This is a genomic window from Streptomyces physcomitrii (genome assembly GCF_012273655.1).
GTDB lineage: Bacteria > Actinomycetota > Actinomycetes > Streptomycetales > Streptomycetaceae > Streptomyces > Streptomyces physcomitrii.
Genome location: NZ_JAAWWP010000001.1, coordinates 1 through 57,399, shown reverse-complemented (window position 1 = coordinate 57,399; position 57,399 = coordinate 1). Strand labels below are relative to the sequence as shown.

General features: G+C 72.5%; 47 protein-coding genes, 2 rRNA genes and 1 other RNA gene. 18 read left to right on the top strand and 32 right to left on the bottom strand.

Annotated elements, in window-relative coordinates; translation table 11 throughout:
• Positions 1–30 precede the first annotated feature (30 nt).
• The 7 genes from HFV08_RS00250 to ftsE all read right to left on the bottom strand — a co-directional run bounded on the left by HFV08_RS00250 (position 31) and on the right by ftsE (position 5,340).
• Positions 31–585: a class IV adenylate cyclase gene (locus HFV08_RS00250; RefSeq protein WP_168534677.1), complete on the bottom strand. Its 555-nt coding sequence runs from the start codon at positions 583–585 to the stop codon at positions 31–33.
• A 122-nt stretch (positions 586–707) separates the two neighbouring features.
• Complete coding sequence (locus HFV08_RS00245; RefSeq protein ID WP_168534676.1) at positions 708–1,199, bottom strand: NUDIX hydrolase; 492 nt, start codon at positions 1,197–1,199, stop codon at positions 708–710.
• A gap of 172 nt (positions 1,200–1,371) precedes the next feature.
• Positions 1,372–1,741: a transfer-messenger RNA gene (gene ssrA, locus HFV08_RS00240) on the bottom strand.
• Positions 1,742–1,921: 180 nt separating this feature from the next.
• Positions 1,922–2,401: an SsrA-binding protein SmpB gene (smpB, locus tag HFV08_RS00235; RefSeq protein WP_040249271.1), complete on the bottom strand. Its 480-nt coding sequence runs from the start codon at positions 2,399–2,401 to the stop codon at positions 1,922–1,924.
• Between the two features lie 18 nt (positions 2,402–2,419).
• A complete protein-coding gene (locus HFV08_RS00230) occupies positions 2,420–3,604 on the bottom strand; it encodes a S41 family peptidase (protein ID WP_168534675.1) in 1,185 nt (394 codons plus the stop codon).
• 67 nt (positions 3,605–3,671) lie between these two features.
• Positions 3,672–4,589, bottom strand: a complete 918-nt coding sequence (ftsX, locus tag HFV08_RS00225; protein ID WP_168534674.1) for a permease-like cell division protein FtsX — start codon at positions 4,587–4,589, stop codon at positions 3,672–3,674.
• 61 nt (positions 4,590–4,650) lie between these two features.
• A complete protein-coding gene (ftsE, locus tag HFV08_RS00220) occupies positions 4,651–5,340 on the bottom strand; it encodes a cell division ATP-binding protein FtsE (RefSeq protein ID WP_040249277.1) in 690 nt (229 codons plus the stop codon).
• Positions 5,341–5,642: 302 nt separating this feature from the next.
• Here ftsE and HFV08_RS00215 point away from each other — a divergent pair, with 302 nt between their 5' ends.
• Complete coding sequence (locus HFV08_RS00215) at positions 5,643–5,834, top strand: hypothetical protein (RefSeq protein ID WP_168534673.1); 192 nt, start codon at positions 5,643–5,645, stop codon at positions 5,832–5,834.
• A 274-nt stretch (positions 5,835–6,108) separates the two neighbouring features.
• On the opposite strand, the gene HFV08_RS00210 is transcribed toward HFV08_RS00215, so the two are convergent.
• The 4 genes from HFV08_RS00210 to HFV08_RS00195 form a co-directional block, all read right to left on the bottom strand.
• Positions 6,109–6,717 (bottom strand): LPXTG cell wall anchor domain-containing protein, encoded by a 609-nt coding sequence (locus tag HFV08_RS00210; protein ID WP_168534672.1) that lies wholly within the window; start codon positions 6,715–6,717, stop codon positions 6,109–6,111.
• A gap of 308 nt (positions 6,718–7,025) precedes the next feature.
• The gene (gene prfB / locus HFV08_RS00205; RefSeq protein ID WP_168534671.1) at positions 7,026–8,135 is read right to left on the bottom strand and encodes a peptide chain release factor 2; all 1,110 of its coding nucleotides are present in this window, start codon (positions 8,133–8,135) and stop codon (positions 7,026–7,028) included.
• An 89-nt stretch (positions 8,136–8,224) separates the two neighbouring features.
• Positions 8,225–9,523, bottom strand: coding sequence for a serine/threonine-protein kinase (locus HFV08_RS00200; protein ID WP_168534670.1), 1,299 nt, complete (start codon positions 9,521–9,523; stop codon positions 8,225–8,227).
• A 230-nt stretch (positions 9,524–9,753) separates the two neighbouring features.
• Positions 9,754–11,394: a serine/threonine-protein kinase gene (locus tag HFV08_RS00195; RefSeq protein WP_168534669.1), complete on the bottom strand. Its 1,641-nt coding sequence runs from the start codon at positions 11,392–11,394 to the stop codon at positions 9,754–9,756.
• Between the two features lie 270 nt (positions 11,395–11,664).
• Here HFV08_RS00195 and HFV08_RS00190 point away from each other — a divergent pair, with 270 nt between their 5' ends.
• From HFV08_RS00190 to HFV08_RS00170, 5 genes are all read left to right on the top strand, one after another.
• Entirely contained in the window at positions 11,665–11,949 is a 285-nt protein-coding gene (locus tag HFV08_RS00190) for a hypothetical protein (RefSeq protein ID WP_040249311.1), read from the top strand.
• Positions 11,950–12,431: 482 nt separating this feature from the next.
• Positions 12,432–15,896, top strand: coding sequence for an FHA domain-containing protein (locus tag HFV08_RS00185; protein WP_168534668.1), 3,465 nt, complete (start codon positions 12,432–12,434; stop codon positions 15,894–15,896).
• A 333-nt stretch (positions 15,897–16,229) separates the two neighbouring features.
• On the top strand, positions 16,230–17,612 hold the full coding sequence (locus HFV08_RS00180) for an ABC transporter substrate-binding protein (RefSeq protein WP_168534667.1): 1,383 nt from the start codon (positions 16,230–16,232) through the stop codon (positions 17,610–17,612).
• A 62-nt stretch (positions 17,613–17,674) separates the two neighbouring features.
• Entirely contained in the window at positions 17,675–18,961 is a 1,287-nt protein-coding gene (locus HFV08_RS00175) for an ABC transporter permease (protein ID WP_168535580.1), read from the top strand.
• On the top strand, positions 18,958–19,869 hold the full coding sequence (locus tag HFV08_RS00170; protein ID WP_168534666.1) for a carbohydrate ABC transporter permease: 912 nt from the start codon (positions 18,958–18,960) through the stop codon (positions 19,867–19,869). Before HFV08_RS00175 ends, HFV08_RS00170 begins: the two co-directional genes overlap by 4 nt.
• 219 nt (positions 19,870–20,088) lie before the next feature.
• On the opposite strand, the gene HFV08_RS00165 is transcribed toward HFV08_RS00170, so the two are convergent.
• Positions 20,089–20,499: an organic hydroperoxide resistance protein gene (locus HFV08_RS00165; RefSeq protein WP_168534665.1), complete on the bottom strand. Its 411-nt coding sequence runs from the start codon at positions 20,497–20,499 to the stop codon at positions 20,089–20,091.
• 319 nt (positions 20,500–20,818) lie between these two features.
• Here HFV08_RS00165 and HFV08_RS00160 point away from each other — a divergent pair, with 319 nt between their 5' ends.
• On the top strand, positions 20,819–21,358 hold the full coding sequence (locus tag HFV08_RS00160; protein WP_246341433.1) for a MarR family winged helix-turn-helix transcriptional regulator: 540 nt from the start codon (positions 20,819–20,821) through the stop codon (positions 21,356–21,358).
• A gap of 233 nt (positions 21,359–21,591) precedes the next feature.
• Positions 21,592–22,569 (top strand): UDP-glucose 4-epimerase GalE, encoded by a 978-nt coding sequence (galE, locus tag HFV08_RS00155; protein ID WP_168534663.1) that lies wholly within the window; start codon positions 21,592–21,594, stop codon positions 22,567–22,569.
• A 147-nt stretch (positions 22,570–22,716) separates the two neighbouring features.
• On the opposite strand, the gene HFV08_RS00150 is transcribed toward galE, so the two are convergent.
• The 6 genes from HFV08_RS00150 to HFV08_RS00125 all read right to left on the bottom strand — a co-directional run bounded on the left by HFV08_RS00150 (position 22,717) and on the right by HFV08_RS00125 (position 25,728).
• Complete coding sequence (locus HFV08_RS00150) at positions 22,717–23,250, bottom strand: DinB family protein (RefSeq protein WP_078844886.1); 534 nt, start codon at positions 23,248–23,250, stop codon at positions 22,717–22,719.
• 12 nt (positions 23,251–23,262) lie between these two features.
• Complete coding sequence (locus HFV08_RS00145; protein WP_210429695.1) at positions 23,263–23,946, bottom strand: class I SAM-dependent methyltransferase; 684 nt, start codon at positions 23,944–23,946, stop codon at positions 23,263–23,265.
• A 79-nt stretch (positions 23,947–24,025) separates the two neighbouring features.
• Entirely contained in the window at positions 24,026–24,235 is a 210-nt protein-coding gene (locus HFV08_RS00140) for a DUF397 domain-containing protein (protein ID WP_168534662.1), read from the bottom strand.
• Between the two features lie 73 nt (positions 24,236–24,308).
• Positions 24,309–24,518 carry a DUF397 domain-containing protein gene (locus tag HFV08_RS00135; protein WP_168534661.1) on the bottom strand — a complete coding sequence of 70 codons (210 nt, stop codon included), beginning with the start codon at positions 24,516–24,518 and terminating at the stop codon, positions 24,309–24,311.
• 80 nt (positions 24,519–24,598) lie between these two features.
• Complete coding sequence (locus tag HFV08_RS00130; protein WP_312885232.1) at positions 24,599–24,838, bottom strand: DUF397 domain-containing protein; 240 nt, start codon at positions 24,836–24,838, stop codon at positions 24,599–24,601.
• Positions 24,817–25,728 carry a helix-turn-helix domain-containing protein gene (locus HFV08_RS00125; RefSeq protein WP_246341412.1) on the bottom strand — a complete coding sequence of 304 codons (912 nt, stop codon included), beginning with the start codon at positions 25,726–25,728 and terminating at the stop codon, positions 24,817–24,819. The genes HFV08_RS00130 and HFV08_RS00125 overlap by 22 nt, the downstream gene beginning before the upstream one ends.
• A gap of 273 nt (positions 25,729–26,001) precedes the next feature.
• On the opposite strand from HFV08_RS00125, the gene HFV08_RS00120 reads away from it, so the two are divergent.
• Together HFV08_RS00120 and HFV08_RS00115 are read left to right on the top strand one after the other, a co-directional pair.
• Complete coding sequence (locus HFV08_RS00120) at positions 26,002–26,442, top strand: ATP-binding protein (RefSeq protein ID WP_168534660.1); 441 nt, start codon at positions 26,002–26,004, stop codon at positions 26,440–26,442.
• Complete coding sequence (locus tag HFV08_RS00115; RefSeq protein WP_168534659.1) at positions 26,439–26,885, top strand: hypothetical protein; 447 nt, start codon at positions 26,439–26,441, stop codon at positions 26,883–26,885. Before HFV08_RS00120 ends, HFV08_RS00115 begins: the two co-directional genes overlap by 4 nt.
• 111 nt (positions 26,886–26,996) lie before the next feature.
• Here the strand turns inward: HFV08_RS00115 and HFV08_RS00110 are convergent, their stop codons facing one another.
• The 3 genes from HFV08_RS00110 to HFV08_RS00100 all read right to left on the bottom strand — a co-directional run bounded on the left by HFV08_RS00110 (position 26,997) and on the right by HFV08_RS00100 (position 33,744).
• Positions 26,997–31,934 carry an NAD-glutamate dehydrogenase gene (locus HFV08_RS00110; RefSeq protein ID WP_168534658.1) on the bottom strand — a complete coding sequence of 1,646 codons (4,938 nt, stop codon included), beginning with the start codon at positions 31,932–31,934 and terminating at the stop codon, positions 26,997–26,999.
• 517 nt (positions 31,935–32,451) lie between these two features.
• Complete coding sequence (locus HFV08_RS00105; protein WP_168534657.1) at positions 32,452–33,126, bottom strand: HAD family hydrolase; 675 nt, start codon at positions 33,124–33,126, stop codon at positions 32,452–32,454.
• 114 nt (positions 33,127–33,240) lie between these two features.
• Positions 33,241–33,744, bottom strand: coding sequence for a DUF6912 family protein (locus HFV08_RS00100; RefSeq protein ID WP_168534656.1), 504 nt, complete (start codon positions 33,742–33,744; stop codon positions 33,241–33,243).
• Between the two features lie 403 nt (positions 33,745–34,147).
• Here HFV08_RS00100 and HFV08_RS31240 point away from each other — a divergent pair, with 403 nt between their 5' ends.
• Positions 34,148–35,107: an Rv3235 family protein gene (locus HFV08_RS31240; protein ID WP_246341411.1), complete on the top strand. Its 960-nt coding sequence runs from the start codon at positions 34,148–34,150 to the stop codon at positions 35,105–35,107.
• A 413-nt stretch (positions 35,108–35,520) separates the two neighbouring features.
• Here HFV08_RS31240 and secA read toward each other — a convergent pair whose 3' ends face one another.
• Positions 35,521–38,322 (bottom strand): preprotein translocase subunit SecA, encoded by a 2,802-nt coding sequence (secA, locus tag HFV08_RS00090; protein WP_168534655.1) that lies wholly within the window; start codon positions 38,320–38,322, stop codon positions 35,521–35,523.
• A 312-nt stretch (positions 38,323–38,634) separates the two neighbouring features.
• Between secA and HFV08_RS00085 the strand changes: the two genes are divergently transcribed.
• Together HFV08_RS00085 and HFV08_RS00080 are read left to right on the top strand one after the other, a co-directional pair.
• The gene (locus tag HFV08_RS00085) at positions 38,635–39,222 is read left to right on the top strand and encodes a GNAT family N-acetyltransferase (protein WP_168534654.1); all 588 of its coding nucleotides are present in this window, start codon (positions 38,635–38,637) and stop codon (positions 39,220–39,222) included.
• An 83-nt stretch (positions 39,223–39,305) separates the two neighbouring features.
• Complete coding sequence (locus HFV08_RS00080) at positions 39,306–40,541, top strand: winged helix-turn-helix domain-containing protein (protein WP_168534653.1); 1,236 nt, start codon at positions 39,306–39,308, stop codon at positions 40,539–40,541.
• Between the two features lie 181 nt (positions 40,542–40,722).
• Here HFV08_RS00080 and HFV08_RS00075 read toward each other — a convergent pair whose 3' ends face one another.
• From HFV08_RS00075 to mtnA, 8 genes are all read right to left on the bottom strand, one after another.
• Positions 40,723–41,469 (bottom strand): response regulator, encoded by a 747-nt coding sequence (locus tag HFV08_RS00075; protein WP_168534652.1) that lies wholly within the window; start codon positions 41,467–41,469, stop codon positions 40,723–40,725.
• 217 nt (positions 41,470–41,686) lie between these two features.
• Entirely contained in the window at positions 41,687–42,403 is a 717-nt protein-coding gene (gene hpf, locus HFV08_RS00070) for a ribosome hibernation-promoting factor, HPF/YfiA family (protein ID WP_168534651.1), read from the bottom strand.
• 378 nt (positions 42,404–42,781) lie between these two features.
• Positions 42,782–43,510: a ComF family protein gene (locus tag HFV08_RS00065; RefSeq protein ID WP_168534650.1), complete on the bottom strand. Its 729-nt coding sequence runs from the start codon at positions 43,508–43,510 to the stop codon at positions 42,782–42,784.
• A gap of 191 nt (positions 43,511–43,701) precedes the next feature.
• On the bottom strand, positions 43,702–44,928 hold the full coding sequence (gene thrS, locus HFV08_RS00060) for a threonine--tRNA ligase (protein WP_168535569.1): 1,227 nt from the start codon (positions 44,926–44,928) through the stop codon (positions 43,702–43,704).
• A gap of 220 nt (positions 44,929–45,148) precedes the next feature.
• Positions 45,149–47,005, bottom strand: coding sequence for an LpqB family beta-propeller domain-containing protein (locus HFV08_RS00055; RefSeq protein ID WP_376770536.1), 1,857 nt, complete (start codon positions 47,003–47,005; stop codon positions 45,149–45,151).
• Positions 46,995–49,043 carry an MtrAB system histidine kinase MtrB gene (gene mtrB, locus HFV08_RS00050; protein WP_281373245.1) on the bottom strand — a complete coding sequence of 683 codons (2,049 nt, stop codon included), beginning with the start codon at positions 49,041–49,043 and terminating at the stop codon, positions 46,995–46,997. The genes HFV08_RS00055 and mtrB overlap by 11 nt, the downstream gene beginning before the upstream one ends.
• A gap of 337 nt (positions 49,044–49,380) precedes the next feature.
• Entirely contained in the window at positions 49,381–50,070 is a 690-nt protein-coding gene (gene mtrA / locus HFV08_RS00045) for a two-component system response regulator MtrA (RefSeq protein ID WP_191870552.1), read from the bottom strand.
• 22 nt (positions 50,071–50,092) lie between these two features.
• Positions 50,093–51,277 (bottom strand): S-methyl-5-thioribose-1-phosphate isomerase, encoded by a 1,185-nt coding sequence (gene mtnA, locus HFV08_RS00040; RefSeq protein ID WP_168534649.1) that lies wholly within the window; start codon positions 51,275–51,277, stop codon positions 50,093–50,095.
• 140 nt (positions 51,278–51,417) lie between these two features.
• Here mtnA and HFV08_RS00035 point away from each other — a divergent pair, with 140 nt between their 5' ends.
• Genes HFV08_RS00035 through HFV08_RS00015 form a run of 5 tightly spaced genes read left to right on the top strand, consistent with a single transcriptional unit; the run spans position 51,418 to position 56,970 of the window.
• On the top strand, positions 51,418–52,749 hold the full coding sequence (locus HFV08_RS00035; RefSeq protein ID WP_168534648.1) for a DUF7847 domain-containing protein: 1,332 nt from the start codon (positions 51,418–51,420) through the stop codon (positions 52,747–52,749).
• Between the two features lie 4 nt (positions 52,750–52,753).
• Complete coding sequence (locus tag HFV08_RS00030) at positions 52,754–53,467, top strand: DUF4129 domain-containing protein (RefSeq protein WP_168534647.1); 714 nt, start codon at positions 52,754–52,756, stop codon at positions 53,465–53,467.
• On the top strand, positions 53,464–54,669 hold the full coding sequence (locus tag HFV08_RS00025; protein ID WP_168534646.1) for a DUF4350 domain-containing protein: 1,206 nt from the start codon (positions 53,464–53,466) through the stop codon (positions 54,667–54,669). The genes HFV08_RS00030 and HFV08_RS00025 overlap by 4 nt, the downstream gene beginning before the upstream one ends.
• Entirely contained in the window at positions 54,666–55,649 is a 984-nt protein-coding gene (locus HFV08_RS00020) for an AAA family ATPase (protein ID WP_168534645.1), read from the top strand. Before HFV08_RS00025 ends, HFV08_RS00020 begins: the two co-directional genes overlap by 4 nt.
• 10 nt (positions 55,650–55,659) lie before the next feature.
• Positions 55,660–56,970, top strand: a complete 1,311-nt coding sequence (locus tag HFV08_RS00015; protein ID WP_168534644.1) for a DUF58 domain-containing protein — start codon at positions 55,660–55,662, stop codon at positions 56,968–56,970.
• 105 nt (positions 56,971–57,075) lie between these two features.
• Here HFV08_RS00015 and rrf read toward each other — a convergent pair.
• Positions 57,076–57,192: ribosomal RNA gene (gene rrf / locus HFV08_RS00010) — 5S ribosomal RNA — on the bottom strand.
• A gap of 101 nt (positions 57,193–57,293) precedes the next feature.
• Positions 57,294–57,399: ribosomal RNA gene (locus HFV08_RS00005) — 23S ribosomal RNA — on the bottom strand; the annotation flags it as partial.

Genomic DNA, 57,399 nt, shown 5'->3' with positions numbered 1-57,399 from the left:
CGGCCCGTGGAGTCGTCCACCGAGACGCCGTCAGGAAGACGAGGCGCCGAAGAGCAGGGTCGTCTCGGCGAGGATGTCCCGCCCCAGCTCGCTCCGGTAGATCTCGTCCACGGAACCGAAGCGGGCGTCGCCGAAGTCCAGCCCCAGGTCGGCAGTCGCCCTCCTGACCGCCTCCTCGCCAGGCCCTTCGATCTCCAGCATCTCGGGCAGGTCCGGCCAGGTGTCGAAGTCGTAGACCACCCCGTCCAGGCGCCATTCCTCCCGGTAGTTCTCCTGGTAGCGCACCTGGTTGAGGCCGATCGTCCGCAACAGCTCCGCCGTCGCGTCCAGGTCGGAGACCTCCGTCTCGATCTCCTTGGTGCCCTCGATGGTGGTGGAGTCGGTGACCTGCTTCAGCGTGAGCGTGGTGCGCCGCCCCTCGTCGCGCAACCGCAGCCAGGCACCCTGGGGCAGGCGGTCGCTGTCGAAGATCATTCGGGTCTGGAGGGTACGGGGGACTGCCTGGGTGGCCCCACGGGCGGCGAGTTGCCGCTTGAGCGCGGACGCATCGATGTTGATGAACGTGGCCTCGTACTCGTTCTTCACGCGCTTGTCTCCGATTCAGTGGGCCGCGCCGGTGCGGGTCGTCGAGATGCAGGAGCTGGCGCACAGGGCCCGGGCCGTCAACGCGCACTTGGTCCACCCGTAGGTCCTGGCGAACCCTTCCGTCAGGAGGCGGGCCAGCCGACGTTGGAGTACGTCAGGCCCCGCCGGAACCGCGCGAGGGCCACGGCCGTGTAGTCGACCATCGGCTCCGGGAGTTGGTCGAGCGGGAACCAGGACAGGTCGGCGCACAGCTCGGGCTCCCGGTTCACCGGTTCCCCCTGCCAGTGCCGTACCCGGAAGAACAGCTGGATCCTGGGGTCGTCCACCGAGCCGCTGTGGTGGTGCACGGTATGGACGAGCTCCAGGTCGGCCTCGCGCAGCGCGAGGCCGAGCTCCTCGGCAGCCTCGCGTACGGCACCTGCGGTCGCGGTTTCCCCGGACTCCAGATGTCCGGCCGGTACGTGGTAGTGACCGTCCCGCCAGCCAGTGCCCTGCCGGAGGCCGAGGAGCACTCGGTCGTTCCGCTGCAGGATCAGGTGTACGCCCACGACCAGACGGTGGCGACCGTCGGGGTGGACGAACGGGGTCGGTTCGGTGGGCAGGTTCTGGGTCATACCGATCCTCGGGAAACGCAGACAGGTACCGGAATTTTACAGAATGTGATTCCCCGGGGGTCAGCCGTTGTCCTTGGCCACGCTCCCCAGCCGCTGTGCGGCAAAAGCGGAAGCAGCAACACCAAAGCCCCCGGTCTGCCGCGAAAGCGGGCAGGCCAGGGGCTCCATGGGGTGGTGGAGATGGCGGGAATCGAACCCGCGTCCAACGGTGCGGAACCAGGGCTTCTCCGAGTGCAGTTCGCTGTGATTTTCTCGGCCCCGGAGATCACGCGAACAAGTCTCCGACGGGCTCAGCCACTGTGTGATTTCCCCCTACGCCCCGTGACCGGGCCTAGAGGTTTAGTTCCCTAGCTGATGCCAGGATCCGGGTCGGGAACACCCCCGGGCTGACACTTCGCAAGTCGCTACTTAGGCAGCGAGGGCGAAGGAATCGCGCTTGGTATTGGCGATTATTTTTTTCGGCCTGTGGTTTACGAGATCATGGCCGCTTCCTCGACTCGCTTCCCCTGCCTCGACATCCGCTGTCGAAACCGATCATCCCCATGTTGAGTTGAAAAGCTCCGCCTCTTCACCGAGAGGCCGCCCCTGTCCGAGCGGGCAGTAGCCATCGTACGTGACCAACGAGGGCGGGGGCCAGCGTATTCCCCCGCCCGGGCCGCACGCCCCGGCGCCGCCGCCGGGCCCGGCCGCCCCGGGGCCGCCCCGCTCCGGCACGGCCCCGCTCAGGCCCGCTGCTTGCGGCGGACCGCCGACATGGCGCGCTCGGTCTCGCGGCGGTCCTGCTTCTCGCGCAGGGTCTGCCGCTTGTCGTACTCCTTCTTGCCCTTGGCCAGCGCGATCTCGATCTTGGCGCGGCCGTCCTTGAAGTAGAGCGCCAGCGGCACGATGGTGTGCCCGCTCTCCTGGGACTTCGCGGCCAGCTTGTCGATCTCCACGCGGTGCAGCAGCAGCTTGCGCTTGCGGCGGGCGCTGTGGTTGGTCCAGGTGCCCTGGCTGTACTCGGGGATGTGCACGTTGTGCAGCCAGGCCTCGTTGTCGTCGAGCTGTACGAAGCCGTCGACCAGCGAGGCCCGCCCCTGGCGCAGCGACTTCACCTCGGTGCCGGTGAGGGCCAGACCGGCCTCGTAGGTGTCGAGGATGAGGTAGTCGTGCCGCGCCTTCTTGTGCTGCGCGATCAGCTTGCGCCCTTTTTCCTTAGCCATAGTGCGCCCATTTTCGCACTAGGAGGGGCCCCCGAGGCCACTCAATACCGACTCGGCCCGCTGGGCGGCCTTCTCCCCGACCTCCAGGTCCGGGGTGATGCCGCGGTTGTCGAGGCGGTGGCCCGCGGGGGTGCGGTAGTGGCCCACGGTCAGTTCGGCCACCGAGCCGTCCGGCAGCTCGCTCGGCATCTGCACCGAGCCCTTGCCGAAGGTCCGCTCGCCGACGACCACGGCCCGGCCGCGGTCCTGGAGCGCCCCGGTGAGCAGCTCGGCCGCGCTCATGGTGCCGCCGTCGACCAGGGCGACCACCGGCCTGCGGGTGTCGCCGCCGGGCTCCGCGTGCAGGGCGCGCTGGCTGCCGTCCACGTCGTAGGTGGCGACCAGGCCGCCGTCCAGGAAGGCGGAGGCGGCCCGGGTGGCCTCGACGACCAGACCGCCGGAGTTGCCGCGCAGGTCGAGCAGGACCCCGGCGCCCTCGGGGGCGCTCAGCACCGCCTCGCGCACCCGCTCCCCGGCGCCCTTGGTGAAGGAGTCCACCTTGATCCGGACCGGGCCCTCGGGGCGCGGCCGCTCCACGGTGACCGGGCTGGTGCGCAGGACGGCCCTGCGTACCGTCTGCCGCCAGTCGCGGCCCTCGCGGCTGAGGCCCAGTTCGACGGGGCTGCCGGCGCGGGCCTGCTCGGCGTCGCCGCGCAGCAGCGCCACCACCTCGGTCACCGGGCGGTCCTCGACTCGCTTGCCGTCGATGCTGTGCAGCCGGTCGCCGCGCCGTATCCCGGCGCGGTCCGCGGGGCCGCCCTTCTGGACCCGGGAGACCTCGATGCCGCCGTCGTCGCCGCGTCTGGCGCGCAGCCCGACCCCGGTGTACTCGCCGTCCAGGGACTGGGCGAACTCCTCGTACTCGTGCGGGGAGTAGACCGCGCCCCAGCGGTCGCCGCTGCGGCTGACCTCGCGGCGGGCGGCCTCCGCGGCCGACTTGCCGTCGGCCAGCGCCTCGGCCGCCGCCTCGTTCACGTCCTGTACGTCCTGCTTGTGCGCGGCCGGTGAGGAGCCCACCGGGGCCGCGGCCCTCTCGCCCGGAGCGCGGTCCCCGCCGAAGGCTCCGCCCGCGGCACCCGCCGCGAGCACTCCCGCGAAGACCAGTGTCAGGGCGGCCCCGCGGCGCAAGCGGCGGAGCTCGAAGCTGGTATCCGGACCCGACATGGCGGTGAGTCTAGGACAACCCGGTCCTCGGCAGGGGTGGTTGCGGACTTGGGCGGGTGGGGATGTCTCACACCTTGAGGTACTTGCGCAACGCGAAGAAGGCCGCAAGAGCGGGCATCAGCAGGCCGATCGCGAGGACGAGCGGCAGCTTGGACAGGACCGCGTCCCAGCCGATGAAGTTGATGAGATTCAGCTTCTCGGAGAGGGCGAGGCCGTTGTCGATGATGAAGTAGCGGCCCACCACGAGCATCAGGCAGGCCACGCCCGCGCCGATGAGCCCGGCGACGGCGGCCTCCATGATGAACGGCGCCTGGATGTAGAAGCTGGAGGCGCCGACGAGCCGCATGATGCCGGTCTCCCGCCGTCTGCTGAAGGCGGAGACCCGCACCGTGTTGACGATCAGCATCAGCGCGACCACCAGCATGAGCAGCATCACCATGATCGCCGCCCAGTTCATGCCGTTGAGCAGTTCGAAGAGGTTGTCCAGGACGCTCTTCTGGTCCTGCACCGACTGCACGCCGTCCCGGCCGTCGAAGGCGGTGGCGATCACCGCGTATTTCTGCGGGTCCTTGAGCTTGACGCGGAAGGACTCCTGCATCTGGTCCGGGGTCAGCGAACTGGCCAGCGGGGAGTCGCCGAACTGCTCCTTGTAGTGCTTGTAGGCCTCGTCGCTGGACTCGTAGATGACCTTGTCGACCACCGGCATCTTCTGCAGATCGGTCTCGATCTGCTTCTTCTGCTCGCTGGTGACGGCGCCCTTGGCGCAGTTGGCGTCCGACTCGGCATCGCCCTTGTTGCACAGGAAGATGGAGACGTTGACCTTGTCGTACCAGTAGCCCTTCATGGTGCTCACCTGGTCGCGCATCAGCAGCGAGCCGCCGAACAGGGCGAGCGAGAGGGCCACGGAGACCACGACCGCGAAGGTCATCGTGAGATTGCGGCGGAGACCGACGCCGATCTCCGACAGGACGAACTGTGCGCGCATGGCGGGGTTTCAGGCCTTTCCGTGGATCATCTGCTCGACTCCGGTGTGCACCGCGGCCGGCTCAGTGCTGGTATCCGTAGACACCGCGCGCCTGGTCGCGTACGAGACGGCCCTTCTCCAGCTCGATCACGCGCTTGCGCATCTGGTCCACGATGTTCTGGTCGTGGGTGGCCATCACCACGGTGGTGCCGGTGCGGTTGATGCGGTCGAGCAGCTTCATGATGCCCACGGAGGTCTGCGGGTCGAGGTTGCCGGTCGGCTCGTCGGCGATCAGCAGCTTGGGGCGGTTGACGAAGGCGCGGGCGATGGCCACACGCTGCTGCTCACCGCCGGACAGCTCGCCGGGCATCCGGTCCTCCTTGCCGCCGAGGCCCACCAGGTCGAGCACCTGCGGCACCGACTTGCGGATCTCGCCCCGGGACTTGCCGATGACCTCCTGGGCGAAGGCGACGTTCTCCGCGACGGTCTTGTTCGGCAGCAGCCGGAAGTCCTGGAAGACGGTGCCGAGCTGGCGGCGCATGTGCGGCACCTTCCAGTTGGACAGCCGGGCCAGGTCCTTGCCGAGGACGTGGACCTGGCCGTGGCTGGTGCGCTCCTCGCGCAGGATCAGCCGCAGGAAGGTCGACTTCCCGGAACCGGAGGAACCCACCAGGAACACGAACTCGCCGCGCTCGACCTCCAGGGAGACTTCCCTGAGTGCGGGGCGGTTCTGTTTGGGGTAGACCTTGGAGACGTTGTCGAAACGGATCACGGGTGCGCCTCGGAGCTTTTGGGGCGTCGGGGGTAGGTGAGCGTGACCATACGCGACAGCGGTGTACGCGCGCAGTCCACGGCCCGACTTGGGCATGCCTTGCGTGTTTTGTCACCACTCCAGGCGCGCGGAACGGGCGAAACGGGGCAAGAAGCTGCGGACCGCGCCGAAATCCGCCGGAGCTGGCACAGTGGGAAGGGGAACGGATGCGGTTCCCCGGGCGTTGTGCCCCTGCAGAACCACCGCCATCAGGGCCCCGGCCCCCGGTGAACAGGGCCCGCCGTGCGGGAGGAGGAGTGCGCATGACCTACGACCGACTGGTGTGCGCGAACTGCGCGGCACCGGTGAGCGAGGGCCGCTGCCCGGTCTGCCGGGCCAGCCGCGCGCGCATGCAGCAGCAGGGCCCCTTCGCCGGGCTCAACCCGATGATGCTGATAGCCCTGCTCGCGATACTGATCACGGCGGTGGCACTGGTGGCCCACCAGACCGCCTGACCGTACGGAACCGCCCGCAGCCGTACGGAACTGTTCACCGAATGTACGGAACTGCCCACCGGCTGTACGGAACCGCTCGCCGACCGTGGGGAACTGCCCGCAGCCGCACGGAACCTTCCGTGTCCGCGGCGTCACGGCAGGCGATGCGCACGTACCGGCGCCGCCCCACGCACAGCTCGCACGCAGGGCCTCCACGCACACGAAAGGCCCGGAGCGGTGGCTCCGGGCCTTCGTGGTGTCGTCACGCGCTGCGGACCCTCGGGCCCCGCGGGACTCAGGCGGCGTTGCGGCCGCCGACCAGACGGGGCAGCAGGCGGAAGCCCACGCCACCGGCGATCATGGTGGCGGCGCCGATCACCAGGTAGGTGGTGTTCTCGGCGGCACCGGTCTCGGCCAGCTCTCCGTCGGGCTTGCCCTGCTCGACCGGCTTGGAGCCGGTGTCGGTCAGGTCGTCCTTGCCCTGGTCGTCGGGGATCGAACCGCCGTCGGGGTCGGTGTCGTTGCCGGGCTCGCTCGGCTCCGAGGTGGGCTCGCCGGTCGGGTCGGAGGGCTCGTCCGTGGGCTCGGTCGGCTCCTCGGTCGGCTCGGTCGGCTCGTCCGTGGGCTCGGTCGGCTCGTCGGTCGGCTCGGTGGGCTCGTCCGTCGGCTCGGTCGGGACCTCGGTGGGCTCCGTCGGGTCGTCGGTGGGCTCGGTGGGGATCTCGGTGGGCTCGTCGCCCGGCTCGTCACCCTCCTCGCAGCCGAAGATCCCGCCGAGCAGACCGCAGTCCTGGGCCGTACCGTCGCTCGCCGAGGCGACACCGGCGGCGGACAGCGAGGCACCGGCCGCGATCACCGCACCGGCGGCGACGCGCGCGATGCGGATCCGCGTCTTCTTGGTCATCTGCTTGCTACCCCCAGTAGCTATTCGTCAGTGGAGCAGCGCCCGGGTCACGGTCTCGAAGAGGCTGAACTGGCCCGCCTGTTCCCACCCGCCCCAGAGTTACGCATGCCGCGCGTCACCCTTTCCCAGCGGTGTGAACACCGTCAAGGCCGTTGCGACCGCGATGTCCGACTTAGGTGCTGTTGCCCGCGAACTCTCCACAGGACTGTGACGAATACCGCAAGAAACAAGGCAACTGTCCTCTTTGGGAGGGCAGTTGCCTTGTCGACAAAGCTCCGGACGCGCAACTTCCGCGCTCCGGTGGGGCGTTACTGGTTCTCCTGCTGCTTGCGCCAGCGAATTCCGGCCTCCAGGAAGCCGTCGATCTCACCGTCGAGCACGGACTGCGGATTGCCCACCTCGAAGTCGGTGCGCAGGTCCTTGACCATCTGGTACGGGTGCAGGACGTACGAACGCATCTGGTTTCCCCAGGAGTTGCCGCCGTCGCCCTTGAGCGCGTCCATCTTGGCCTGCTCCTCCTGGCGGCGGCGTTCGAGCAGCTTGGCCTGGAGGACGTTCATCGCGGTCGCCTTGTTCTGGATCTGCGAGCGCTCGTTCTGGCAGGAGACGACGATGCCGGTCGGGATGTGCGTCAGGCGGACCGCGGAGTCGGTGGTGTTGACGCCCTGACCGCCGGGGCCCGAGGAGCGGTAGACGTCCACCCGCAGTTCGGACTCGTCGATGTCGATGTGGTCGGTCTGCTCGACCACCGGCAGCACCTCGACGCCCGCGAAGGAGGTCTGGCGGCGGCCCTGGTTGTCGAAGGGCGAGATCCGCACCAGGCGGTGGGTGCCCTGCTCCACGGAGAGGGTGCCGTAGGCGTACGGCACCTGGACGGCGAAGGTGGTCGACTTGATCCCGGCCTCTTCGGCGTAGGAGGTCTCGTACACCTCGGTCTTGTAGCCGTGCCGCTCCGCCCAGCGCAGGTACATGCGCTGCAGCTGCTCGGCGAAGTCGGCCGCGTCCACACCGCCCGCCTCGGCGCGGATGTTGACCAGCGCCTCCCGGGAGTCGTACTCCCCGGACAGCAGGGTGCGGACCTCCATCTCGTCCAGCGCCTTCTTCACCGCGGCCAGCTCGCCCTCGGCCTCGGCCTGGGTGTCCGGGTCGTCCTCGGCCTCGGCGAGCTCGAAGAGGACCTCGAGGTCGTCGATGCGGGAGCGCAGCGCCTCCGCCTTGCGGACCTCGGCCTGGAGGTGGCTGAGCTTGCTGGTGATCTTCTGCGCCGCCTCCGGGTCGTCCCACAGCGACGGCGCCGCCGCCTGCTCCTCCAGGACGGCGATGTCGGCCCTCAGCCTGTCGAGGTCCAATACGGCCTCGATCGACTCCATGGTCGAGGAGAGGGACTTGAGCTCTTCGGATACATCGACGACTGCCACGACTCCAGCCTAACGGCTGTCGCAAGCGATGCTCCCCGCCCCGGGACGGGGGCCGGGGACGGCCCGCACCGGGACCGGCTCCCGGCCGCTCAGGGACCGGCCGGGGCCGAGCTGCCGGTCTCCTCCTGCTGGGGATCGGAGTCGTCGCCGGAACCCGCCACCCAGGCGCCGACGCCCACCGCGGCGGCGAGCACCACCCCGGCCGCGCTGAGCGTGAGGCGGCGCCTGCGGGCGGCCGCCCGGTTGCGGGCCGAGCCGGGGCGGGGCGCGCCCGTGGCGCGGGGGGCGCGGGCGGTGCCGAGCGCGCCTCCGGCCAGCTCGTCCGGGGCGGGCACCCGCATGCTGGTGTGGGTGTCCCGGTTGGAGTCGGGGGCCGCGCCCGGCACCAGGGGCACCGCACCCCGGTGCACCGCGAGGCGGCGGCCGGCGGTGGTCTCCGGGGCGCCCTCGGCGGTGCCGCCGGAGGCGTCGGGGTGTTCGGCGGTCTCCGGGTCCGCGGACTCGGGCTCGTCCACGTCCAGCGGCGGCATGCCGCGCAGCAGCGGCAGCTGCTCCCGCAGCCGGGCCGCGAGCTCACCGGCGCGCAGCCGGGAGGCCGGGGCCTTGGCCAGGCACTGCACGATCAGCTGCCACAGCTCCTCGGGGATGCCCGGCAGCGGCACCACGGTCTCGGTGACATGGCGGCGCAGGATCGCGCCCGGGTGCCCGCCGCCGAAGGGGGTGAACCCGGCGAGGAGTTCGTACAGGACCGTGGCGAGGGCGTAGATGTCGACCGAGGCGCGCGGCGGCAGGCCCTCGACAATCTCCGGGGCGAGGTAGTCGGGGGTGCCGATGATCTTCTTGGCGCCCGGCCTGCCCGGGGCGGCGGGGCCCTGCGGCTGGGCGCGCCGGGTGGAGTCGATGAGCTTGGCGACCCCGAAGTCGGTGAGCAGCGCGGGGTGCGAGCCGCCCGGTCCGAGCGGGCCCTGCATGTCGAGCAGGATGTTCTCCGGCTTGACGTCGCGGTGCACGATCTGGGCGGCGTGCGCGGCGGCGAGCGCCTCCGCGACGTCCGCGGTGATCGCGACGGCCGCCTCGGGGGCGAGCCTGCGCTCCCGCTCCAGGCGGGTCCGCAGGTCCGTACCGCGGACGAGGTCCATCACCAGGGCGAGGTCGTGCCCGTCGACGACCAGCTCGTGCACGCCGACCACCCGCGGGTGGTCGAGGCTGAGCAGGGCCGTGCGCTCCTGGACGAACCTGCCGACCAGCTCCTGGTCGCAGGCGAGGTCCTCGCGCAGCGTCTTGATGGCGACCGGGCCCTCGGGCCCCTCGCCCAGCCACACCGTGCCGGCGCTGCCGCGGCCCAGGATCTGGTTCGCGGTGTACCGGCTGCCGATTTTCCGTGCCAAGGCTGCTCCTACCGACGCGGGCTGGCGGCTTCACCTCTCCGGAAGGACGCCTCCCGGAACCCCACGGTCGACAAAACTACGCGCCCCGAGAGCCAAGCCGCGCATCCCCGCGGGAAATCACCCGCTGGATGTCGACAAGTCGGCTGAATAGGAGGGGTGTTGGGGGTGTCGGGGGAACGCGGAGGGCGGGTGGCGGACACCGAGGTCCGCCACCCGCCCTGTGCCGTACGTCAGTTGCCGCCGCCCCCGGACCCGCCGAGGTCGTCGAGGAGTCCGGAGACCTTGGAGAACAGGTCGCTGATCTGGTCCCAGTAGCCCTTGGACGTACCGATCCAGTCCTGCAGCGGGCTCAGCTCCCACACCAGCCAGCCCGCGACGAAGAGCACCACCAGGGTGATCAGGCACCCCTTGAGGCAGCCGAGACCGGGGATCCGGGCCGGGTTGGCGCTGCGCCGGCGCTCGCGCGGCTGCTGCGGGGCGGCCGGCTGCTGGGGCGGCGCGTAGTGCTGCGGCTGGGGCTGCACCGGCTGCGGGGCGTAGCGCTGCTGCTGGGGGGCGTACTGCTCCGGCTGGGGCGTGGAGCGCCGCTGCTGCGGGCGGGGCTGCTGCTGTTGCGGCTGCCGGGGCTGCTGCTGCTGCGGCCGGGCCACCTGGCGCTGCGGGCGGCGGCGCAGCGGGTCCTGGCCCGGGTCGAGGTACTGGGTCTGCTCGTTGCGGTCGCGGGCGGCGCGCAGCTGGTTCTGCCAGGGGTGCGGGCCCTCCGGCTCGGAGCCCTGGCCGGGTGGCACCGGCGGCAGCACCGCGGTCGCGTCGCCGCCGCCCTGCCCGCCGTCCCGGCCGGGGGAGCCCCCGGTGTGCGGCAGCACGCTGGTGGCCGCCTCGGGGTCGTGGGCGCCGCCGGGGCGGTCGAGGACCTGGGTGGGGTCGGCCGCGCCGGGCACCTCGTGCACGGCGGTCGGGGCGGGGTCGGGGGCGAGCAGGCCCGCGACGTTCTCCGCGGCGGCGATCTGCGCCGAGGAGGCGTGCACGCCGACGCCCTGGGCGACCACCCGCAGCGCCCGCGCGAGGTTCTCGGCGCTGGGCCGCTGGTCCGGGTCCTTGCGCAGGCAGCGCTCGACCACCGTCCACAGCGGCTCCGGCACCGTCGAGGGCCGCCGGGGCTCGGCGCTGATGTGCTGGTGCAGCACCTCCAGGGCGGACTCCCCGGAGAAGGGCGGGCGCCCGGTGAGCAGCTCGTAGAGCAGGATGCCCGCGCCGTAGATGTCCACGGCGGACGTCTGCGGCCGGCCCTCGGCGGACTCGGGGGCGACATAGGCGGGGGTGCCGACGAACTCGTGGGTGCGGGTCAGGCCTGGGGAGTCGGCGAGGCGGGCGATGCCGAAGTCGGTCAGCATCGGATGCATCTCGCCGTCCTGCTGCTTCAGCAGGACGTTCGCGGGCTTGAGGTCGCGGTGCACGACGCCGTCGGCGTGGCTGGCGGCGAGGGCGTCGGCGATCTGCGCGGTCACCAGGGCGGCGGCGACCGGGCTGAAGGGGCCGTTCTGCCGCAGATAGCGGTGCAGATCGGGGCCCTCGATCAGGTCCATGACCAGGGCGAGCAGATCGCCCTCCACGACCAGGTCGCGCACCCGCACGATGTTCTCGTGGGTGAGCCGCATGAGCACCGAACGCTCGCGCAGGAAGCGCATCACCACGTCCGCGTCGCCCGCCAGCTCCTCCTTGAGGACCTTGATGGCCACGGTCTCGCCGGGCCGCCCCTGCACGGCCGCTTCGGATCCCGCGGTCTCCCGCTGGGAGGCCCGCCATACGGTGCCGGTGGCGCCGCGGCCGAGCGGCTCCTCCAGGATGTACTTGCTGCCTACCGGCCGCACGTCATGCGCTCCCTGCTGGTCCGGGTCCGTGTGATCTGGGTGGTGCTGATCTGGGTGGTGCCTGAGGTCTGGGTGGTGCCTGAGCCGGGTCTCTCGTCGGCTCCCCGGAGGGTCCGGGGTCCTCGCGCCCACTGTAGTGGGGCGCCGCCGCGCGTCGAACGTACCCGCGAAGGGGGTGGCCATGACACCTGTGCAGGTGAGCGGCGTCCCCGGGCCACCGCCGCGGGCGCTGCGGACCCCGCGCGGGGCGCCTCACGTACGATCGCGGGCATGACCGCCACCGCCCCCGGCTACACGCATGTGTTCTCCGTCGAGGCCCGCGCCGAGTACCAGGGGCTCTCCCCGCAGGACCGGGCGCTGGTCGACATGGCCGTCGGCCTGCTGGAGAAGGACCCGTACCCGGACAAGGGCACCGCCCCCGAGGGACCCGACGCCCGCCGCGCCTTCATCAACGGCGACCTCTCCCTGCGCTACGGAGTCCACCGGCACCACCTCGTCATCGCCGAGATCAACGGCCGCGCCGACCGGGACTTCCTCTTCGGCTCGGACCGCTAGGTCCACCGGGCCCACTCGAACCGCCCGGACCGCTCGGACACCTGTCTCCGGGAGGACGTCCGCTTCCGGCGGGACGCCGTCCGCCGGTGGCACGGCACCTGCCTCTCCTTTTCTCGTACGTCCGCCGCGTACGTCCGCCGTCCCGTACGGCCGCACCCTCTCCTACGGCCGCTCTCCCGCACGGCCGCCGCCGCGGAACCCGTGGAAAACCCCGCGTCACGGAAGACGTCCGTACGGCCCGTGGCGGTTGCCGGAGACCGGGCCGGGTTCCCGGGGCCTCCGGGCCGAGGGGTGAGACGGTCGGGACCGGCCTCTTGTGCGCACGGACCCGGCCATTCATGATCATTCCTGGTCGCCCGGCGGGCGTGTTGTCGGTGGCGGGTGCGAGGATGCTCCTCTGTACTGGCCCACGTGCCCGGCGCGTCGGGGGAGTTCGCCGCGTCCCCGTGCCGGGCGCCCGCGCAGAAGGGACCGCCGCATCCATGCAGATCCGGCTGACCGTCCTCGGGCCGGGGCCCGTACCGCAGGTTCCCGAGCGGGCGAGCGATGTGCTGGTCACCGCCCCCGCCGGTACCGCGCTCGCGGCGGTGGCCCCGGCGCTCGCGGCCGCGATCGGCGGCGGTGAGGGGCAGCCGGTCCTCTACGCGGGCGGGCAGCGCCTGGACAGCGGGCGCAGCGTGCTCGGCGAACCCCCGCTGACCGACGGGGCGGTGCTCTGTCTCGGCTCGGTGGGCGAGGCGGGGCCCGACCTCGCGGCCGGGGCGGCCCAACTCCACGTGGTGGCGGGCCCGGACGCGGGCGGGGTGCACCTGCTGCACGGCGGGCAGATCCTGGTCGGCCGCAGCGCGGAGGCGGACGTACCCCTGGACGACCCGGACGTCTCCCGGCTGCACTGCGCGGTCACCGTCGCCGAGGACGGCAGCGTCACCGCCACCGACCTCGGCTCCACCAACGGCACCCTCCTGGACGGGCGGCCGGTCGGCCCCGACCCCGTCCCGCTGGCACCCGGCGGGCTGCTGCGCCTCGGCGAGTCCGCGCTGCGGCTCACGCCCGCGGGCGACGGCGGCCCCGTCCTCGGCACCGCGGCGGACGGCGAGGGCCATCTGCGCCTGCCCGAGGACCGCGGCACCCGACTCCCGCGCCCGCGGGGGGAGTCGGGGTCCGGGGCGTCGGAGTTCCCACCGGCGGGACCCGGCTCCGCGGGAACCGGCCCGGCCGACCCCGAGCCGTGGGGGCCGCGGGCGGGGACGCCCCGCACCGACGGCTCCGCACCCCGGGTTCCGCAGGCGCGTACCCCCGGCGAGGACGGCCGGGGCGCCGGGCACGCCGCTCCCCCGCCCCCCGGGCCGGGCACCGCCCCGACCGGGCACGGGTACGGCGACTCCGCCTGGGACGAACCGGGCCCGGACAGTACGCACACGGTGCCCTATCAGGGCGGTCCGCCCGGCGCTGAGGGCGACCGGCGCGATACCCCCGTGCCCCGGGGCGTACGCCGCCGGGGGCTCGCGGGCTGGGCGCGGCGGTTCGCCGGGGGCGGCGGTCCGCAGGAGCCCCCGGCCGCCGAACCCGCCGCCCGCGACCACGCCTTCGAGGAGGGCCCGCCGCCGGGGCCCGCCGGTCCGGAGCCCTGTCCCGACCCGGCCGCGCTGCTGCTGACCGCGCTCGGCCCCGGACCGCGCCTGTGGGAGCGGGACCCGGAGCATCCGCAGGCGCTGACCGTCCGGCTCGGCCTCGGCGAGGCGCCGGGCGGCCGCCATCCGGTGCCGGTGACGCTGAGCCTGCGCGAGGCGGGTTCGCTGGGGCTCGCGGGCCCCCGCGAGCGGGTCACCGGGCTGGCCCGCGCGGTGCTCGCCCAACTCGCGGCGCTGCACGCCCCGGAGGACCTGCAGATCGTCCTGCTGAGCACGGACCGGGCGCGCGGCACGGCCGCCCATCTCGCCGACTGGGCCTGGCTGGGCTGGCTGCCGCATCTGCGCCCGGCGCACGGCCAGGACTGCCGCCTGCTGCTCGCCTTCGACCGCGAGCAGGCCACCGCCCGTACCGGTGAACTGCTGCGCAGGCTCGACGACCTGCTCGCCGGGCACACCGCTCCCCAGCCGCCCCGCCCGGCCGCCGACGACGCCGCGGGACACCTCCCGGACGGATACGCGGCCACCGCGAACGGCCCGGGCACCGCCTCCTCTCCCGACGCGCACGGCCCCGGCACCGGCCCCTTTTCCGCCGCGCACTCCCCCGGTGCGACCGGCCCCGGCACCGCCCCCGGCGGATCCGGCCTCTCCCCCGCCCCGAGCGCCCTCGCCGCCACCGTCGTCGTGGTCGACGGGGACCCCGGTTCCGTGGCGCTGCGCGAGGCGGTGACCCGGCTCGCCGCGCAGGGCGCGCTCGCCGGGATCCATGTCCTGTGCCTGGCCACCACCCCGCCCGCCTCGGCCGCCTCCCCGCTGCACGAGACGTACGAGAGCGCCTGCACCGCCTCCCCGGCCTTCCGCGCCTGCGGGGCCGCCGCGCTGCTGACCGGCGAGGTGGCCACCGCCCTGCGCCTGCTGCACCCGGCGCCGCGCGACACGGGCCGCGCCGGGGCCGCCGGGCAGGGGCTGCCCGGCACCCTGGACGCGGTCTCGGCGGCCTGGGCGGACCGCTTCGCGCGGGCGCTCGCCCCGCTGCGCACCGAGGGCTCCGGCGGCTCCACCGCGCGGATCTCCGCACCCCTGCCCCAAGTGGCGCGGCTCCTCGACGAGTTGGGGCTCGCCCGGGCCACCCCGGCTTCGCTGATGGCACGTTGGGCGGCCGCGGCGGACGACACCTCCTGTCCGGGCGGCCGGGCGCTCGCGGTGCTCGGCGCGGGGCCGCGCGGACCCGTACCGATGGATCTGGTCGCCGAGGGGCCGCACGCCGTGGTGGAGGGGCCCGCGGGCAGCGGGCGCAGCGAGGTGCTGCGGGCGGTGGCCGCCTCGCTGGCCGCGGCGGAGCGCCCCGACCGGCTGGCGATGGTCCTGGTGGACGGGCGGGACGGCACCGCGGGTCCGGCCGTCGGCGAGGGGCTGCGGGTCTGTACCGACCTGCCGCATGTCACGACCCATCTCACCGCCAACGACCCGGTACGGATGCGGGAGTTCGCGCAGGCGCTGACCGCGGAGCTCAAGCGCCGGGCCGGGCTGCTCGGCCTGAACGGCTTCGCCCACTGGCACGGCGGCCGCAAGCACGCGCCGGCGGCGCCCGCGCGCCGCGGCCCCGAGTCCGGCGCCCGGGAGCAGGGCCGGGCACCGGCGGGCACCGGCACCGTGGAGCCGCCCGCCGGGCCCCGCGTCCCCGGGGCCCGGCGGAGCGAGGGCGGTGAGGGCGGCCGGGCCGTGCCCGCGGCGGGTGAGGTCGACGGGCCGCCCAGTACGACCCTGCGGCTGCGGCCCGCCCCGCGCGCGGCCGAGGGCGAGCAGGCGGCGCCGCTGCCCCGGCTGGTCGTCCTGGTCGACGACGTGGACGCGCTGCTCGCCCCGCCGCTCGGCTCGCTGGGGCGGCCCGCGGCGGGCTCGGTGATACGCGCCCTGGAGGCCGTGGCCCGGGAGGGGGAGCGGCTCGGGGTGCATCTGGTGGCCTCCGGCGGCGAACGCCTCTCCGGCTGGGCCCCGGCCGCGGGTGCGGCGCTGCGGCTGAGCCTGGACGCCCCCGCGCCGGGACCCGAGGACCCGGCGCCGGGACGCGGGCGGCTGCACGGCCCGGACGGCCGGACCACCCCCCTCCAGGCGGGCCGGGTCACCGGGCGGATCCCGCGCACCGCGACCCTGCGGCCCACCGTGGTCCCCCTGGAGTGGGAGCGGATGGGCGATCCGCCCGCCCGGCGCCCGGTGCGCGAGCTGGGCAACGGCCCCACCGATCTCGCCCTGCTGGCCAGCGCCCTGGAGCGGGCGGCCCGTTCGGTGCAGGTGCGGCCGGTGCCCTCGCTGCTGTGAGGGCGGGTGCCCGCCCGGGACGAGGGGTGCGCGCGGGCCGCCGCGGGGCCCCGCGCGCGGGCCCGGGGCGGCGGCCCCGACCGGGCCTTATCTCCTTCCCGAAGGCGTGCGCAACCCCTGTTCCGCTGGGTCCCAAGTGCCCCGTGTGTGCGGTGATCAGAGACTTGTGGGCCCTTGGCACCGCCGCAGATCACGACCCCGTCACGATCATGACCGTGACCTCGCAGAAGCCCTTGCCGCCGTCGTCCACGCGGGCGTAGACCAGACCGTTACGGGACAACGGCTCGCCGTCACGCGCGGACGCGCGTGCAGAACATGAAGACACGGGGCACAATGCGCACTCTTCGACAGGCACGACACACCGGCAGCGGCCGCATCACCGCCAGAGCCGCGGCGGCGGTCCTCGCCGGCTCGCTCGCCCTCACGCTCAGCGCGTGCGGCGGCGACGACGACAGCGACGACAAGGCGGACAAGGGCAAGGACAGCGCCTCCACCGTGCCGCTGCCCAAGCTGGACGGCGAGAAGATCCAGGTCGCCGCGGTGTGGACCGGCGCCGAGCAGGCCAACTTCAAGAAGGTGCTCGGGGAGTTCGAGAAGCGCACCGGCGCGCAGGTCACCTTCGTACCGGCGCAGGACCCCATCATCAACTTCCTCGGCTCGAAGATAGCCGGTGGCTCCCCGCCGGACATCGCGATGCTGCCGCAGGTCGGCGCCATCCAGCAGGCCGTGGACAAGAAGTGGGCCAAGCCCGCGGGGCCCGAGGCGGTCAAGCAGCTCGCCAAGAACTACAGCAAGGGCTGGCAGGACCTCGGCAAGGTCGGCGGCAAGCAGTACGGCGTCTACTTCAAGGCCGCCAACAAGTCGCTGGTCTGGTACAACGCCAAGGTCTTCGAGAACGCGGGCGCCCAGGAGCCGAAGACCTGGAAGGACTTCCTCGGCACCGCGCAGACCGTCTACGACTCGGGCGTCACCCCGGTCTCGGTCGGCGGCGCGGACGGCTGGACCCTCACCGACTGGTTCGAGAACATCTACCTCTCGCAGGCGGGCCCGGAGAAGTACGACCAGCTCGCCACCCACAAGATCAAGTGGACCGACCCGTCCGTCAAGGACGCGCTGACCACGCTGGGTTCGCTGTTCGGCAAGAAGGACTACGTCGCGGGCGGCGCGGACGGCGCCCTGCAGACCGAGTTCCCGGCCTCCGTGACGCAGACCTTCACCGGCGGCGAGCAGCCGAAGGCGGGCATGGTCTTCGAGGGCGACTTCGTGGGCGTCAACATCGCCGACACCGAGGCCAAGGTCGGCACCGACGCGAAGGTCTTCCCCTTCCCGGCCGTCGGCGACGAGCCGCCGGTGGTCAGCGGCGGCGACGCGGCCGTCCTGCTGAAGGAGTCGAAGGCCGGGCAGGCGCTGCTCACCTTCCTCGCCTCGCCGGACGCCGCGGAGATCTGGGCGAAGCAGGGCGGCTTCCTGTCGCCGGTCAAGAACGTCGACCTCGCCGCCTACCCGAACGAGGTGCAGCGCTCGATGGCGAAGGCGCTCATCGAGGCGGGCGACGACTTCCGCTTCGACATGTCCGACCAGGCGCCGCAGTCCTTCGGCGGCACGCCCGGCAAGGGTGAGTGGAAGGCCCTCCAGGACTTCCTGAAGAACCCGAAGGACGTCAAGGGCACCCAGGAGACCCTGGAAGCCGGCGCCGCCAAGGCCTACAAGGACTGAGGGTGAAGTCGGCAGTGGCGGGAGGCGCCGAGGCGCCTCCCGCACCCCACGTGCGCAAGAGCGTGACGGGGACCCGCAAGAGCCTGGTGGTGCTTTTCCTGCTGCCCGCGCTCGTGCTCCTCGGCGCGCTCGTGGTCTACCCGATCGGGTACTCACTGGTCCACAGCTTCCTGGACCGGTCCGGAAACTCCTTCGTCGGCCTGGACAACTACCGGGAACTCTTCACCGACGACACCATCCTGACGGCACTGAAGAACAACCTGATCTGGGTGGCCCTCGCCCCGACGGTGGCCACCGTGCTCGGCCTGATCTTCGCGGTGCTCACCGAACGGGTGCGCTGGGCGACGGCGTTCAAGCTGGTCATCTTCATGCCGATGGCGATCTCCATGCTCGCCTCCGGGATCATCTTCCGCCTCGTCTACGAGCAGGACCCGGAGAAGGGCGTCGCCAACGCGGTGTGGGTCGGCGTCCACGACACCTTCCAGGAGTCCTCCGCCTTCCCCAAGGCGCACCCCGGCCGCGATTCGCCGCTGGTGCCCGAGAAGGGCGGCGCCTTCCTCACCAAGGAGCCGGTACGCGCGGGCCAGAGCGCCCTGCTGCCGCTGGTCGGTGTCGCCCCGGACGAGATGCCGGACGGCACCGAGCCCGCCAAGGCGGTCTCCACCGACCCGGGCAAGGTCACCGGCATCGCCTGGCAGGACTTCACCCGCGGCAAGGGTGCCGGGAAGCTCGGCGCGGTGGACACCACCGAGTCCGGCTACTCCGGGATGAAGGTCGAGGCGGTCGGCGCGGACGGCAAGGTGGTGGCCTCCACCACCACCGCGGGCGACGGCAGCTTCACCCTGCCGAAGGAGGCCGACGGCGCGAAACTGCGCCTGCCCGCCTCCAACTTCCGCGAGGCCTACAACGGCGTCGACTGGCTCGGCCCGTCCTTCGTCACCCCCGCCGTCATCGGCAGCTACGTATGGATGTGGGCCGGCTTCGCGATGGTGCTCATCGCGGCCGGACTCGCGGGCGTGCCACGGGAGTTGCTGGAGGCGGCGCGGGTGGACGGCGCCAATGAGTGGCAGGTGTTCCGCCGGATCACCGTGCCGCTGCTGGCGCCGGTGCTCGCGGTCGTCCTGGTCACCCTGATGATCAACGTACTGAAGATCTTCGACCTGGTGTTCATCATCCCGCCGGGCTCCTCGCAGGACGACGCCAATGTGCTCGCCCTGCAGCTCTACCGCTCGGCCTTCTCCGACCAGCAACCCGGCATCGCGAGCGCCATCGCGGTCGTGCTGCTGCTGTTCGTGGTGCCGGTGATGCTCTTCAACATCCGGCGGCTGAAGCGGGAGGGACGGCGATGACCGCACAGACTGAGGTCCTCGACGGCGCCCCCGCCGCCGAACGCAGCGGCCTGGCGAAGCCCTCGGTGGCCTCCCGGATCGCCGGTGCGGCGGGAGGCGGCTTCCTGCGGATCTTCCTGATCATGGTCGGCCTGCTCTGGCTGGCGCCCACGGTCGGGCTGCTGCTCGCCTCGCTGCGCACGCCCGAGGACACCGCCGACAGCGGCTGGTGGAACCTGATCGGCGAGCCCTCGCAGATCACCTTCGACAGCTACTCCAAGCTGCTCGACAACTCCCAGATCACCGACTCGCTGTGGAACACGCTGATCATCACGGTCCCGGCGACGCTGCTCGTCGTCGTGGTCGGCTCGCTCGCCGGGTACGCCTTCGCGTGGATGGACTTCCCCGGCCGGGACTGGTGGTTCCTCGGGGTGGTCGGCCTGCTCGTGGTGCCCGTCCAGGTCGCCCTGCTGCCGATCGCGCGGCTCTTCGGCGACCTCGGCATCTTCGGCTCGGTGTTCGGGGTGGTCCTCTTCCACACCGGCTTCGGCCTGCCGTTCGCGGTCTTCCTGCTGCGGAACTTCTTCGCGGAGATCCCCCGGGAACTCCTGGAGGCCGCCCGCCTCGACGGCGCCGGTGAGCTGCGGCTCTTCTTCCGCGTGGTGATGCCGCTCGGCGGACCGGCGATCGCCTCGCTGGGGATCTTCCAGTTCCTGTGGGTGTGGAACGACATGCTGGTCTCGCTGATCTTCGCGGACCCCGGCAACCAGCCGGTGACCGTGGCGCTGCAGACCCAGGTCCGCCAGTTCGGCAACAACATCGACGTCCTGGCACCGGGCGCCTTCATCTCCATGGTGATCCCGCTGGCGGTCTTCTTCGCCTTCCAGCGGCAGTTCGTCACCGGGGTCATGGCGGGCGCCGTCAAGTGACGCGGGGCACCGAGCAGGGCTGAGCACTCCCCCGCCGCGATACGGGAGGGGAGCGCTGAGCACTCCCCCGCCTCCGGGCGGGACAGCAGGGCAGGACGGAGGGGCGGACCGGGTGACCGGTCCGCCCCTCTGGCGTGGGTGGCATCGGCGGGGCCGCTCCCGCTACGCCGTTCGTCCGTGCCGCGCACGGTCCGGCGCCGGGGCCCGCCATGAGGCCGGCTACTCGATGACGAGGTCGACCGGGATGTTGCCCCGGGTCGCCTTGGAGTACGGGCAGACCTGGTGGGCCTTGTGGACGAGGTCCTCGCCGACGGAGCCGGACAGGTTCTCGGGGAGTTCGACGCGGAGGGTGACCTTGAGGGCGAAACCGTCGCCGTCGTCGCCGATGCCCACCTCGGCGGTCACCGAGATCTCACCGGTGTCGACCTTGGCCTGCCGTCCGACGAGGCCGAGGGCGCTCGCGTAGCAGGCGGCGTAGCCCGCGGCGAAGAGCTGCTCGGGGTTGGTGCCCTTGCCGTCACCGCCGAGCGCGGTCGGGAAGGCGAGCGGCAGGTCGATCTGACCGTCCGAGCTCACGGCCCGTCCGTCGCGGCCGTTGGCCGTCGCCACTGCGGTGTAGAGCGCGTCCATCGCGGGGTCTCCTCTGTTGGCTGGTCTGCTTGCGCGGTCGGTGTGCCGCCGACTGGCCCGTGCGTTCCGTCAGTCGGTCGCTTCGTTCCGTTCGCGGGCGTCTCCGCTTCGCGTGCTCCAGTAGAGCACGCAACTAAGTTGTGCACAACTCAATCGTGTACCGGAGGTGCCGGGCTACCCTGGATCCATGACCGCGACGCCCCCTCCGACCCCCGCCCCGACCCCGTCCGGCTCCCCGGCCTCGTCCGCCCCGTCCGGCTCCGCCGCCGGTCCGACGCTCTCCGAGGCCGTGCTCGCCGGCGAGCTGCCCGCCGGGGACATGCTCCGCCTCGACCGGCAGATCTGCTTCTCCCTGCACGCGGCCTCGCGCGCCTTCAACGGCGTCTACCGGGTGCTCCTGAAGGACCTCGGCCTCACCTACCCGCAGTACCTGGTGATGCTGGTCCTGTGGGAGCGGGGCGAACTGCCGGTCAAGCGGCTCGGCGAGGAGCTGCGGCTCGACTCCGGCACCCTCTCGCCCCTGCTCAAGCGCCTGGAGGCGGCGGGTCTCGTCACCCGGCAGCGCAGCACCCGCGACGAGCGCTCCGTCGGCATCCGGCTCACCCCCGAGGGAGCCGCCCTGCGCGAACGGGCCCTGCGTGTCCCGCGCCGGATAGCCGGGGCCACCGGCTTCGGACTGGAGGAACTGCGGGACCTGCGCGGCACCCTGGACCGCCTGATCGACGCGCTCGACCGGGTCGATCTGACCGGCCGCGACGAGGACGAGGCCGGGGCGGAGGCCGGGGAACCAGCCGGGGAGAGCGGCACCGGCGAGAACGGCACCGCGGCTCGGACCGCCGAAGGCCGGGGCTGCGGCTGAGGCGGTCCGGGGCCACCGTCGCGCGCGTCCGGGACCAGGGCCGGGTGCCGCGACGGCGACTGCCGGGCGCCCCGAAGGCCACGGCCGCGCGCCCCCGGGGCCACCCCGCACCAGGCCTGTCCGGCGGGCCGCGAACGGCGCCGGAGCCGCCCCGTCTGGCACACTTCCCGGCGGAACGGTTGCCGGAGACGGCGGCACGCACAGCACAGCAGACGGACAGGCGGACGCAGAGCATGACCTGGCTGATCACCGGCGGGGCCGGTTACATCGGAGCGCACGTGGTGCGCGCCATGACCGCGGCGGGCGAGCAGGCCGTCGTCTACGACGACCTCTCCACCGGCCTCGCCGACCGCCTCCCCGCCGAGGTGCCCCTCGTCGAGGGCTCGGTCCTCGACCACGACCTCCTGGAGCGCACCCTCGCCCGGCACCGGATCACCGGCGTGGTGCACCTGGCCGCGAGCAAGCAGGTCGGCGAGTCGGTGAAGCTGCCGCTGCACTACTACCGCACCAATGTCGAGGGCCTGCGCACGGTGCTCCAGGCCGTGACCGCGGCCGGTGTCCCCTCCTTCGTCTTCTCCTCCTCCGCCGCCGTCTACGGCATGCCGGACACCGGGGCCTCCGGTCTGGTCACCGAGGACACCCCCTGCCTGCCGATGTCCCCGTACGGCGAGACCAAGCTCGCCGGTGAGTGGCTGGTGCGGGCGACCGGCCGGGCCCATGGGCTGGCCACCGCGAACCTGCGCTACTTCAACGTCGCGGGAGCCGCCGCCCCGGAGCTGGCGGACACCGGCGTCTTCAACCTGATCCCGATGGTCTTCGAGAAGCTCACCGAGGGCACCGCCCCCCGCATCTTCGGCGACGACTACGCCACCCCGGACGGCACCTGCGTACGGGACTACATCCACGTCAGCGACCTGGCCGAGGCCCATGTGGCCGCCGCCCGGCGGCTCACCGCGAGCGCGCCCGGCTCCGACCTCACCCTCAACATCGGCCGCGGCGAAGGTGTTTCGGTGCGCGCCATGACCGAGCTGATCGGCGAGGTCACCGGCCACCGGCTCGCCCCCGAGGTCGCGCCCCGCCGCCCCGGCGACCCGGCCTCGGTGGTCGCCGCCGCCGACCGGGTCCACGCCGAGCTGGGCTGGAAGGCCCGCCACGACGTCCGGGACATGGTCACCTCCGCCTGGGCGGGCTGGCTGCACCGCCACCCGTAGGCGGCAGGGCCCCCGGCCCCGGCATGACGGCCCCGGTCCAGGCATGACGAGCCCCGGCGCAGGCGTGACGGTCCCGGCGCAGGCGGCACCGGCCCCGGGCTGGGGCGGCACGGCCCGCTCGGCGCGGACCGCGCCGGACGCCCGCGCTCAGGCCCCGGTGGCCCCGTCGAGGCACTCCCTGATCAGATCGGCGTGGCCGTTGTGCCGGGCGTACTCCTCGATCAGATGGACCAGGATCCAGCGCAGCGAGACTCCCTCCTCTCCGAGGTACGCGGACTCGGGCGCGGGCGGTATGCCGGTGTCCTCCAGGAGGGCGGCGGCGGTGATCTCGCGGCTCCGGGCCACCTCGGCGCGCCAGGCGGCCAGCGCCTCCTCGATGCCCCGGTCCGGGCTCAGCGTGAAGGCGTCCGGGCCGCCCTCCTCGTACACCGGCGGCACCCGCAGACCGGCGAACACCCGCTGGAACCAGTTGCGTTCGATCTCGGCGAGGTGCTGGACAAGGCCGAGGAGCGTCATCGAGGAGGGCGGCACCGGGGCGAGCCGCAGCTGGGCGTCGTCCAGGCCCGCGCACTTGAGTTCCAGCGTGGCCCGGTGGAAGTCCAGCCAGCTCTCCAGGGTGGCGCGTTCACCGGCCCGGGGCGGCGGGACGGCGCGCCCGTCCGGGGTCGTACCCGTACTCATGTCCTGTACCTTTCACTCTTCCTTGCACGCCAGTACGTAGGCGTGCGGGGTCCGTTCCGTCTCCTCCGGGGCGCGCACCAGGCTGGCGCGGACCGTGAATCCGGTACGGGTCAGCTGCTCGGTGAGGTCCTCGGGCGCGAGGCGGTGGAAGTCGAGCGAGACCGGGTGGCCGAAGGCCTCGGCGAAGTGGAGCGGCTCCTCCTGGCCTGTCTGGAAGGCGAGTTGGAGGTACCCGCCCGGGGCGAGCACCCGGTGGAACTCGGCGAGGACGCCCGGTCGGTGCTCCGGCGGGATGTGGATGAGGGAGTACCAGGCGACGAGCCCGCCGAGACAGGCGTCCGGCAGGTCGAGCGCGGTCATCGTGCCCTCGGTGAAGCGGAGTCCGGGGTAGCTCCGCGAGGCCAGGGCGACCATCCCCGGGGCCAGGTCCACACCGGAGATGTCGAGGCCGAGCCCGTGCAGATAGGAGGTGACGTACCCGGGGCCACTGCCCACCTCGACCACCCTGGCGCCCCCGCGCGCCCGTATCCGCTCCGCGAAGGCGGTGAGCATCGCCCGCCCGTACGGCTCGGTCCCGAACTCCTCCAGGGCGTAGTCCAGATAGGGCTCCGCGATGGCGCTGTAGGAGGTGCGGGTGGCCGTCAGATACAGCGGTTCAGGGGTCGGTGTCGCAGCGGGGTCGGCAGTCGGCGTCATGCGAGGAAACGTACGCGAGGCCACTGACATCGCCCCCCCGTACGAGTGACGACGCCGGTGCCGCGCGGCCCCCGGACGCTCAGACGGCGCCGAGCCGCCCGCCCTTGACGCCCGCGAGAAACGAGGAGAAGGCGTCGGCGCGGAGGCCTAGGACGGGGCCGGTGGGGGCCTTGGAGTCACGGACGGCGATGACGGGGAAGGGCGACTGACGAAGGTCGGCGACCTCAACACAGTTGTCCTCACCGGCGCTGTACGAGGACGTGAACCAGCGAGGAGAATCGGCAGCCATCAAGAACCCCTTTCCCTAGGCATCGGCCCCACTACACCCCAACTAAGGGATAACGACGGGGCCGTTGTACAGCTCAGACGGTACCCAGCTGCCCAGCCTTGACGCCCGCCACGAACAACGAGAACGCGCCAATGCGAAGACCCAGAACAGGACCGCTGAGGTTCTTGGAATCACGGACAGCGATAGCGGGGAAGGACGACCGGCGAAGGTCAGCCACCTCAACACAGTTGCCCTCACCACCGCTGTAGGAGGACTTGAACCAGCGAGGAGAATCGGCAGCCATCGAGAAACCCTTCCCTTGACAGCGGCCCCGCCACACCCCAGCTAAGGGATAACGACGGGGCCGTTGTAACGCTCGGACGATCAGACGGTACCCAGCTGACCCGCCTTGATCCCCGCCACGAACGACGAGAACGCGTCAACGCGAAGACCCAGAATGGGGCCGGTGGGGGCCTTGGAGTCACGGATGGGGACCATGCCATGCGAAGCAACGAGATTGGCGGCGATCTCGACGCACTGGCCTGCCTCGCCGCCGCTGTACGACGACTTCCGCCAGTCGGCACTGGGGAGATCGGTCGCCCTCAGGCTTCTGTTGTTGGCCACTTCGGCTTTCCTTCCAGGTACTCGGTGATGAGGTCCCGTGACTCGTCCACGGGAAGCGCAGTGTCGGCAGCTGCTGTGAACACCCGCTCCATGAAGCCGATTTCAGCGGGATCTTCACTGTGGGTGCCGCCCATGGGGTTGTCGACGCTGACCACCGACACCCAAGGATGCTTAAAGGTCAGGATCGTTGTCGCTCCGTTTGATCCATACGTCGGGTGGGCGGTGAGCGGGAGAATCTGCAATCTCACGTTGGGACGCTCGGATACGTCCAACAGCTTCCGCAACTGATCCTTCATGACGCCGGGTCCGGCCTCGAAGGTGGCGTGGAACGCCGACTCGGGCACAAGCGCATGGAACTCGACCGGGTTGTCCCTGCGAGTGAGCACTTCCTGACGCGCCAGACGGATCGAGACCAGGATCTCTGCCTGCTCTGGACTAATCGCTGCGGGCGAGCCTCCGATGATCTCCCGCACGTAACTTGGAGTTTGGAGCAGCCCGGGGATCACGACGGGATGGTACATACGGATCTTGCTAGCTCGTGATTCGAGCTGCACGAAGTCGATCAGGGCTTCAGGCACCCGGCTGTCGTACGCCTTCCACCACCCGTGCGCCCCACCCGCCGGCTCCTCCGCCACACTGGCGACTTCCTCCACACCCTCGGGGTCCTCGACGCCGAGCTTGGCGGTGAAGGTGCGCACGTCGTCACCCGAGATGTGGTACAGCCCGCGCTCAATGCGGCTGAGCTTGGTGGTGTCCCAGCCCGGCATCAGCTTGGCGGCCTCGCCCGACTTCAACTCGCCGCGCCAGCGACGGATCTGAGCACCGACGCGACGCCGCATGATGGTCGGCGTCGCACGTTCCTGAGGCGACGACGCGCGGTTCTCGGTCATGGACGCAGTGTTGCACGTGCCTGACGCGCCCGACGATGGGGATGCCTGTTCGACTTCTTGCTAACTCGGCCATCCTTGTTGCAACCCAACCGCCAAAAGGAGCATGCTGAGTGCGGCAGAACATGTGACTGCGCATCAAGTCACACCTATGTCTTCACCCTGTGTGACGCATGCCTGCTGAAGAGCGGCCGAAGTCTCTCCCGCGGGAGGACGACCGCGAGACCGCTCCCCATCCCTGCGCACCGCCGTCGCCTGATCCCGAGGGGTTGAGCCATGCCCGAAAGTGCCGTACCAGCTGCAACATCCGCCGCCGTCAAGGCGGTCTCCCACCAGTACCCCCGCCACCGCCGCAACGTCGCCCGCGCCCGCGACGCCCTGCGCCAGCAGCTCGCCCTGTGGCAGGTGGACGGCGAAGTCACCGACACCGCCGTGCTGTTGCTCTCCGAGCTGGCCACCAACGCCCTCTGCGCCAAGACCCGCCCCGGGCACGAGATCCTGGTCCGCTTCGAGTTGAACGGGACCGAGCTGCGCCTCGAAGTCTCCGACGCAAGCGACGAGAAGCCCACGATGAGGGAGGCCGGACCAGAAGACGAGTCCGGCCGGGGCCTCGCCCTCGTGACCGCGCTCGCCGACTCCTGGGGCGTCGCACCCCGCCTCGGAGTCGGCAAGACCGTATGGGCGCGCCTGCTGGTGAAGAAGGCGGCAACCGCGTGACGCTGCTGTACGAAGCTCCCTTACGAGACCGGGTCCGCGGCACCTACAGCGCCCGCCTCACCGCCCACACGCCCGGCGGCTCCTGGATACCGCTCGGTGAGCACCGCACCAACTCCCCTCGCTCGGCGCTGCGTTGGCTGCACGCCCGCGCGCAGCACGTCGCGGACCAGCTTCCCCCTCCCTGCGCCCGCCCCGTACGCGCCTGGGCGATCGACCCGGACGAACACAGCTGGGCCCTGGACTGCGTGGCCCTCGGGGAGCCCTACGTCTTCTGCGCCAGAGATGAGGACGGCACCCGCTACGTCTTCCTCACCCAGACCACCGCGCCTCAACTGCCGGGGCCCGTACGGAGGTTGCCCATCGCGGCCACCACCTGGGGAAGAGGCCTGCTCCGCCTCCGTACCGCCCCGGGCCTCACCGGGTCGGAGCCCGAGGGGTTCTGAGGGGGACGGGACTCCTGCCGCCCGGTGCGGCACGGGAAGGGGGCGCCCCGCACCGGCTGGTGCGGGGCGCCCCCTTCCCGTGGCAACCGCCCGAGGACGGGCGGCCGTCGGCTAGCTGTGGGTCCGCAGCAGGGTGCGCATCGTCCGCATCGCCACCGAGAGGTTGGCCAGGTCGAAGGCGTCCGAGCTCTGGATCTCGTCCAGGGTGGTGCGGGCGCGGCCGAGGATGGCGGCGTTCTTCTCCTCCCAGTCCTTGAAGCGCTGCTCGGGGCTGGAGCCGCCGTTGCCCACGGCGAGCACGTCGGCGGTGAGCGCCGCGTGCGCCGCGTAGAGGTCCTCGCGGATGGAGGCGCGGGCCATGGACTGCCAGCGGTCCGTGCGGGGCAGCTCGATGATGCGGTCCATGAGCTGGCTGATCCGCAGCCGGTCCCCGAGGTCGTAGTAGACCTCCGCGACCGCCAGCGGTTCCTTGCCCATCCGGTCGGCGATGGCGACGATGTCCAGCGTCGGGAAGGCCGCGGAGAATCCGGCCACCCGCTGGGCGAGTTCGTCGGGGACGCCGACCTCGGTGAGCTCCTCGCGGATGCGCTGGTACCACTCCTGGTCCGCGCCGCGCAGCAGCTTGGGCAGCTCGACCCAGACCGCGGCGACGCCCTCGGCGAAGAAGTCCACGGTCTCCTGGAGCTGGAGCGGCTGCGGCCGGTTGTTGAGCAGCCAGCGGGTGCCGCGCTCCACCAGGCGCCGCGAGTGCAGCCGGATCCGGGTGAGGACATCGGCGTCCACGATGTTGTCGAGTCCCTCGACGGCGTCCCAGACCTCGGACATCCCGAAGATGGTGCGCGCCGCCAGCTGCGCCCGGACGATCTCCTCCAGGGAGGCGCCGGACTCCTCGCGCAGCCGGTGCAGGAAGGTCGAACCGCCGGTGTTGACCGTGTCGTTGACGAGGACCGTGGTGACGATCTCGCGATGCAGGGCGTGCCCGTCGATCTGCTCCGGGAAGCGCTCGCGCAGCGCCGCCGGGAAGTAGGCGAGCAGCAGTCCGCGCAGATACGGGTCGTCCGGCAGCGTGGTGCGGATCAGCTCGTCCGCCGCGGTGATCTTGGTGTAGGCGAGGAGCACGCTCAGCTCGGGCTGGCTCAGCCCGCGCCCGCCCGCGAGGCGTTCCTTGATCTGCCGGTCGGTGGGCAGGAACTCCAGGCCGCGGTCGAGGTGCCCGTCCCGCTCCAGGCGGCGCATGAAGCGCTGGTGGGCGTGGAGCAGCGAGGGCGACTGGGCCTCGGCGTTGGCCAGGGCGGTGTTCTGCGCGTAGTTGTTGCGCAGCACCAGCCTGCCGACCTCGTCGGTCATCTCGGCGAGCAGCTTGTTGCGCTGCTTGACGGTCATGTCGCCTTCACCGACGACCGCGTTGAGCAGGATCTTGATGTTCACCTCGTGGTCGGAGGTGTCCACCCCGGCGCTGTTGTCGATGGCGTCGGTGTTGATCCGGCCGCCGCCGAGGGCGAACTCGATCCGGCCGAGCTGGGTCAGGCCCAGGTTGCCGCCCTCGCCGACGACCTTGGCGCGCAGGTCGGCGCCGTCCACCCGGATGGCGTCGTTGGCCTTGTCGCCGACGTCGGCGTTCGACTCCTGCGAGGACTTCACATACGTACCGATGCCGCCGTTCCACAGCAGGTCGACCGGGGCCTGGAGGATGGCCCGCATCAGGTCGGCCGGGGTCATCTTGGCGACGCCCTTCTCGATGCCGAGGGCCTCCCGCACATGCGAGTTGAGCTGGATCGCCTTGGCGGAGCGGGGGAAGATCCCGCCGCCCGCGGAGAGCAGCTCGGTGTTGTAGTCCGCCCAGGAGCTGCGCGGCAGTTCGAACAGGCGGCGCCGCTCGGCGTAGGAGACGGCCGCGTCCGGCTTCGGGTCGATGAAGATGTGCCGGTGGTCGAAGGCGGCGACCAGGCGGATGTGCTCGGAGAGCAGCATGCCGTTGCCGAAGACGTCGCCGCTCATGTCGCCGACGCCGACCGCGGTGAAGTCCTCGGTCTGGCTGTCGTGGCCCAGTTCGCGGAAGTGCCGCTTGACCGACTCCCAGGCGCCGCGGGCGGTGATGCCCATGCCCTTGTGGTCGTAGCCCGCGCTGCCGCCGGAGGCGAAGGCGTCGCCGAGCCAGAAGTCGTAGCTCTCGGCGACCTCGTTGGCGATGTCGGAGAAGGTGGCGGTGCCCTTGTCCGCGGCGACCACCAGATAGGTGTCGTCCTCGTCGTGGCGCACCACGTCCGCGGGCGGTACGACCTCGCCCGCGACCAGGTTGTCGGTGATGTCGAGCAGCGCCGAGATGAAGGTGCGGTAGCAGGCGATGCCCTCGGCGAGCCAGGCGTCCCGGTCCTCGGAGGGGTCCGGCAGCTGCTTGGCGACGAAGCCGCCCTTGGCGCCGACCGGCACGATGACGGTGTTCTTCACCATCTGCGCCTTGACCAGGCCGAGGATCTCGGTACGGAAGTCCTCACGCCGGTCGGACCAGCGCAGGCCGCCGCGCGCGACCTTGCCGAAGCGCAGGTGGACGCCCTCGACCCGCGGGGAGTACACCCAGATCTCGTAGGCGGGCCGCGGCGCGGGCAGGTCCGGGATGGCCTGCGGGTCGAACTTCATGGAGACGTAGTCGTGCGGGCTGCCGCCCTCGGTCTCCTGGAAGAAGTTGGTGCGCAGCGTCGCCTTGATGACGGTCAGGAAGGAGCGCAGGATGCGGTCCTCGTCCAGGCTGGCGACCTGGTCGAGGGCGCCGTCGAGCTCCTCCAGGAGGCCGTCGGTCAGCTCGGTGCCGGCCCGCTGGTGGTCGGGCGACATGCGCGCCTCGAAGAGGGAGACCAGCAGCCGGGTGGTGTGGACGTTGTTCTGGAGGGTGTCCTCCATATAGTCCTGGCTGAAGGTGGAACCGGCCTGCCGCAGGTACTTGGCGTAGGCGCGCAGCACCACCGCCTGCCGCCAGCTCAGACCGGCGCGCAGGACCAGGGAGTTGAAGCCGTCGTTCTCGGCGTGCCCCTTCCAGGTCGCCTCGAAGGCCTCCTGGAAGCGGTCCCGGCCGTCGTCGCCGAGGTAGTCGCCGCCAGGGCCGGGCGCCTTCGGCATCCGCAGGCCGAAGTCGTAGATCCAGGCGTTGGGCCGGTCCGCGCAGCGCAGCTCGTAGGGGCGCTCGTCGGTGACCTCCACGCCGAGGCGCTGGAGCACCGGCAGCACCGCGGACAGCGAGACCTGGCCGCCCGCCCGGTAGATCTTGAAGCGGCGCTCGCCGGGCTGGGCGCCGACCGGCTCGTACAGCGAGAGGGCGAAGTCCTTGGCGCCGCTCTGGATCGCCTCCAAGTGCACCAGGTCGGCGACGCCGGAGCGCGGCGAGTGGTCGGCCTTGTAGCCCTCGGGGAAGGCACTGGCGTAGCGGCGGGCGAGCTCCGCGCCGCGCTCCTCGCCCAGTTCGGCGTAGAGGGCCTCGGTGAAGGCGTCCTGCCAGGAGCGGGCGGCCTCGACGAGGCGGGCCTCGATACGGTCCTTGTCGGCGTCGCTGAGCTGCGGCAGCTCCGTCCCGGTGGGCACCCGGATGACGAAGTGCAGCCGGGAGAGCACCGATTCGGTGTTCCAGGCGGTGAAGTCGACGCTGGTGCCGCCGAGTTCCTCCTTGAGGATGTCGATGATGCGCAGCCGTACGCCGGTGGTGTAGCGGTCGCGCGGCAGGTAGACCAGGGCCGAGTAGTAGCGCCCGTACTCGTCCTTGCGCAGGTAGAGCCGCAGGCGGCGGCGCTCCTGGAGGTAGAGGACGCTGGTGACGATGGCGCGCAGCTCGTCCGGCGGGGTCTGGAACAGCTCGTCGCGCGGGTAGGTCTCCAGGATCTGCAGCAGGTCGCGGCCGTCGTGGCTGTTGGGCGAGAACCCGGCGCCGCGCAGCACCTCCTCGACCTTGCGGCGGATCACCGGCACCCGGCGCACCGACTCGGTGTAGGCGGCCGAGGAGAAGAGTCCGAGGAAGCGCCGCTCGCCGACGACATTGCCCTCGGCGTCGAACTTCTTCACGCCCACGTAGTCCAGGTACGAGGGCCGGTGCACGGTGGAGCGGCTGTTCGCCTTGGTCAGCACGAGCAGCTTGTGCTCGCGGGCCTTGGCCCGGGCGTCGGCGGGCAGGCGGCTGAAGGACGGGCTGACCGGGTGCTCCTCGCCGCTGTGGTGCGGGTCGGCGCGCAGGATGCCGAGGCCGGTGCCGGGGACGGCGGCGAGGGAGTCGTCGCCGCGCAGCTCGTACTCGCGGTAGCCGAGGAAGGTGAAGTGGTCGGCGGCGAGCCAGCGCAGGAGTTCGCGGGCCTCCTCGACCTCCTGGGCGGGCAGGTCGTCGGCGGTGGGCTCGCCGGGCAGGTCCTCGGCGATGCGCAGCGCGGCCTCGCGCATCTTCTCCCAGTCCTCGACGGCCTCCCGGGCGTCGGAGAGCACCCGCAGCAGGTCGGCGGTGATCTGCTTGAGGTCGGAGCGGTCGGTCTCGCGGTCCGTCTCGACGTGGATCCAGGACTCGATGAGCGCGTCGTGCGGCAGGGTGCCCCGGTCGCCGGCGGTGGCGGAGGTCAGCACCTCAAGGAGGCGGCCCGTGACGTCGCGGCGGACCACGACCTGCGGGTGGATGACGACGTGGATGCCGCGGTGCTGGCGGGTCAGCTCGTTGGTGACGGAGTCCACGAGGAAGGGCATGTCGTCGGTGACGACCTCGACGACGCTGTGGCTGCAGGTCCAGCCGTTCTCTTCCACGGTCGGGGTGTGCACCCGGACGTTCGCGGTGCCCTGGGGGCGATTCTCGGCCAGCCTGAGGTGCGAGAAGGCGGCGCCGAAGACGTCGTCCGGGTCGCGGCCGACGAAGTCCTCGGCCGCGGTGTGCAGGTAGTAGCGCTGGAGGAACGCGAGTACGGCGGCCTGGTCGGATTTCGCGCCCTGCGCCTCGGTCGGGAGGATCCCCCCGACCGGGCTGTTCTCAGCTACGCGCGCGGCCCTTTCGAGCAGCTCGGCCTTGGCTTCGTCCAGCTTGGTCTGCATTGTCCTCTGACTCCTGTCGCGCGCCATTGCGAGACGTAGAAGGAAATAGTGCGGCACGCGCGGATCGACGCCATGGCGCGGGGTCTCCGCTCGGGGTGGACGTCCTGCCGCGCGCTGCGAGGTGCGGGGGGCTCCCGGCCGTTCGCACGGCGCGGTTCCCGCGGGGATCGGCGAACGCCCGGCGGCGGGAATCCTCCACGCGTACCGGGTGCGGCGCAGGGGCGACGGTGCCCCTGCGGGATATCGCACTGATCACGGCCCCAAGGCTATCGTCCTTACCCGGCCCGCCGTCATGAGCCGCTTCTGTACAAAACCCGGAGCGCAATTTTGACGGACTGCACAGAAACCCTCCTTGTCCACCCGTACCGTCCCCCCGTCCACCCGTGGCCTTGTCCGCCCGCTCCCGTACACCGCCCCGAAGCGCCCGGGAGCGGATACGGCCGCCCGGGGGACGCGCCCCTGCGGCGGGGTCTCCGCTCAGGCGACGAGGGGGCGCGCCCCGGCGCCGGTCGCGTGCTCAGGCGGCCATCCGGCGGGCCTCGGCCACCGCCTCGGCGAGGCTGTCCACCACCGGGGCGCCGGTCTCCGCCAGGCTGGCCCTGCCGTGCGAGCCGCCGGTGTAGAGCACCGCCCGCACCCCGGCGTGCGCCGCGGCGAGAGCGTCGTCGGCGGCGTCACCGATGACCACGGTGCGCTCCGGTGCTATGCCGCCGCCGAGCGCGGCCAGATGGCGGACCATGTGCTCCGCCTTGCTGCCGCCGGAGGGGCCGGTGCGGCCCTGGACGCGGACGAAGTGCGAGGCGATGCCGAAGCCGCGTACCAGCGGCACCAGTTCGTCGTGCCCGTACATGCTGAGGATCGACTGGCTGTGGCCCGCCGCGGACCACTCGCCGAGCAGCTCCTCCACCCCTTCGGCGAGGGCGCAGGCCGCCCGCCGGTCGGTGTAGTGCCGGTGGAAGACCCCGTCCATGCTCTGCCACTCGGCCTCGGTGGGCAGCCGGCCCATGACCCGCTCGTAGAAACGGGGGATGGGCACGCAGTACAGCTCGCGGTACTGCGCGACGGTCACCGGGTCTATCCCGGCCGAGGCGAAGGCCGCGTTGGTCGCGCCCACCACGGCCTCGATGTCGTGGAACAAGGTGCCGTTCCAGTCCCAGACGATGTGCCCTGTCTTTGCCTGCTTCATCCCCATGCCCCGCAACCTACCCGGGCCCACCGACAACGCCCCGCCCGCCGTCCGTGGCCTCGCTCACGGCGGGCCGGGAGGCGGCGGGCCCGGCCGGTCGGATGCGGCGGGCCCGGCCGGTCAGATCAGGTTCGGGATCTCCTGCGTGGCGTACCAGAGGAGTTCGTGGTCCTCGGCGCCGTCCACGGTGAACTGCGCGTCGTCGTCGCCCACGTCCGCCGCCCCGACAGCGTCCGCGGCGGCCCGTACGTCGGCCTCCGCCTCCTCGGAGTCGACGTGCACGGCGGCGGCCTTGGCCAGCGGGACCGGACGCGCCAGGCGCACCTCACCCAGCGAGGAGGGGTCGAGTCCGAGGTCCGGGTCGGCCTGCGCCTCGCCGTCCGGCACGTCGACCGCGACGACCACCCGGCGGCGGACCGCGGCCGGGTCGAGCGCGAGCTGCCGCAGCGAGGCGAGGGCGGCGCGGTTGAGGGCGGCGTACTCCAGCTCCTCGATGTCGTCGGAGAGGTACCACTCGCGCAGGCCGGGGGTCACCGCGTACGCGGTCAGCGGGCCCGGTCCGAGTTCTCCGGCCTTGGCCGCCTCGGCGAGGCCGGAGAGGGTCAGGGGGACATAGACACGCATGACTGGCCGCTTTCTGCTCGTGTTTCCGCTGCTGTTCGTGGCGGTGTTCGTGCCGGTGACGCCCCTCGGGATCCGCCGGGCGCTCCGGACACCGCCGGTACGCATCGGCCGGTGACGCGCCTCGGCGCCGCCTCCCGGACGGACACCCCGCCCGGCGACGGCTCCCAGGGTACGTGCGGGAGTCCCCCTTCGGGGCGGTGTCCCCGGCCCCGGAAGCGGCTCGCGCGGACACCCGGATCCCGGTCCTCGCGGGCCCTGCCGCGCGCCGCTCATCCTGATAGGTGAATTCTCCCGGCGCCCGCGCCACGGACACGGGGTGCTCGCCACACCCCGGCGCCTCGGCCAGGATCCCGGCAAACGGCAGCGCCCGGACCCCCCGGGCCGACCGGACACGGGGCTCACCATGACCAACAGCAGCACGACGACCTTCCAGACGACCCGCGGCAGTACGACGACCGGCCGGACGAACGGCAGCGGTACGACGACCGGCCGGGCGAACGACGGCGGTACGACGACCAGCCGGACGAGCGGCAGCGGTGCGACGACCGTCCGGGCAACCGGCAGCGGTACGACGGCCGTTCACGGCATCTCGGTCCGCGACGCCACGGCCGCCGACAGCCCAGCCGCCGCCGACAGCCCGGCCGCCTCCGGCCTCGCGGCGGGGCGGAGGACCGCGGCCACGGCCACGGCCAGGATCACGGGCAGGGCCACGGCCGCAGCCACGAGCGCGCAGGGCGCCGCCCCCGCCGGCGCCGAGGCGGCCACCACTCCGCGGGCCCGCGAGGCCGACCTCCTCGCGCAGGCGGACGGCTTCGCCAAGGTGATGGCGAGGAACCGGCGGCGGCCCGGCAGCGGCACCCGGCCCCCCGGCAGGCGCGACGGCCGCCGCCCCGGTGCCGCGCTGCCCCGGCGGCAGGCCCCGGCGCCCGAGCCGCACCCCGCCGAGGCCTTCGCCGAGCGGCTGCTCGCGGTGCTCAGCGGACAGCGGCCGGTGCACTGGATGCTCCGCCACACCGCGTCCAGCGCCTACGACGAGCTGGCCTCCCTCGCCGAGCGGACGCCGCTCGGCACCTGCGGTCCGCCGCCGGTGGTGCGGGACCTCGGCTGGTGCGTCCCGCAGGAGGGCGCCATGGAGGCCTTCGCCCGGATCGCCGCCGACGGCAGGGTGCGCGCCATGGCCTACCGGCTGGAGCGGGGCCGCGATCTGCGCTGGCGCTGCACGGCCGTGGAACTGGGCGCCGTCCCCCGGCAGGGACACGGTCAGGGGCAGGGGCACGAGCACGGGCACGGGCACGGGCAGGGCCAGGGGCACGGTCAGGAGCAGGAGCGGGGGTGGCGGCACCGGTCGGGAGCCGCCGTCTGAGCGCCGACCGGCCGGGCCGCGTTCCGTACCGCGCGGGAGCGGCGGGCCCCGTACTGCGCGGGAGCGGCGGGCCCCGTACCGCGCGGGAGCGGCAGACCCCGTATCGCGAGGGAGCGGCGGACCGGTGCCCGCGAGGGAGCGGCGGGCTCCGTACCGGGTGGGGCACCTGCCGCGCAAGGAACCGCCGCGAAGAGACCGACCCTGAACGGCCTTATCCCGTCAAAGGCCTCATCCCGTGAAGAGCCCCATCGCCCCCACGCTCGCGAAGGCGTGGGCAGCTGACCGCGAGGAGGTCGGAAGCCTCCCGGAACGACGAAGGGGCCGGCAGCCCCCGAGGCCACCGGTCCCTGTGCGTCAGCTGTCCGGCGTCCCGGATCCGCGGTCTCCCGCCCCGCGGTCCGGGCCGCCCCGGCTCACTTCTTGCGGCGGCGGCTGCCGCCCTTCTGCTGCTGCTTGCGGCGCTCGGCGCGGGTCAGCCCGTCCGACTCGGAACGCGGCGGGGTGTCGGCGAAGTCGCCCTCGACGACACCGCCCTCACCGTCCACCGTGGGCGCGGAGAAGTGCAGGCGGTCCGGGCGCTGCGGGGCGTCCAGGCCCTTGGCGCGGATCTCCGGGCGGGCGCCCGCGGGGACGGCGTCCTGCTGGGCGGGCGCCGCGTCCTCGACCGGGACCTCCTCGACCTGCTGCTCGACCTGGACCTCCAGGTTGAACAGATAGCCGACGGACTCCTCCTTGATGCCGTCCATCATGGCGCCGAACATGTCGAAGCCCTCGCGCTGGTACTCGACCAGCGGGTCCTTCTGCGCCATCGCCCGCAGGCCGATGCCCTCCTGGAGGTAGTCCATCTCGTAGAGGTGCTCGCGCCACTTGCGGTCCAGCACGGAGAGCACCACGCGGCGCTCCAGCTCCCGCATGATCTCGGAGCCGAGCTGCTCCTCGCGGGCCTCGTACTGCGCGTGGATGTCGTCCTTGACGGACTCGGAGATGAACTCGGCGGTCAGGCCCGCGCGGTCGCCGGCCTCGTCCTCCAGCTCCTCGACGGTGACCTTCACCGGGTAGAGCTGCTTGAAGGCGCCCCACAGCCGGTCGACGTCCCACTCCTCGGCGAAGCCCTCGGCGGTCTCCGCCTGGATGTAGGCGTCGATGGTGTCGTCCATGAAGTGCTGCACCTGCTCGTGCAGGTCCTCGCCCTCCAGGACGCGGCGGCGCTCGCCGTAGATGACCTCGCGCTGCCGGTTGAGGACCTCGTCGTACTTGAGGACGTTCTTACGGGTCTCGAAGTTCTGCTGCTCGACCTGGGACTGGGCGGAGGCGATGGCGCGGGTGACCATCTTGTTCTCGATCGGGACGTCGTCGGGGACGTTCGCCATCGACATCACGCGCTCGACCATCTGGGCCTTGAACAGGCGCATCAGGTCGTCGCCGAGGGAGAGGTAGAACCGGGACTCGCCGGGGTCGCCCTGGCGGCCGCTGCGGCCGCGGAGCTGGTTGTCGATACGGCGCGACTCGTGCCGCTCGGTGCCGAGGACGTACAGCCCGCCGAGGTCGGTGACCTCCTCGAACTCCGCCTTCACCGACAGCTCGGCCCGCTCCAGGGCCGCGGGCAGCGCCGCCGCCCACTGCTCGGCGTGCTCCACCGGGTCCAGGCCCTGGCCGCGCAGCTCCGCCTCGGCGAGGTCGTCCGGGTTGCCGCCGAGCTTGATGTCGGTGCCTCGTCCGGCCATGTTGGTGGCGACGGTGACGGCGCCCTTGCGGCCCGCCTGGGCGACGATGGTCGCCTCCCGGTCGTGCTGCTTGGCGTTGAGGACCTCGTGTCGGATGCCGCGCTTGTTGAGCTGCTGGGAGAGGTACTCGGACTTCTCGACCGAGGTGGTGCCGACCAGGATCGGCTGGCCCTGGCCGTGCTTCTCGGCGATGTCGTCGACGACGGCGTCGAACTTGGCGACCTCGGTGCGGTAGATCAGGTCCGACTGGTCCATGCGGATCATCGGCTTGTTCGTCGGGATCGGCACGACGCCCAGCTTGTAGATCTGGTGGAACTCGGCGGCCTCGGTCATCGCCGTACCGGTCATGCCGGAGAGCTTGTCGTACAGGCGGAAGAAGTTCTGCAGGGTGATCGTGGCGAGGGTCTGGTTCTCGTCCTTGATGTCCACCCCTTCCTTCGCCTCGATCGCCTGGTGCATGCCCTCGTTGTAGCGGCGGCCCGCGAGGATACGGCCGGTGTGCTCGTCGACGATCATGACTTCGCCGTCCATGACGACGTAGTCCTTGTCCTTCTTGAACAGCTCCTTGGCCTTGATGGCGTTGTTCAGGTAGCCGACGAGCGGGGTGTTCACCGACTCGTAGAGGTTGTCGATGCCCAGCCAGTCCTCGACCTTGCCGACACCGGACTCGTGGATGGCGACGGTGCGCTTCTTCTCGTCGACCTCGTAGTCGCCGGTCTCCTCGATGCCCTTGAGCTGGTTGCCCGCCTCGCCCCGCTTCAGCCGGGTCACCAGCTTGGCGAAGTCGCCGTACCACTTGGTGGCCTGGTCGGCGGGGCCCGAGATGATCAGCGGCGTACGGGCCTCGTCGACGAGGATCGAGTCGACCTCGTCGACGATCGCGAAGTTGTGGCCGCGCTGGACGAGTTCCTCCTTCGACCAGGCCATGTTGTCGCGCAGGTAGTCGAAGCCGAACTCGTTGTTGGTGCCGTAGGTGATGTCGCAGCCGTACTGCTCGCGGCGCTGCGCCGGCGTCATGTTCGCCAGGATGCAACCGACGTCCAGGCCGAGGAACTTGTGGACCCGGCCCATCATCTCCGAGTCGCGCTCGGCCAGGTAGTCGTTGACCGTGATCAGGTGGACGCCCTTGCCGGACAGCGCGTTCAGATACGCGGGCAGGGTGCCCACCAGGGTCTTGCCCTCACCGGTCTTCATCTCGGCGACATAGCCGAGGTGCAGCGCGGCGCCGCCCATCATCTGCACGTCGTAGTGCCGCTGGCCGAGCACGCGCTTGGCGGCCTCGCGGACCGTGGCGAAGGCCTCCGGGAGCAGGTCGTCGAGGGTCTCGCCCGCCTCGTAGCGCTCCTTGTACTCGTCCGTGAGGGCGCGCAGCTCGGCGTCGGAGAGGCCCGTGAAGTCCTCTTCGATGGAGTTGACCTGGTCCGCGATGCGGTGCAGCTTGCGCAGGATCTTGCCTTCGCCTGCACGCATGATCTTCGAGAGGACGGACACGGGGGGTGTTCTCCTTGCCGGTCGGGCCTGGCACGGTCGATTTCACTTCGGGCAACGGCCATCGTATGCGAGGACCCCGCCACGCCGGGAGGTCTGCCGCGACGACGACAACTGCCCACGGTACTGAGCCAACGGACGGGCGTCCCGGAAGGTGCCCGGCCCGCACGGAAAGTCACCGGGCGCTCACCCGCAGCGGCGCGCGCCCCGCCCGCACGCGCCCGGTACGCGCCGGACGCGCCCGCCCGGCGACCGGATGCGCCCGCCCGGCGAAAAGCCTTGGCGCGCTCTTCGCACCACCCACACAATCGGCGCATGGAACCCGTCGCCCTCGCCACCGAACGCCTGCTGCTGCGCACCGTCGGTCCCGACGACACCCAGGCCGTCTACGAGGCCTGCCAGGACCCCGACATCCAGCACTGGACGACGATCCCCTCGCCCTATCTCCACGAGCACGCCGCGGGGTTCACCGGCCAGATGGTCCCCGACGGCTGGCACGACGCGTCCATGTTCACCTTCGGCGTCTTCCCGCGCGGCCGGGGCGCCGCCCACGGCCCGCTCGCCGCGATGCTCGGCCTGACCCGGCGCGGCCCCGGCACCGGCGAGGTCGGCTTCTGGGCCGCCCGGGAGCACCGCGGCAAGGGCTACGTCGTCGAGGCCACCCTCGCCGTCTGCCGCTGGGCCTGCACCGAGGCCGGGATCGACCGCATCGAGTGGCGCGCGGAGGTCGGCAACCACGGCTCCCGCGCCACCGCCCTGCGGGCCGGGTTCACCATGGAGGGCGTCCAGCGCGCGGGCATGGAGCACCGGGGCGCGCGCCGCGACTGCTGGGTGGGCTCCCTGCTGCCCGCCGACCTCGACCTGCCCGCCAACGCGCCCTACGTACCGGGCCCGGCCGCCTGAACCGGGCCCGCCGGAGCCCGGTCCCCGGGGCCGGACATCCCCGCCCGGGCGGGGATGTCAGTGCCGCGTTCTAGGGTGCGCTCATGACGACTGATCCCCGTCCGACGACAGAGCTGTCCGCCGACGAGGCCCGCCGCATAGCCCTGCGCGCGCAAGGGCTGCTCGGCGCCCCCGACCGCCGCGGCGGCGTGCGCGGCGTGCTCCGGCACCTCGGCGCGGTGCAGCTGGACACGATCTCCGTCCTCGCCCGCTCCCACGAACTCGTCCCCTACGCCCGGCTCGGCGCCGTCGGCCGCGGCCGCGTCGAGGAGGCGTACTGGGCACCGGCCACCGAGGGCGGCCCCCGGCCGCACGCCTTCGAGTACTGGTCGCACGCCGCCTGCATCCTGCCCGTCGAGGAGTGGCCGCACTTCGCCTTCCGCCGCCGCGCCTACCGCGCCCGCCCGCACTGGAACCACGAACTGCCCGACGGCGCCTACGAGCAGGTCATCAAGCAGCTGCGCGCCGAAGGCCCGCTCACCGCCACCGAGTTGGGCGGCGCCAAGCGCACCGGCGAGTGGTGGGACTGGTCCGCGGCCAAGGTCGCCGTCGAACGCGCCCTGATGTACGGAGAGGTGGTCTGCACCCGCCGCCACAGCTGGAAACGCGTCTACGACCTCGCCGAACGCGCCATCCCCGAGGCGCTGCTGCACGACGAGCTCGACGACCGGGAGTGCGTCCGCCGCCTGGTGCGCCTGGCCGGACGGTCCCTGGGCGTCGGCACCCGGGCCGATATCGCCGACTACCACCGGCTCAGGGGCGAACAGGTCGACGCGGTGCTCGCCGACTCCGGCCTCGTCCCGGTCACGGTGGCGGGCTGGGGACGCCCCGGCAGCGGTGCGCGCGGTGCCGGGCGCGGGCCCGCCGAGGCCTGGGCCGACCCGGAGGCGCTCGGCACCCCGGTCCGCGGCCGCCACCGTACGACCCTGCTCTCCCCCTTCGACTCCCTGGTCTGGGAACGCGCCCGCACCGAGCGGATCTTCGGCTTCACCCACCGCCTGGAGGCCTACGTCCCGCGGCCCAAGCGGATCCACGGCTACTTCGCGATGCCGGTGCTCTCCGGCGGCCGCCTCGTCGGCCGGGTGGACCCGGGGCGGGAGGGGAAGACCCTGGTCGCCAAGCAGATATCGCTGGCCGGACCCGCCGCGGTACCCGGCGTCGCCCAGGCACTGGTGGAGGCCGCGAGCTGGGTGGGCTGCACCGGCGTACGCGTCGAGCGGCTGGCCGAGGAGGAACTGCGGGCACCGCTGACGGCGGAGGTGGCGCGGCTGCTGGGCTGAGCGCAGGGGCGGAGGAGCGTCGGGCGGCGGGCGCTCGTCGCGCTCCGCTGCCGGGGAGCCCTCACGCCGGGGCGCGTCGGGCCGATGCGTGCTTCGGGGCCGGGAGTTGAGAGCAGGGTGCCGGGCGCCGGTTGGCGAACGCGCCCCGGCGGGCGCCCTGTTCAGCGCAGTCCAGCCCTGTTCAGCGGATCTCCAGGATCTTCTCCCGCATCGCGTAGACCACGGCCTCCATCCGGGAGTGCAGCTGCAGCTTCTCCAGGATGTTGCGTACGTGGTTCTTCACCGTGTTCTCGCTGATGAACAACTCCTTGGCGATGTCACGGTTGTTCATGCCGGTCGCGACCAGCTTGAGCACCTCGATCTCACGGTCGGTGAGCTTGGGCGCGGGCACCAGACGGCGCTCGTCGGTGCGCTGGATCATCGACTTGAACTCGGTGAGCAGCTTGGAGGCCATGGAGGGACTGATCTGGGACTGCCCGTCGGCGACCGCGCGGATCGCCGTGGCCACCTCGTCGGTGGAGATCTCCTTGAGCAGATAGCCCGTGGCCCCGGCCTTGATCGCCTCGTAGAGGTCGGCCTCCTCGTCGCTTATCGTCAGCATGATGATCTTCGCGCTGGGGGCCACCTCCTTGATGGAGGTGCAGGCCTCGATGCCGCCGCGCTTGGGCATCCGGACGTCCATCAGCACGATGTCGGGCAGCAGATCGGCCGCCTTGTCCACCGCCTCGGCGCCGTCCCCGGCCTCCCCCACCACGAGGATGTCCTCCTCGGCCTGGAGCACGATCTCCAGCCCCCGCCGGAAGAGCGCGTGATCGTCGACGACGAGGACCCGGATCGGCTCCTGCCCCGGTGCACCGCCCCGCGGGCCCATGCCGACGGCGCCGAGGCCGGCACCCTGCTCACGCATCGGTCCGAAGCTGTCCGCCATCGTTCCTCCCCCTGAAGGCCATGGCCCTGTCTTCCAGCGCTGCCGGGTCGAAGGCGCCAACCCGGGGCGGCAGCACCCCGGTTGGCCTGCCGGTCATGATTCCATGCCCGGCAGGCGAAACGGTGACGTCGCGAGAGCCCCGCGGGAGCACACCGGCGCCCCCGGGGCGCCAATGCGCACCCGGGGGCGCCGAAACGTGGTGGTCACCTTCTTCGCGTCAAGCGCCGATCACACCACCGGCCGCGGACATCGAGGCGTCCGCCGCGTCCGAAGTGGCCGTCACCATCTGGTCCGTGGTGAGGTGGATGACGCCGTAGTCGTAGGCGTGACGCCGGTAGACGACGCTCGGCTCCTTCGTCTCCGAGTCGACGAAGAGGTAGAAGTCGTGCCCGACGAGCTCCATCTCGTAGAGCGCCTGGTCCAGCGTCATCGGGGCGGCGATGTGGGTCTTCTCGCGGACCACGAGGGGGCCGTCGCCCTTCACTTCCAGCGAGCCCATCCGCTTGGTGGGGACGCCGTCGTCGGACTCCGGCTCGTCCTTTGCGAGGGTGCCGTCGGTGTTGAGGTGCGCCGCGTCCGGGACGTGGTCGGCAACCTCAGCCGCTGAAAGCCTGCCCGAGCCGCGGCGGGTGCGCCGCTTGTCGTGCTGCCTGCGCAGTCGCGCCTCGAGCTTCTCGGTCGCAAGGTCGAGCGCTGCGTACGGGTCGCTGGCAGCCGCCTCCGCCCGGATCACCGGACCCCGCGAGCGGAGCGTGATCTCCACACGCTCGCAGTGGTCGTGCTGGCGGGGGTTCGGCTCCTTGGACACCTCCACGTCGAGGCTGATCACCTTGGCGTCGAGCTTCTGGATCTTCTCCAGCTTCAGCTTCTCGGCCACGTGCTTGCGGAACCGCTCGGGTACTTCGGTCTTGCGGCCTTTGACGACGATGTCCACGCAGAACTCCGTTCCCGGATAGCTCCGCTACGGCGGCGGAGCATCTCCCTTTCGCACCAGGCCCCGGTGCTCCCGGAGCCTCGGACTCGGTGACTTCCACCTCCTCCTCCCCCGCGGGCAAGATCTCCACCCCACCGGACCGGGTGATTGCGAGAATCGCCGATTCCGTCGATTCACTCGGCTACCCGCGGCAGCGGTCAGGCATTCGGTTGTGTGAGGGGCAGGCCGAGATCCGCCTTGCGGCTCCGGATCCGGTACCTCCGTCACTCCTCACAACCGAACATATCTCGCCCGGAGGAAGTCGTCACCCTCTACCGGTACCTACCTCCGTTCGGGTGTCACCAGTCTCTCTCCACCTGCAACGATGCAGGTTTTCGATCAGTTCCTGTTTACTTCGAAAGCCTCAGCAGGAGCGGCGATCACCGCCGCTGAGATCCTCCTTACCCCGGCATCCGCGGACAATGCGCGTGCGGCTTCGGCCAACGAAGAACCCGTGGTCAGAAGATCGTCCACAATGATCACGCGGGCCCCCGGACCGAACAGCCGGACCGCTCTCGCATTCACTTCCAGCGCCCCTTTCAGATTCGCCTTCCGCTGCCGGGAGTTGAGCCCCGACTGATCGGCGACCGCCCGCCGCTGCCGCAGTACGGGCACCACCCGCGCGGGCACCCCCGAGCCCCGCAGCACACGCGCGGCAGCCAGCGCGACACGGCGCGTGGGGTCGTGGCCCCGGGCGCGGGTGGAGCGGGGGGTGGAGGGGAGGGGGACGAGGAGGGTGGGGGCCCCTCCCCCCTCCCCTCCCCCACCCCCCGCGCCACCCCGTGCCACCCCTGCCGCCCCCGCCAGGGCCGTGCCCAGCGGTGCGGCCAGCCCGAGTGCCCCGCGCTCCTTGTGCGCGAGGAGCACGGCGCGTACCGCGTCCTGGTACGGCGCGGCGGCATGCACCACCGGCAGCCCGCCCGGCGCCGGATCGGGCCGCACCCGGCGCGCCCGCCGCCCGTGCAGCGCCGCCCGGCACCGCCCGCACAGCTCCGCGCGCGGTTCGCCGCACCCGGCGCAGTCGGCCGGGAACACCAGGTCGGCGAGGTCCTGCCAGAGCCGTCGCATGGCTCTACTGTGGGGGGAGGGGCGGGAGCGCGAAAGGCCTGTGGAAAACTCCCGCGGTCGCCGCGTCCGCCACCGGTGCCCGGGGAGTGAACCCCCCTCGGGGCATTGACGCCTGTCCACAGGCAGCACGGCACGCCGCATCCCCCCACCCACCGCTCACGGCACCCCTCCTCTACGACAGCACCCCTCCTCTACGAGGTGGGGTCGGCCCACAGGCCGGTGCTGTGGGCCCCGATGAGGGCGCTGATACGGGTCAGTACGTCACCGACCGGCCGCGGGTCGAGTCGGCGTCCGTCACGCAAGCGCAGTGCGACGCGATCGTCAGCGGCCTCCTTGGCACCGATGACGGCTTGGTACGGAACCAGGCGGGCCTCTCGGATACGGGCGCCCAGGCTTCCCCGGTCCGGTCCCGCGATCTGGGCACGCAGTCCGAGAAGGGCGCAACGGTGGGCGAGGGCTGCGGCGTCCGGCAGTTCGGTGCCGGAGATCGGGAGGATCACCAGCTGAGTGGGGGCGAGCCAGGCGGGGAAAGCACCGCCGTGCTGTTCGATGAGGTGAGCGACGGCTCGTTCCACGCTGCCGATGATGCTGCGGTGCACCATGACCGGGCGGTGCCTGGCGCCGTCCGCGCCGATGTAGTGCAGGTCGAACTGCTCGGGCTGGTGGAAGTCGACCTGGACGGTGGACAGGGTGGACTCCCGGCCGGCACCGTCGGTGACCTGGACATCGATCTTGGGGCCGTAGAACGCGGCCTCCCCCTCGGCCGCCTCGTAGGGCAGGCCGGAGCGGTCGAGGACGCCGGTCAGCAGAGCGGTGGACCGCTGCCACTTCTCGGGTGCGGCGACGTACTTGCCGCCGGGGCCCGGGAGGGAGAGCCGGTAGCGGGTCGGGGTGATGCCGAGCGCCTCGTATGCCCGGCCGATCATCTCCAGGGCCGCCTGTGCCTCCTGGGCGACCTGGTCCAGGGTGCAGAAGATGTGCGCGTCGTTGAGCTGGATGGCCCGCACGCGGGTCAGCCCGCCGAGCACGCCCGAGAGTTCGGAGCGGTACATGCCGCCCAGTTCGGCCATCCGCAGGGGCAGTTCGCGGTAGCTGTGGGAGCGGGAGCGGTAGATCACCGCGTGATGGGGGCACAGGCTCGGCCGCAGGACGACCTGCTCTCCGCCGAGGTCCATCGGGGGGAACATGTCGTCGCTGTAGTGCGCCCAGTGCCCCGACAGCTCGTACAGCTCCCGCTTGCCGAGCACCGGTGAGTACACGTGCTGGTAGCCCGCCCGCCGCTCGGCGGCACGGATGTACTCCTCCAGGGTGTGCCGCACGGCCGCGCCGTCGGGCAGCCAGTACGGCAGGCCCGCGCCGATCAGCGGATCGGTGTCGAACAGGCCCAGTTCACGGCCGAGCTTGCGGTGGTCGTGCACGGTGGTCATCGCGGTCTCCTCGCTGGGTGCGGAGCGAGTGACCGGCCTACGACGAAGCCCCGGGGCACTCGCCCCGGGGCTTCGGATCGGATCGTCTGTCAGCGCGCCGGGACACTCTCCGGCGTCGTCGTCATGGCAGCGCGCTTCATGTCGCAGACGGTAGCAGGATGCACCGCGGTCCACGCGGTCATTCCTCCTCACCTCCCCGCCCCGACCGGCGCTACCCCGGATAGACCGGGGCCGTCCCCTCGCCCACCACGGTCTGCCAGGGGGCGCCCGGCGGCAGGCGGACGATGCCGTCGTCGGAGTGGGCGATCAGCGGGAGGCGTTCGTCCTCGGCGGCGGCGATCTCCTCGGCTCCGGTCAGGCCGGGCAGGACGCCGCCGGCCGGGGCGGAGCCGTCGCACTGCACGTACCGGATCTGCTGGACGCCGCCCTCCTCGCGCCCGACCACCACGAGCCTGCTGCCGCCGGCCCAGGACATCGCGGTGACCTCCTCCATCTGCGGGGCGACGGTGCGGAGTTGGTGCACGCTGATGCGGGCGGGGCCGTTCTCGCCGGGGGTGCGCTGGATGCGGCCGACCCGCAGGGACTTCTTGCCCTCGTCCGCGACGAGGAGGGCGATGCGCACCCCGTCGGCCGCCACCCGTACGGCCTGGATGCGGCCCTTGCCGAGTCCGGCGACGGTGACCGGACTCGGCGTGCCCCCACCGTCCTCGAGGAGGTACAGCTGCGGGTCCAGCGGGTCGCGGTCCGCCACCCACAGATCGCCCCGGCCGTCCCAGCTCGGCGCGGTGAGCCGGTTGTCCTCCGCCTTGGCGCTGCTGCTGATCACCGGCTCGCCCAGTTCGGCGCCCTGGACCAGTGAACCGACGTACAGGGAACGCCCGTCGAGGGAGACCCCCGCGGCCTTGTCCTCCTCGCGGGAGACGGCGGCAGCACGCAGCTTGCGCCCGCCCTCGCCGAAGGCGCCGGGTACGGGCTCGGCCTTGTGGCCGGTGGAGGTGCCGAAGAGCCGGACGAGGCGGCGCTGCCCGTCCAGGAAGTACTGGTAGCGGGCCTGCCCCGCGGTGCGGTGCGGGGCCGCGGCCTCGGCGTCGTCCTCGCGCAGCGGGGGGCAGAGCTGGCGGCCGTCGGAGCGCAGGAGCTTGACCTCCTCGATCCCCGCGGGCGTCAGGTCCTCCAGTGTGTACAGGATCTGCGTCGCCATCAGCTTGCAGCGGCGCAGGTCGACCCGGTCCGCCTGCCGGGTCAGCGGGACGGTGAGGGTGTTCTGGTCGTCCGGGGCGAGTCCCTTGGTGCCCGCGGCGAGCCGGGTGCCCTTGGGGAAGAGCGAGGTGACGGCCGGGTCCAGCCACTCGGTGGGCCCTTCGAGCAGCGAGCGCACGGTCTGCGTGATCGGGTCTATTCGCTCCCGTACGTAGACGGGGTCGGCGACGACATCGCCCTGGCCGCCGTCGCTGGGCACCGTATCGGCCGCGTAGTAGTACTTGCTGACGGAGCGGTAGATGCGCTGGAAGTCGGACTCGCCGAGGACGACTCCGCTCGGCGGCCGGTCTATTCGCCACTCGGGGCCGCCCTCCACGTCCGGGTCCATGGACAGGTGCACGGGCTCGGAGTAGGTGGACTTGCGGGGCGTGTAGGCGCGCCGGCCGTCGACCTCGGCGACCTCGCGGCCGGTGAGCAGCCAGTTCCGGCCCGGCTGGCCGTCCTGGGCCGAGCCCCGGTCGGTGGCCTCGGTGCCGGGCCCGTCGGCGAGCACCGTGGTGGAGCTCTCGGGGTGCCAGTTCCGCGAGGCCTCGCGGGTGAGGTATTTGCGCGCCATCTCGAACTGCGGGTCGTCGCTGGTCAGGGCCTCCAGGAAGCCCTGGATGATCTCGTCGGGCGTGGCGTCCTTCGGCGGCGGCATCGCGAAGACGCGGACCTGGGCGTCGGGGCGCTGCGAGGGTTCGACGCCCCGTACGTCGCCGGTGTCGGGCATGGAGGCGCAGCCCGCGAGGAGGGCGCCGGAGCAGCCGAGCACCAGGGCGGTGCGCAGCGGGCGGGCGGCGCGGCGCCGGGAGCGGTCATCGGCCACGTCGGGTCTCCTCGTCGGCGCCCCGGTTGCCGCGGCTGTCGCGGTCCCCGGGGGCGCCGGTCGGGGCGGGCTTGCTGGGGCGGGGAGGGGCGGTGGAGGTGGACTCGGTGGTGGGCGCGGCCGGGTCGGGGGTCACCGGTTCCGGCTGCGCGGGCGCGTCCGCGGGCGGTGCCGGGCGCCCTTTCGTCCCCGTAGAGGCCGTCTCCTCCCCCGTGACGACCGCCGTCGAGCCCGTACCCGAGCCCCCGACCGGGGTCAGCGAGCGGGCGAGCGGGGAGACGGGGTGGCCCTGCGCCTCGCGCGTCACCGTGACGGGGCTGCGCTCGGGGACCGTCACGGCGCGTTCCGCACCGCCGGGGGGCAGGCCGGCCTTCCGCAGGTCGCGGTTGTGGCGGGAGTCGTCGGGTTCCAGGGGGATCGGGGAGCCCCGCAGCGGCTCGTCGGCCGTACGCGGCAGGGTGAGCCGGAACTGCGAGCCGCCGCCCGGTTCGCCCCAGGCCTGGAGCCAGCCGCCGTGCAGCCGGGCGTCCTCCAGGGCGATGGACAGCCCGAGGCCGGTGCCGCCGGTGGTGCGGGCGCGGGCCGGGTCGGCGCGCCAGAAGCGGCTGAAGACGCGGCTCGCCTCGCCCGGTTTGAGGCCCACGCCGTAGTCGCGCACCGCGACCGCGACGGCGCCGCCCGCCGCGGCGAGGCGCACCACGACGTCCTTGCCCTCGCCGTGCTCGACGGCGTTGACGACGAGGTTGCGCAGCACCCGTTCGACGCGCCGCCCGTCGGCCTCGGCGACCACCGGCTGCCGGTCCCCGAGGATCCGTACCCGGGTGCCCTTGCGGTCCGCGAGCGGCTGGGCGCCGCCGACCACGCGCCGTACGACCTCCCTGAGGTCTATCGGCTCCGCCTCCAGGGCGGCCGCGCCCGCGTCGAAGCGGCTGATCTCCAGGAGGTCGGCGAGCAGCGACTCGAAGCGGTCGAGCTGGTCGGCGAGGAGTTCCGCGGAGCGGGCGGTGATCGGGTCGAAGTCCTCGCGGGCCTCGTGGATGACGTCGGCGGCCATCCGTACCGTGGTCAGCGGGGTGCGCAGTTCGTGCGAGACGTCGGAGACGAAGCGGCGCTGCATCCGGGAGAGGTCCTCCAGCTGCTGGATCTTGAGCTGGAGGTTCTGCGCCATCTTGTTGAAGGCCTCGCCGAGGCGGGCGATGTCGTCCTCGCCGGTGACCTTCATCCGCTCCTGCAGGCGCCCCGCGGAGAGCCGTTCGGCGATGCCCGCGGCCATCCGTACGGGGGTGACGACCTGGCGCACCACGAGCCAGGCGATGGCGCCGAGCAGCACCACCACGAAGAGCCCGGCGGTGGCCAGGGTGCCCTTGACCAGGCTGAGCGACTTCTCCTCCTGGGTGAGCGGGAAGAGGTAGTACAGCTGGTAGGGCTCGCTGTCGGGGCCGTTGAGCTGCTTGCCGATGACCAGTCCGGGCTGGGATGCCTGGCCGTCCCCGTAGACGATGCGGGTGTAGCTCTGGAAGGTCGTGCCGCGGCGGACGTTGTCGCGCAGCTCCTCGGGGACGCTGTTGATGGGGTCGACGCCGCCGGAGGCGCGCGGGCCGCGGACGCTGCCGGTGTCGCCCTCGGCGGTGGGGCTGAGGGTGACGACGTCGAAGGCGCTCTGGCCGCCGCTGGACAGCTGCTCGACGAGGTCGTTCATCCAGACCGCCGGGTTCTGGCCGGGCTGCCCGTCGGGGTCCGCGCCCTCGGGCGCCTGGCCGGAGCCGGCCGAGTCGGCGCGGTCCTTCGCGGCGCGGAATCCACCGTCCGCCTGGCCCTGGGAGGCCTTCACCTTGGCGTCGAGGAGGCCGTTGCGGACCTGCCCGATGACGACGAAGCCGAGCAGCAGCACCACGCCCAGCGACATCAGCAGGGTGGTGGCGACGACCTTCAGCTGGATGTTGCGCCGCCACAGCCGCAGCGCGGGCAGCAGCGGACGCCGCACCCACCGCGTGAACAGCCGCAGTACGGGGCTGCCCTGCACCCCGCCCTGCAGCATCAGACCGGTGTCCAGGAACCGCCCGAGCGAGGGCGCCGCGGCCTTGATCCTCTTCCTGGCCTTGGCGGACCGGCCGGTGCGGGCTGCCGCCGGGCCCTTGGGGGGTGTGCCGGGGGCGGGCGTCTCGGGGTGCGCGCCGGGGGCGTGCGGCTCGGGGGCGGGTGCGTCGGTGTGCGCGCCGGAGGGCGCCGGGCCGGTGGCGCCCCCGGGGCCGGGCGCGGGGGGTGCGGGTGGCCCGGGTGCGACGGGGTGGTCGGGATGCCCCCGGCCGACAGCCCGCTCGGCGTGGGCGCCCGACGCCCCGCCCGCCGCAGCGGCACTGTCGTCCGGGTTCATCTCAGCTCGGTCCCGCCTTGTATCCGACGCCGCGGACCGTCACCACGATCTCGGGCCGCTCGGGGTCCTTCTCGACCTTGGAGCGCAGCCGCTGTACGTGCACGTTGACCAGCCGGGTGTCGGCCGCGTGCCGGTAGCCCCACACCTGCTCCAGCAGGACCTCCCGGGTGAACACCTGCCACGGCTTGCGGGCGAGCGCGACCAGCAGGTCGAACTCCAGCGGGGTGAGCGCGATCGACTGCCCGTCCCGCTTCACCGAGTGACCGGCCACGTCGATGACGAGGTCACCGATGGTCAGCTGCTCGGGGGCGGGCTCCTCGGAGCGCCGCAGCCGCGCACGGATGCGGGCCACCAGCTCCTTGGGCTTGAACGGCTTCACGATGTAGTCGTCGGCCCCGGACTCCAGGCCGACCACCACGTCCACGGTGTCGCTCTTGGCGGTGAGCATCACGATCGGCACCCCGGACTCGGCCCGGATCAGCCTGCAGACCTCGATGCCGTCCCGGCCGGGAAGCATCAGGTCGAGCAGGACCAGATCGGGCTTGGTCTCCCGGAATGCCGCCAGCGCCTTGTCGCCGTCCGCGACGAAAGACGGCTCGAAACCCTCACCACGCAGCACAATGCCGAGCATCTCGGCCAGTGCGGTGTCGTCGTCGACGACAAGGACTCGTCCCTTCATGAATGACATCATCCCATTAGCGAATCGTTACCCGTCATGACCTGCCACACAGCTCGCTCAGCGCTTCGGCCGTCACCGGCGACACCACACCTTCCTCCGTGACGATCGCCGTGACCAGCTCGGGAGGCGTCACATCGAAGGCGGGGTTGTACGCCTGGGTCCCCAGCGGTGCCACGCTCATCCCGCCCCCGGGGCCGCCCGCGCCACCCGCACTCGGCGATGTGACCTCTGTCACTTCATGGGCGGCACGCTGTTCCACCTCGATCGAGGCGCCGTCCGGGGTGTCCGGGTCGATCGTGGTCACCGGCGCCACCACCAGGAAGGGCACATGGTGGTAGCGGGCGAGCACCGCGAGCGGGTAGGTGCCCACCTTGTTGGCGACCGAGCCGTCGGCGGCGATCCGGTCCGCGCCCACGAGCACCGCGTCCACCTCGCCCGCCGAGAAGAGCGAACCCGCCGCGTTGTCCGTGAGCAGGGTGTACGCCATACCGGCCCGCGCGGCCTCCCAGGCGGTCAGCCGCGCCCCCTGCAGCAGCGGCCGGGTCTCGTCCACCCACAGCCTGCGCAGCTGCCCCCGGTCGTGGGCGGCCCGCGCGAGGGCGAAGGCGGTGCCGCGCCCGCCGGAGACCAGCGCGCCCGTATTGCAGTGGGTGAGCAGCCGGTGCCCGCCCCCGGGCAGCAGCTCGCCGAGGAGGGCCAGGCCGTGGGCGGCCATCCGGTCGCTGGCCTGCGCGTCCTCCCGGTGCAGTGCCCGCGCGGCGGCCAGCGCCGCGACGGCCGCGGCCAGGGCCACCTGGTCCGCGGTGCCCGCGGAGTCCTCCGCGTCCGGTCCCGTCGAGGCCGCCACGGAGGCCGCCCCCGCCAGCGCCCGGTGGTAGGCACCCTGCGCCCTGCGCACCCCCCGGGCCAGGTTGACGGCGGTGGGCCGGGCGGCGGCCAGCGCCTCCGCGGCCTCGTCGACGTCGAAGCCGCGGGCGGCGGCCAGTGCCACCCCGTACGCCCCGGCGATGCCGAGGACCGGTGCCCCGCGGACCACCAGGGTGCGGATCGCCTCCACCAGGGAGGGGGGATCCGTGCAGACGTACTCGGCCTCCTCGGCCGGGAGCCGGGTCTGGTCGAGCAGGACGAGGACGGGGCCCTCCGGGGGCTCCTCCCAGCGGATCGTGGGAATGCCGTCGGCCGGTGCGTCCACCTGTGCGCGCGCTTCGTGATCTGCCATCCGCACAGTGTGCCCGCCCCCGGGGCCACTGTTGAAGGCGCACTGCCCCGGCAGCACCCGGTCCGCCCGCCGACGCCCCATGGCACGATGGGCGCCAAGCTGCCGCCGCGACCGCGGACGGGCACCGAGAAGGAGCGACGATGAACGACTCTCCGGGCTGGGCCTCGCCCGGATCCTCCCCCTCCGACGGGCAGCAGCCCGGCGCCCCCGGCCAGGAGGCGGCGGGCGGCCAAGGCGATCCCTCCTCGAACCCGGGCGGTCCCTCCTCGAAGTGGTCCGGCAACCAGCCCCCTCCCGCCCAGTGGACGGCCCCCGGCGGCGGACAGCCGGGGCAGGGCCCGCCCCCGCAGCAGCAGCCCGGCTGGGGACAGCCAGGCGGCGGCCCCGGACCCTCGGGCCCGCAGGGCGGCGGCTGGGGCGGCGGACCCGCAGGCGGCGGTCCCGGCCGGGGCGGACCCGGCTGGGGAGGCTTCGGCGGCTGGGGAGGCCCCCCGCCCGCGGCCAAGCCCGGAGTGATCCCGCTGCGCCCGCTCGGCGTGGGCGAGATCCTCGACGGCGCGGTCTCCACGATGCGCAAGCACTGGCGCACCGTCCTCGGCATCTCGCTGACCGTCGCCGTCGTCACCCAGGTCGCCGTGGTCCTCCTGCAGGGCCTCTACCTCAACGGCATGACGGACACCTCCGCCCTGGAGGACGAGACCGCGAGCCTCGACGAGGTCACCGACGCCATGGGCGACGCCCTGCTCGGTTCCGGCATCGTCCTGCTGATCTCCCTGATCGGCACCATCGTCGCGACCGCGCTGCTGACCACCGTCACCAGCCGCGCCGTGATCGGCAGGCCGGTCAGCACCGCCGAGGCGTGGCGGGACGCCCGGCCGCAGATGGTGCGCCTGCTCGGCCTGACCCTGCTGCTGCCGCTGATCGCCCTGGCCGTCATCACCCTGGCCTGCCTGCCCGCCCTGCTCGTCGCACTCGGCTCGGACGGCTCCGACGCCGCGGTCGGCCTGCTCGTCCTCGGCCTGCTCGCCGGCGCCGCCGTCGCGATCTGGCTGACCGTGCGCTTCTCCCTCGCCTCGCCCGCGCTGATGCTGGAGAAGCAGGGCATCGGCCAGGCCATGCGGCGCTCCACGAAACTCGTCCAGGGCTCCTGGTGGCGGGTGTTCGGCATCCAGGTGCTCGGCGCGATCATCGCCAACGTGCTCTCGTCGATCATCGTCATCCCCTTCACCCTCATCGCGGGCGCGGTGGGCGAGGGCAGCCTCGACACCTTCCTCGACAACAGCTCCTCCGACATGGGCTGGACCTTCCTGATCATCCAGGGCGTCGGCGCGGTCATCGGCTCCATGCTGAGCTTCCCCGTCGCCGCGGGCGTGACCGTGCTCCTCTACATCGACCAGCGCATCCGCCGGGAAGCCCTCGACCTCGAACTGGGCCGCGCCGCGGGCGTCCAGGGCTACGCCACCGGGAGCTGAGCCGGTGAGGGCGACGGGGGACCTGTTCGGCACGGTGCCGCGCGCGGCGTCCGGCGAGGAGCCGCCGGTCGTCATCACCCGCGAGGACGCGCGGGAGGCCGCCCGCCGCGAGCTGACCGAGGGCCGGTACCACGACCAGGAACCGAGCCTCTTCCAGCGCGCCCTCGACCGCTTCTGGGACTGGCTGGACCAGCTGCTGAACTCCGCCTCCGGCGCCACCCCCGGCGGCGGACTCGGCCTGACCGTCATCGTCCTCGCCGTCCTCGCCCTCGCCGCCCTGCTGTGGTGGCGGCTCGGCGCCCCCCGCCGCGCCCCCTCGGCGGACAAGGGCGCCGCACTCTTCGAGGACCGCCCCCGCACCGCCGCCGAACACCGCGACCGGGCCGAGGCACACGCCGCCCAGGGCCACTGGAACCAGGCCGTCCAGGAACGCATGCGCGCCCTGGTGCGCGCCCTGGAGGAACGCGCCCTCCTCGACCCGCGCCCCGGCCGCACCGCCGACGAGGCCGCCGCCGAGGCCGGCCGCCCACTGCCCGCCCACGCCGAACGCCTGCACACCGCGGCCCGCGTCTTCGACGGCATCGCGTACGGCGGCCGCCGCGCCACCCCCGCCGCATACGAGGAACTCACCGCCCTCGACCGCGAACTGGAGCGCGCCAAGCCCGACCTCGCCGCCTCCGCCGGGGCCGGCACCGGCTCCTGGGAGGCGATCCGGTGACCACCGGCGCACCACCGGCCGCCCCCGCACCGGCCGCCCCGACCTCGCTGGCGCCCACCGCCCGCGGGCTGTGGCGCGGCGGCCGCGGACCCCTGCTCGCGCTCGCCCTGCTGCTGCTCGCCGCCGCCGTCATCGCCCTCGTACGCTCCGGGTCCGAGCACGGGCGCCTCGACCCGCGCGCCGCCGACCCGCACGGCAGCCGCGCCGTCGCCGAACTCCTCGCCGAACGCGGGGTGTCCACCCGCGTCGTCACCACCACCGCCGAGGCCGAGGCCGCCACCGGCGCGGACACCACCCTCCTGGTGGCCCGCCCCGAACTGCTCACCACGGGCCAGCAGCGGCGCCTCGGCCAGCTCGGCTCCCGCGGCCGCACCGTCCTGCTCGCCCCCGGGCCCGGCGCGACCCGGCGGCTGGCCCCCGGCACCACCGCCGCCGCGACCCCGAGTCTCAACTCGCTGCTCCCGCCCGGCTGTTCGCTGCCCGAGGCTCGCCGCGCGGGCACCGCCGAGGTGGGCGGCGTCCGCTACACCACCACCGCGCCCGGCGCCCGGTCCTGCTACCGGGACGCCGGATCCGCCTCCCTGCTGCGGATCCCCGCCCAGGACTCCCCCGGCGACACCGTGCTGCTCGGCTCGCCCGACATCCTCTTCAACGAACGCCTCGACGCCCACGGCAACGCCTCCCTCGCGCTCCAACTCCTCGGCTCCCGGCCCCATCTGGTCTGGTACCTCCCCTCGCTCTCCGACTCCGCCGCCACCGACGGCGAGGAACGCGGCTTCTTCGACCTGATCCCCTCCGGCTGGCTCTGGGGCACCCTCCAACTCACCCTCGCCGCCGTCCTCGCCGCCTTCTGGCGGGCCCGCCGCTTCGGCCCGCTGGTCCCCGAACGCCTCCCCGTCGCCGTACGCGCCTCCGAGACCGCCGAAGGCCGCGCCCGCCTCTACCACCGCACCCGGGCCCGCGACCGTGCCGCCGCGGCCCTCCGCTCCGCCTCCCGCCTGCGCCTCGCCCCCCTGCTCGGCGTCTCCCCCGCCCAGGCGCACGCGCCCGAGACCCTGCTGCCCGCCCTGGCCGCCCGGCTCCCCGAGCCCGGCCGGGACCCGCTCACCCTGCTCTTCGGGCCGCCCCCGCACGACGACGCGGCCCTCATCCAGCTCGCCGATCAACTCGACGCCCTCGAAAGAGAGGTACGCGTTTCATGATGGACCCGACCACTGACAACGCCGGCGATCCGGGCGGCCCCCGCGCCTCCCTGGAACTCCTGCGCACCGAGATCGGCAAGGCCGTGGTCGGCCAGGACCCCGCCGTCACCGGCCTCGTCGTGGCCCTGCTGTGCCGCGGCCACGTCCTGCTCGAAGGAGTCCCCGGCGTCGCCAAGACCCTCCTCGTACGGGCCCTCGCCTCCGCCCTCGCACTCGACTCCAAGCGGGTCCAGTTCACCCCCGACCTGATGCCGGCCGACATCACCGGCTCCCTGGTCTACGACGCGCGCACCGCCGAGTTCTCCTTCCAGCCCGGGCCCGTCTTCACCCACCTCCTGCTCGCCGACGAGATCAACCGCACCCCGCCGAAGACGCAGTCCTCCCTGCTCGAAGCCATGGAGGAACGCCAGGTCACCGTCGACGGCACCGCCCGCCCGCTGCCCGAGCCCTTCCTCGTCGCCGCCACCCAGAACCCCGTCGAGTACGAGGGCACCTACCCGCTGCCCGAGGCCCAGCTCGACCGCTTCCTGCTGAAGCTGACGATCCCGCTGCCCTCCCGCGAGGACGAGATCGACGTCCTCACCCGGCACGCCTCCGGCTTCGACCCCCGCGACCTCGCCGCCGCCGGAGTGCGCCCCGTCGCCACCGCCGCGGACCTCGAAGCCGCCCGCACCGCCGTCGCGAAGACCACCGTCTCCCCCGACATCGCCGGATACGTCGTGGACCTCTGCCGCAGCACCCGCGAATCGCCCTCGCTCACCCTCGGCGTCTCCCCCCGCGGCGCGACCGCGCTCCTGTCGACCGCCCGCGCCTGGGCCTGGCTCACCGGCCGCGACTACGTCATCCCCGACGACGTGAAGGCCCTCGCCCTGCCGACCCTGCGCCACCGCGTCCAGCTGCGCCCCGAGGCCGAGATGGAAGGCGTCACCGCCGACTCCGTCATCAACGCGATCCTCGCCCACGTACCCGTCCCCCGCTGACCGAGGACACATGGCACCCACCGGACGCGCCGCGCTCCTCGCGGCCCTCGGCTCCCTCCCGGTCGGCCTGCTCGCCCCGGGCTGGACCGGCATCCTCGCCGTCGACGGCGCCGTCGCCCTGGCCTGCGCCTGCGACTTCGCCCTCGCCGCCCCCGTACGCCGCCTCGGCCTCAGCCTCACCGGCGACACCTCCGTACGGCTCGGCGAACCCGCCGAGGTCACCCTCACCGTCACCAACACCTCGCGCCGCCCGCTGCGCGGCCGGGTACGCGACGCCTGGCCGCCGAGCAGCTGGCGCCCCGGCACCGAACAGGACGCCTCCCGGCACACCCTCACCGTCCCGCCCGGCGAACGCCGCCGCCTCACCACCCGGCTGCGCCCCACCCGCCGCGGCGACCGCACCGCCGACCGCGTCACCGTCCGCTCCTACGGTCCCCTCGGCCTGTACGCCCGCCAGGGCAGCCACCGGGTCCCCTGGACCGTCCGCGTCCTGCCGCCGTTCACCAGCCGCAAGCACCTGCCGTCCAAACTGGCCCGGCTGCGCGAACTCGACGGCCGCACCAGCCTGCTCACCCGCGGCGAGGGAACCGAGTTCGACAGCCTGCGCGAGTACGTGCCCGGCGACGACACCCGCTCCATCGACTGGCGCGCCACCGCCCGGCAGTCCACCGTCGCCGTCCGCACCTGGCGTCCGGAACGCGACCGGCACCTCCTGCTCGTCCTCGACACCGGCCGCACCTCCGCGGGCCGGGTCGGCGACGCGCCCCGGCTCGACGCCGCCATGGACGCGGCCCTCCTTCTCGCCGCGCTCGCCTCCCGCGCCGGAGACCGCGTGGACCTGCTCGCCTACGACCGCCGGGTACGGGCCCTGGTCCAGGGCAAGGCCTCCGGCGAACTGCTGCCGGCCCTGGTCGACGCCATGGCCCCGCTCGAACCGGAACTGGTGGAAACGGACTCCCGGGGACTCTCCGCCGCCGCACTGCGCTCCGCGCCCCGCCGCTCCCTCATCGTGCTGTTCACCGGCCTGGAGAGCGCTCCCCTGGAAGAAGGCCTCTTCCCCGTCCTCTCCACCCTCACCGACCGCCACACCGTCCTCGTCGCCTCGGTCGCGGACCCGCACATCGCCGCCATGACCGCCTCACGCGGCAGTACGGAAGCGGTGTACAGCGCGGCCGCCGGGGCCCAGGCGGAGGCGGAACGCCACCGCGTCGCCGCCCGTCTCACCCGCCACGGCGTCCATGTGGTCGATGCCCTCCCGGACGAATTGGCCCCCGCCCTCGCCGACACGTACTTGGCCCTGAAAGCCGCCGGAAAGCTCTGAAAGGGGGTCCGGTAAGGGGAGCGAGAATTACCCCTGGGATACCTCCGGAAATGAGAAAAGCCCCCATACCGGTTCTCCCGGTACAGGGGCTCTTCTCTACATTTAGTTCGGCGGCGTCCTACTCTCCCACAGGGTCCCCCCTGCAGTACCATCGGCGCTGTAAGGCTTAGCTTCCGGGTTCGGAATGTAACCGGGCGTTTCCCTCACGCTATGACCACCGAAACACTATGAAACACACAACCGAAGCCACACCACCACCCAATCCGGGTGTGGGGCAGCGGTTGTTCGTGGTTTCAGAACCAACACAGTGGACGCGAGCAACTGAGGACAAGCCCTCGGCCTATTAGTACCGGTCAACTCCACCCCTCACAGGGCTTCCATATCCGGCCTATCAACCCAGTCGTCTCCTGGGAGCCTTACCCTCTCAAA

Excerpts from the sequence above, each read along its gene's own strand:
- HFV08_RS00245 (WP_168534676.1), bottom strand. The coding sequence starts at position 1,199 with ATGACCCAGAACCTGCCCACCGAACCGACCCCGTTCGTCCACCCCGAC.
- smpB (WP_040249271.1), bottom strand. The coding sequence starts at position 2,401 with ATGGCTAAGGAAAAAGGGCGCAAGCTGATCGCGCAGCACAAGAAGGCG.
- HFV08_RS00230 (WP_168534675.1), bottom strand. The coding sequence starts at position 3,604 with ATGTCGGGTCCGGATACCAGCTTCGAGCTCCGCCGCTTGCGCCGCGGG.
- ftsX (WP_168534674.1), bottom strand. The coding sequence starts at position 4,589 with ATGCGCGCACAGTTCGTCCTGTCGGAGATCGGCGTCGGTCTCCGCCGC.
- HFV08_RS00215 (WP_168534673.1), top strand. The coding sequence starts at position 5,643 with ATGACCTACGACCGACTGGTGTGCGCGAACTGCGCGGCACCGGTGAGC.
- HFV08_RS00210 (WP_168534672.1), bottom strand. The coding sequence starts at position 6,717 with ATGACCAAGAAGACGCGGATCCGCATCGCGCGCGTCGCCGCCGGTGCG.
- HFV08_RS00190 (WP_040249311.1), top strand. The coding sequence starts at position 11,665 with ATGACCGCCACCGCCCCCGGCTACACGCATGTGTTCTCCGTCGAGGCC.
- HFV08_RS00185 (WP_168534668.1), top strand. The coding sequence starts at position 12,432 with ATGCAGATCCGGCTGACCGTCCTCGGGCCGGGGCCCGTACCGCAGGTT.
- HFV08_RS00180 (WP_168534667.1), top strand. The coding sequence starts at position 16,230 with ATGCGCACTCTTCGACAGGCACGACACACCGGCAGCGGCCGCATCACC.
- HFV08_RS00170 (WP_168534666.1), top strand. The coding sequence starts at position 18,958 with ATGACCGCACAGACTGAGGTCCTCGACGGCGCCCCCGCCGCCGAACGC.
- HFV08_RS00165 (WP_168534665.1), bottom strand. The coding sequence starts at position 20,499 with ATGGACGCGCTCTACACCGCAGTGGCGACGGCCAACGGCCGCGACGGA.
- HFV08_RS00160 (WP_246341433.1), top strand. The coding sequence starts at position 20,819 with ATGCTCCGCCTCGACCGGCAGATCTGCTTCTCCCTGCACGCGGCCTCG.
- galE (WP_168534663.1), top strand. The coding sequence starts at position 21,592 with ATGACCTGGCTGATCACCGGCGGGGCCGGTTACATCGGAGCGCACGTG.
- HFV08_RS00150 (WP_078844886.1), bottom strand. The coding sequence starts at position 23,250 with ATGAGTACGGGTACGACCCCGGACGGGCGCGCCGTCCCGCCGCCCCGG.
- HFV08_RS00145 (WP_210429695.1), bottom strand. The coding sequence starts at position 23,946 with ATGACGCCGACTGCCGACCCCGCTGCGACACCGACCCCTGAACCGCTG.
- HFV08_RS00140 (WP_168534662.1), bottom strand. The coding sequence starts at position 24,235 with ATGGCTGCCGATTCTCCTCGCTGGTTCACGTCCTCGTACAGCGCCGGT.
- HFV08_RS00135 (WP_168534661.1), bottom strand. The coding sequence starts at position 24,518 with ATGGCTGCCGATTCTCCTCGCTGGTTCAAGTCCTCCTACAGCGGTGGT.
- HFV08_RS00125 (WP_246341412.1), bottom strand. The coding sequence starts at position 25,728 with ATGACCGAGAACCGCGCGTCGTCGCCTCAGGAACGTGCGACGCCGACC.
- HFV08_RS00120 (WP_168534660.1), top strand. The coding sequence starts at position 26,002 with ATGCCCGAAAGTGCCGTACCAGCTGCAACATCCGCCGCCGTCAAGGCG.
- HFV08_RS00110 (WP_168534658.1), bottom strand. The coding sequence starts at position 31,934 with ATGCAGACCAAGCTGGACGAAGCCAAGGCCGAGCTGCTCGAAAGGGCC.
- HFV08_RS00105 (WP_168534657.1), bottom strand. The coding sequence starts at position 33,126 with ATGGGGATGAAGCAGGCAAAGACAGGGCACATCGTCTGGGACTGGAAC.
- HFV08_RS00100 (WP_168534656.1), bottom strand. The coding sequence starts at position 33,744 with ATGCGTGTCTATGTCCCCCTGACCCTCTCCGGCCTCGCCGAGGCGGCC.
- HFV08_RS31240 (WP_246341411.1), top strand. The coding sequence starts at position 34,148 with ATGACCAACAGCAGCACGACGACCTTCCAGACGACCCGCGGCAGTACG.
- HFV08_RS00085 (WP_168534654.1), top strand. The coding sequence starts at position 38,635 with ATGGAACCCGTCGCCCTCGCCACCGAACGCCTGCTGCTGCGCACCGTC.
- HFV08_RS00080 (WP_168534653.1), top strand. The coding sequence starts at position 39,306 with ATGACGACTGATCCCCGTCCGACGACAGAGCTGTCCGCCGACGAGGCC.
- HFV08_RS00075 (WP_168534652.1), bottom strand. The coding sequence starts at position 41,469 with ATGGCGGACAGCTTCGGACCGATGCGTGAGCAGGGTGCCGGCCTCGGC.
- HFV08_RS00065 (WP_168534650.1), bottom strand. The coding sequence starts at position 43,510 with ATGCGACGGCTCTGGCAGGACCTCGCCGACCTGGTGTTCCCGGCCGAC.
- mtrB (WP_281373245.1), bottom strand. The coding sequence starts at position 49,043 with ATGCTGCAGGGCGGGGTGCAGGGCAGCCCCGTACTGCGGCTGTTCACG.
- mtrA (WP_191870552.1), bottom strand. The coding sequence starts at position 50,070 with ATGATGTCATTCATGAAGGGACGAGTCCTTGTCGTCGACGACGACACC.
- mtnA (WP_168534649.1), bottom strand. The coding sequence starts at position 51,277 with ATGGCAGATCACGAAGCGCGCGCACAGGTGGACGCACCGGCCGACGGC.
- HFV08_RS00035 (WP_168534648.1), top strand. The coding sequence starts at position 51,418 with ATGAACGACTCTCCGGGCTGGGCCTCGCCCGGATCCTCCCCCTCCGAC.
- HFV08_RS00020 (WP_168534645.1), top strand. The coding sequence starts at position 54,666 with ATGATGGACCCGACCACTGACAACGCCGGCGATCCGGGCGGCCCCCGC.
- HFV08_RS00015 (WP_168534644.1), top strand. The coding sequence starts at position 55,660 with ATGGCACCCACCGGACGCGCCGCGCTCCTCGCGGCCCTCGGCTCCCTC.